We start from the raw sequence: 56,051 nt of genomic DNA, 5'->3' as shown, positions 1-56,051 counted from the left end.
GTGTGTCGCCCGCGGTCAGTACGTCACCCAGCGGCGTCGGTTCGAAGCCGTGCCGCAGCACCGCCGGGTTGGCGGCGGCCTCCAGCAGCAGACGCACCTCCTCCCCGCCTGCCGCGGGCGACGCCACGGGCACATGGCGGTTGCGCGGGTGGATGCCCTTGACCGGCACGCCCGCGGCGTCGTGGATCATCCCCTCGGCCTGGAACCCCGGGCCGTCGCCGGTGAATCCCAAGTCGATCACGGCCTCCACCCGGCGGCCGGCCCACGCGTCCGGAACGACGCCCTCCAGCCGGAACCAGCTCGTCGACCAGGGCCGGCCCCACCGTGTCCCGGCCGTAAAGGGCTCGTACGTGCCGCGCAGGGCCTCCGCCACGGGCACCGGCTCACCGGGCACATGCCAGACGGACAGGGTGAGCCCCGCACGGGCCGTGTACTGCGCGGGGCGGATGAACTGGTGCAGGGCCCGCTCCAGGCGGCCCTCCACCAGCGATCGGTCGTCGTGCATCGCGGCTCCTACGGCGTCGGCTCGGCGTGACGTTCCCCGCTTGCCTTCCCCGGCGGAGCGCACGGCACCCGCCCGCGAGGCGTGAGCACCCGCCTGCCGGGCATGCATGGGCTGAGGCCGTTCGAGGGGGACAGGCCACTACGAGGTGCAGGCGGGGGATATGACGGGGCGTCACAGTGGCATGCGTACCGCACCGGACCAGTGCGGCCAGGGCACCGGCACACCGGAAGGGCGCCGGAGCGGGCGGCTGCGCCGCAGACTCGGCCGGGGGGACCTGCCCGCGGTGAAGGACGTACGGCATGGGCTCAGGGAGCTGCTGCGCAGATGCGGGAGCCAGAGCAGCGCCGATGTGGCGGAGCTGCTCACCAGCGAGCTGGTGACGAACGCGCTGATCCACACCGACCGGGGAGCGGTCGTCACGGCCGGTGTCGGCCCGGCCGGGCTCCGGGTGGAGGTGCGGGATTTCATGAGCGGCCGGCCGGAGCCGGCCCGCGCCGACGACGAGAGCACCCACGGCCGGGGGCTGGTCCTGGTGCAGGCCCTCGCGGATTCCTGGGGCGTACGGACCCATGAGGTGGGCAAATCGGTCTGGTTCCAACTCGAAGGCGGTCAGGTGTGAGATACACCTGACCGCCTTCGGGCCGGACACGCCAATCCAGGGCGGGTTCAGCCGAATTGCTGTTCGAGATCCTTCAGCTTCTGCTCCAGGGAGTCGAGACGGGGAAGGGTCTGGGTGTCGTCCTCGGCCGTGAGGTCGACCGTCACCGCGTCGGTTTCCTTCGCGGTGTCCCGTCCCTTCGTGGCCCGGTCGGATTCAGGACCCGTCACGGCCTGCAGGGAGGGCCTGGAGCGCAGCGGCAGCTGTCCCGGCTCGGGTATGGCAGGCTCCGACACGGCCTGCGCCGCGCCCACCGCCGGAGGCGCGCCCGCCACCTCCACCTGACGGCCGCCGCGGCCGCGCCCCAGCGCCCGGTGCTGTCGGCTGATGGCCTTGAGACGGGCCCGCTCCAGCTTGTCGTGCTCCCGCTTCCGGAGCCGGTTCTGCTCCTTCTGGCGCCGGTCGTCACGGACCTCGTCGACCGCCTCGTCCAGCGTCCGCACCCCTTCCAGGAGCATCAGCGACCAGGCGCCGAAGGTCTCCCGGGGAGCACGCAGCCACCGTACGATCCGGATCTGCGGCAGCGGACGGGGGACGAGACCCTGCTCGCGCAGCGCGGCCACCCGGGTCTGCTTCAGCGCGCGGTCGAACAGCACCGCGGCCGAGAGCGACATCCCCGCGAAGAACTGCGGGGCGCCCGCGTGGGCCAGACCGCGCGGCGCGTGTACCCAGTTGAACCAGGCCGCGGCCCCCGCGAACATCCACACCAGCAGCCGGGAGCCGAGCGCCGCGTCACCGTGGCTCGCCTCCCGTACCGCCAGTACGGAACAGAACATGGCGGCGCCGTCGAGGCCGAACGGGACCAGGTACTCCCAGCCGCCCGAGAGATTGAGGTTCTGCCGGCCGAAGCCGACCAGTCCGTGGAAGGAGAGCGCGGCGGCGACCGCCGCGCAGCAGAACAGCAGCAGATACGAGGCGGTTCCATAGACCGCCTCCTTGTGCCGTCTGCGTTCCTCGCTGCGCTCCCAGCTGTCGTCGGCCGATCCCTTGTCGGCGGCGCGCCTGCCGCGCACAAGCACCGCCACCGCGACCAGGACCCCCGCGATCATCACGCCACCGGGGAGCAGCCAGTCCAGAGATATGTCGGTCAGTCGCATGCGGTGTCCCTTGCATCGCGTCAGTGCCTTGCGGCCGCAATACTTGCTCAGATCCCGGGACCCTCAGAGCGTTTCGGGACAAGAGCACGCCAACGGAGTGCGGGGAGCACCGGATAGGGGCGATCTGATCGAACTGCCTTGCGTGCGAGCTGTGTTGAGTTCGAATTCAGTCAGCCGAAGGAGGGGTGTCGGCGCTGAGCCGGGCCACTCGGTCGGCGTCGCAGGTGCGCGGGCAGGTCACACAGGTGTCCCCGGGGCGCACGGTGTAGAAGAGACAGCAGCTCGCGCGGTCACGGGTCGGCAGCGGCCGGCCCTGCGGTCCTGTCAGCTCCCGGAAGCCGGCCGTGCCGACGTACGGGGCGGCCGTCCCCGGCAGCAGCAGCTCCAGCTCCGTGACTCCGCGCGGCTCATCGCCGAGCAGATGGGCGATGTACCAGAGGCCCTCGACGATCTCGTCGGTCGCCATTCCCCACAGCGCCCGCCGGCCACGGCGCATCCGCGGTCCGAAGCCGTCGAGCACCGGTTCCAGATGCTCGGCGACCGCCGCCCGTACCTCGGCGCGCAGCGCGTCCTCGTCCGCCACCACCCGCGCGCCGGGCGCTCCGGCGGCCGGGTCGTCGGGCAGACACGCGAAAGTGCCGGTCCGTACGGCCATCCGGCCCAGTGTCCGCTGGAAGGCGACATCGCCGACCGGGAACCTCGGCACCCTGCGGTGCAGGAACCACGGGACCGTGATCAGCAGACAGGCGGGCCAGGCGTAGCGGTGGAAGCCGAAGCCGGCGACGACGTCGGGCCTGGCCCGCTGCCCGTAGTCGCGCAGCACCTGGGCGCTGTCCCAGCCGAGGAAGGTATCGAGGGCGCCGCCGCCCGCCGCCAGCTCGGCGGCGGTCACCCAGCCGTCGCCGGACGGGAGGTGCCCGTCGGCCGACTCGGTGACGGACAGGCCGGGGAACACCGCCGACAGCTGCTCGTAGGCGGCGGTGACGGGGGAGCGCAGCAGGGTGGGGACGGTCATGCAGGGCCACCGAATCGCGGTCGTTTGCAGGTAAGCCTTACCTTATCCGATGCGATCGATGTTTGAACTGAGGGCCCGTCCGCCTATCGTGCTGAACAGGACGCAGGAGGAGGACCCAGGTGGAACAGGGCAGAGCACGCGACGCGGTACAGCCGCCCGTCTCCGCGTACCCGCCCGGACCTGCCCGGGTCCCCGGTCCCGCCCGCGGCCCCAGGCGCGGTGCGGCCGGGCAGCCGGCCCCCGGCGAGCACAGCCGCAGCGGGCCGGCGCCGTCCGCGGTACGGCCGGTGCCCGGCGGGCCGGCGCCGTCCGCGCCTCTCACGCTGTCTGTGCCTCCCACTCCGTCCGGGCCTCCCGCGCCGCCTGCGCCGTCCGGGGACCCCGGGCCGAGGCCGGTGCGCCGCCACTCGGTGCGCGGCCAGGTACTCGACGCGCTGCGCACCGCCCTGGTCGACGGTGAGCTGGTCCCCGGCGAGGTCTACTCGGGGCCGGTGCTCGGTGAGCGCTTCGGCGTCTCCGCGACCCCGGTACGCGAGGCCATGCAGCAGCTCGCGGTCGAGGGCGCCGTCGAGGTCGTGCCGAACCGGGGTTTCCGGGTCGCCGAGCGGAGCCCGCGGGAACTCACCGAGCTGGCCGAGGTACGGGCCCTGATCGAGGTCCCGGTGATGCTGCGGCTGGCGCACGCCGTCCCGGCGGGCCGCTGGGCCGAGCTGCGGCCGCTCGCCGATGCCACGGTCTCCGCCGCCGCGGTCGGCGACCGCGCCCGCTACGCCGAGTCGGACCGCGCCTTCCACGCGGCCGTGCTCGCGCTCTCGGGCAACCAGCAGCTGGTGGCGGTCGCCGACGACCTGCACCGCAAGGCCCAGTGGCCCCTGGTGAGCGCCCCCGTCACCCGGCGCGCCGACCTGCTCGCGGACGCGTCGGAGCACACCGCCCTGCTGGACGCCCTGATCGCCCGCGACCTCGCCGTGGTCCAGTCGCTGGTACGGGAGCACTTCACCGGGGCGCCCGGCTGACCGGCGCGCCCTGTCGCGACGCCCCCGCACCGTCCGGGCTCACACCGCGGCGGCCGGCGGGGTGAGCTGGGCGGCCAGCCAGGTCGGTACGCCGCCGAGCAGCCGGAAGAGCCGGGACGCCTCGGCTCGCAGCCGGGCCGCCTCCGGTTCGGGCTCCGCGTCGGCGAGCGCCGCGAGTGCCGGGGCCGTGCCGACGAGATAGCCCAGCTCCTCCCTTATCCGCAGGGACTCCGCAAAGCCGTGCCTGGCCTCGGCGAGTTCTCCCTCCCGCAGGGCGAGCGAGGCGAGATGGCGCCAGGTGAAGGAGAGCAGCAGCGTCTGGCCGTGCGCCGTGGCGCCCGCGTGGGCCCGGCGGTAGGCCGCGCGTGCCGACTGGGCCGAGTCGGCGAGGTCCTGGGCGATCAGCCCCCGGCGGAAGTCGAGGAGCGGGCGCCCCGGCGACCCCGGCGCGATCAGCGCGGCCGCCCTGCCCATCGCGGCCCGTGCCTCGTCGGCCCGGTCCCGTACGCCCAGGAGCGTCGAGGCGTAACCGAGTTGGCCGCGTTCACAGGCGGCGGCACCCCGTGCCTCGTCGCTGCGGGCGAGCGCCTCGGCCGTCCGCAGGGCGTCCTCCGCGTCCGTCCAGCCCTGCTCCGTGTAGAGACACCGCTCGATCAGCAGCGCGGCCCGGTGCAGGGCCGCTTCGGCGTCGTGCTTCGCGTGCGGTTCGAGCAGGGCGGCCGCGTCCGCCCAGCAGCCGCGCGAGCGCAGCCGCCATACCGCGGTCTGGAGTGGAGGATCGTCATCAGCTGTCGTTCCGTAACCAGACATGGCGGTATAGGCCACATCGCCCTCCCCGAGCGCGCCATCGAGCTGTTGAGTCTGCGCGCATCTCAGCACGGATTGGCACGCCGGGCCAAGAGGTTGGGTGAATCAATTCACAATCTTGCGGCTCCGCGCGGACCCCCGGCGGTACCCCGCAGGTCAGCTCATCCGCAGGGCCAGGAAGAAATCGAGCTTGTCCTCAAGACGCGACAGATCACGTCCCGTCAACTGCTCGATCCGGCCGACGCGGTAGCGCAGCGTGTTGACGTGCAGGTGCAGCCGGGTCGCGCACCGGGTCCACGAGCCGTCGCAGTCCAGGAACGCCTCCAGGGTCGGGATCAGCTCCGCCCGGTGCCGCCTGTCGTAGTCCCGCAGCGGGTCGAGCAGCCTGGCGGTGAACGCCCGGCGCACATCGTCGGGGACGAACGGCAGCAGCAGGACGTGCGAGGCCAGCTCGTGGTGGCCCGCCGCACAGACCCGGCCCGGCCGGGCCGCGGCCACCCGCCGTGCGTGCCTGGCCTCCTCCAGGGCGCCGCGCAGCCCCTCGGCCGAGTGCACCGATGCGGAGACCCCGAGCGTCAGCCGCCCGTCGTCGGCGAGCCCCGCCGTGAGCGGTTCGCGTACGGAGGTGAGCAGCTCGTCCGCGTGCAGCCCGGCGTCCGAGCCCTGGTCCGCGTCGCCGTCGCCGGCCCCCTGGGCGAGCGGCGGAAGCGGGACGAGCGCGATGGCCTCGTCACCCGTGTGGGCCACCGCGATCCGGTCGGACGAACCAGGACCCGATCCGCCCGGCAGCGCCTGCTCGACCAGGATCTCCTCAAGGAGCGACTGGGCCACCGGGCCCGCGTCGATCGCCGCTCCTTCCTGCTGGTCCCAGTCGACCCGGGCGACGACCACCTGCCAGCGCGGAGCCGTCCCGATGCCCGGCATCAGCACCGGCGCCGCCACCCGCAGCCTGGCCGCGATCTCGGCGGGCGGCGCACCCGTCTGGACCAGTTCGAGTACTTCCTGGGCGAGCCTGCGCCGTACGGTCCTGGCCGCGTCCCGGCGGTCGCGTTCGACGGCGATCAGCTGGGTCACACCCTGGAGCAGATCGAGCCGGGCGGCGGGCCAGTCGCCCGCGTCCGCCTCGACCGCGAGCAGCCAGTCGGAGAGCACCGTCTCGCGCACATCGCGCAGGCCGGAGGCCGCGCCGCGCCCGCCGCCGCGTACCGGGAAGAGCGAGTACGAGGTGGAGCCCACCATGACCCGGTGCGGAGCGCGGCGCCCGGTCCTGGTCGCGGCGAGGTGCCCGGCGGCCAGCACGGCGCCGGTCCCCTCCGGCAGCGGGGCGCCCGCCCCGGCGATCTGCCGGCCGGTGGGCGAGAGCACCCAGGCGTGCAGGTCCAGGTCGGTGGTCAGCAGGTCGAGCACCACGTCCGGGCCGCCGCCCGCCGGGCCCGACGTCATCAGCCTGCGGTGCCGGTCCACGACCGCCGCGAGGTCCCCGGCCCGCTCACCCGAGACCTGCCGCACCACGTACTCGGTGACGACCGCGAAGGCGACCGACTCCTCCACCGCGAAGATCGGCAGCCGGTGGCGCACACACGCCTCCACCAGGTCACGGGGGATGTCGCCCAGCTCCGCCTCGCCCGCCGCCAGCCCCGCGACCCCGGCGCCCGCCAGGATCCGTACGAACGGCTCGGAGTCCTCTGCCGAGCGCCGCCAGGCGAGCCCCGTCAGGACCAGTTCACCACCGGTGAGATACCGGCTCGGATCACGCAGATCCGTCGTCATCACACCACGGACCGTGCGGTCCAGCTCGTCCTCACCGCCGAGCAGCCGCAGGCCCAGCGCGTCCGTGTCCAGCAGTGCGCGCAGCCGCATCTCGTCGCCGCCGATCCGTGTCGTACGCCGTCCCGGTGCAGCCGGTCGGCGGAACTTGTCGTTTCCAGAGGAAAGCCAAGAGGTAACTGAACCCCGTCTTTCGTTCGAACATACAAGACGACCAAGGACACCAGCCAACTCCTTCATGGTTTCGGTGACTGCACCCCGCCCCGCCCGGCTTGTGTACTTGTGCCGTCAAGCGTGAACAGCAGATGAACGTCCAGTCGAGGGCCGGCCGTCCCGGGCCCCAGCGAACAACCCGAATGAGAAGAAGAGAGCCGCTTCATGGACTTCCTTCGCCCCGCCAGCTGGGAGGAGGCGCTCGCCGCCAAGGCCGAGCACCCCACGGCTGTGCCGATCGCCGGTGGTACCGACATCATGGTGGAGATCAACTTCGACCACCGCCGGCCCGAGTACCTCCTGGATCTGAACCGCATCGGCCTCCTCGGCGAGTGGCATGTCGGCGAGGAGACCGTCCAGCTGGGCGCGTCCGTTCCGTACGCCAGCATCATGGAGAACCTGCGCACGGAACTGCCCGGTCTCGCGCTCGCTTCGCACACCGTCGCCTCCCCGCAGATCCGCAACCGCGGCGGTGTCGGCGGCAACCTCGGCACCGCGTCGCCCGCCGGTGACGCCCACCCGGCGCTGCTCGCCGCCGGCTGCCAGGTCGAGGCCGAGTCGGTGCGCGGCTCCCGGCTGATCCCCATCGACGACTTCTACACCGGGGTGAAGCGCAACGCGCTCGCCCCCGACGAGCTCATCAAGTCGGTCCACTTCAAGAAGGCCGACGGCCCGCAGCAGTACTCCAAGGTCGGCACCCGCAACGCGATGGTCATCGCGGTGTGCGCCTTCGGTATCGCCCTGCACCCCGAGACCCGCACGGTCCGCACCGGCATCGGCTCGGCGGCCCCGACCCCGATCCGGGCGAAGGCGGCCGAGGACTTCCTGAACGCGGCGCTCGACGAGGGCGGCTTCTGGGAGAGCGGAAAGATCATCACCCCCTCGATCGCCAAGCAGTTCGCCGGGCTGGTCTCCGGAGCGGCGAACCCGATCGACGATGTCCGCGGCACGGCGAGCTACCGCCGTCACGCCATCGGCATCATGGCCCGCCGCACGCTCGGCTGGACCTGGGAGTCGTACCGCGGCAACGGCCGCAGCACAGAGGGAGTCGCATAATGCGCGTGAACTTCACGGTCAACGGCCGTCCGCAGGAGGCCGACGACGTCTGGGAGGGCGAGAGCCTGCTCTACGTGCTCCGCGAGCGCATGGGCCTGCCCGGTTCCAAGAACGCCTGTGAACAGGGCGAATGCGGTTCCTGCACGGTGCGGCTCGACGGTGTCCCGGTCTGCTCCTGCCTGGTCGCCGCCGGTCAGGCCGAGGGCCGCGAGATCGTCACGGTCGAGGGCCTGGCGGACTACGCCAAGCACCGCGACGGCGCCCACCCGGGCACCGGATGCTCCTCATCCGGCTGCGGCACCAGCCTGGACACCGCCAAGCGCTGGCAGTCCAGGCCCACCGACGGCCGCACCGGTGAGGCCGGTGAACTCTCCCCGATCCAGCAGGCGTTCATCGACGCCGGCGCCGTGCAGTGCGGTTTCTGCACCCCGGGTCTGCTGGTCGCCGCCGACGAACTCCTGGAGCAGAACGCCTCGCCGTCCGACGCGGACATCCGTGAGGCGCTCTCCGGCAACCTCTGCCGCTGCACCGGTTACGAGAAGATCCTCGACGCGGTCCGCCTCGCGGCCGCTCGCCAGGAAGAGACGGTCTGATCATGGGCGTCACTGGTTCCCCCACCAGCATCGAGCAGGGTTCCAAGACCAAGGGCGGTATCGGCGAGTCCACGCTCCGGCCCGACGGCACCCTCAAGGTCACCGGAGAGTTCGCGTACTCGTCCGACATGTGGCACGAGGACATGCTCTGGGGCTTCACTCTCCGCTCCACCACCGCACACGCCGAGATCAGGTCGATCGACGTCTCCGAGGCGCTCGCGACCTCCGGTGTGTACTCCGTGCTCACCTACGACGACCTGCCCACCGAGATGAAGAACTACGGCCTGGAGATCCAGGACACGCCGGTTCTCGCCCATGGGAAGGTCCGCCACCACGGCGAGCCGGTGGCGCTCGTCGCGGCCGACCACCCGGAGACCGCACGCCGGGCCGCGGCCAAGATCAGGATCGAGTACGCCGAGCTGCCCGTCATCACCGACGAGGCATCGGCGCTCGCACCGGACGCGCTGCTCGTCCACGAGGGCCGCGACGACCACCACATCGGCCACGTCCCGCACCCGAACATCGTGCACCGCCAGCCGATCATCCGCGGCGAGGCCGACGAGGCCGCGAAGCGCGCCGACGTCATCGTCACGGGCGACTACGTCTTCGGCATGCAGGACCAGGCGTTCCTCGGCCCGGAGTCCGGCCTCGCGGTGCCCGCCGAGGACGGCGGTGTCGATCTGTACGTCGCCACCCAGTGGCTGCACTCCGACCTCCGGCAGATCGCCCCTGTGCTCGGCCTGCCCGAGGAGAAGGTCCGGATGACGCTCTCCGGCGTCGGCGGCGCCTTCGGCGGCCGCGAGGACCTGTCGATGCAGATCCACGCCTGCCTGCTGGCCCTCCGCACCGGCAAGCCGGTCAAGATCGTCTACAACCGGTTCGAGTCCTTCTTCGGCCATGTCCACCGCCACCCGGCGAAGCTCCACTACGAGCACGGCGCCACCAGGGACGGCAAGCTCACCCATATGAAGTGCCGGATCGTGCTGGACGGCGGCGCCTACGCGTCCGCGTCCCCGGCCGTCGTCGGCAACGCCTCCTCGCTCTCCGTCGGCCCGTACGTCATCGAGGACGTCGACATCGAGGCCATCGCGCTCTACACCAACAACCCGCCCTGCGGCGCCATGCGCGGCTTCGGCGCGGTCCAGGCGTGCTTCGCGTACGAGGCGCAGATGGACAAGCTCGCGGCGGCGCTGGACATGGACCCGGTGGAGTTCCGCCAGCTCAACGCCATGGAGCAGGGCACCAAGCTGCCGACAGGGCAGGTCTGCGACTCGCCGGCGCCCGTCGCCGAACTGCTGCGCCTGGTCAAGGCGCGTCCGCTGCCGCCCGAGCAGCAGTGGCTCGCGGCAGGCGAGGAGGCGGACGTCCGCGCCCTGCCCGGCGGGCTCTCCAACACCACGCACGGCGAGGGCGTCGTACGCGGTGTCGGCTACGCGGTCGGTCTCAAGAACGTGGGCTTCTCCGAGGGCTTCGACGACTACTCCACCGCCCGGGTGCGGATGGAGGTCATCAACGGGGAGCCGGTGGCGACCGTGCACACCGCGATGGCCGAGGTCGGCCAGGGCGGTGTCACCGTCCACGCGCAGATCGTCCGGACCGAACTCGGTGTCAGCCAGGTGACCATCCACCCGGCCGACACCCAGGTCGGCTCGGCCGGTTCGACGTCCGCGTCCCGGCAGACGTACATGACCGGCGGCGCGGTGAAGAACGCGGCGGAGGCGGTACGCGAGAAGGTCCTGGAGATCGGCCGGGCCAAGCTCGGCACCTACCACCCGGCGTGGGCCACGGCCGAACTCCTCCTGGAGGGCGGCAAGGTCGTCACCGACGGCGGCGAGGTCCTGGCCGACCTGGTCGACGTCCTGGAGGACGAGGCGGTGGACCTGGAGCTGGAGTGGCGCCACCGTCCCACCGTCGCCTTCGACCTGGTGACGGGCCAGGGTGACGGCCACGTCCAGTACTCGTTCGCCGCGCACCGCGCGGTGGTCGAGGTGGACACCGAGCTGGGCCTGGTCAAGGTCATCGAGCTCGCGGTGGCCCAGGACGTCGGCAAGGCGCTCAACCCGCTCTCCGTCGTCGGTCAGATCCAGGGCGGTACGACGCAGGGCCTGGGCGTCGCGGTGATGGAGGAGATCATCGTCGACCCGAAGACCGCGAAGGTGCGCAACCCCTCCTTCACGGACTACCTCATCCCGACGATCCTCGACACACCGACGATCCCGGTCGACGTACTCGAACTGGCCGACGAGCACGCGCCGTACGGACTGCGCGGTATCGGCGAGGCGCCGACCCTGTCGTCGACTCCGGCCGTCCTCGCGGCGATCCGCAACGCGACCGGGCTCGAACTGAACCGGACGCCGGTCAGGCCGGAGCACCTCACCGCCACCTGACCGCCCCAGCTCTCCGGGCGGCGTGTGCCTCCTAGGAACGTCACACTTCCCAGCGCACGCCGCCCGGAGCCCTCAGTGCCGCTCCGCTCGCGGTCCATGTCCCACAGACCCCACAGACCCCACAGACCCCACAGTGCAGTACCCAGTTCGCCTCGGGCCGTCCCCCGGGTCGTGCAGCCCACGCACCATCCCAAATCCCGCATCTTCAATCTTCAGGCGGGTGCCCCTTTGAACCTTGGGAGTAGGCACCATGACCCAGCAGTCCCTTGAGCCGGAGACCGTTCCGGAAGACGCCGGCGACGGCACGCGCCAGCCGGCCGGAAGGTCCTGGCTAGACCGGTACTTCCACATAACGAAGAGAGGGTCGACAGTCGCGACGGAGGTGCGCGGCGGCATCACCACCTTCATGGCGATGGCGTACATCATCCTCCTCAACCCGGTGATCCTGTCCGGGGCCGATGTCACCGGCCACCACCTCAACGGCGGCCAGATCACCACCGCCACCGCGCTGGCGGCGGCCGTCACCACCCTGGTGATGGGCTTCATCGGCAATGTCCCGCTGGCCCTCGCGGCGGGACTCGGCGTGTCCGCAGTGATGGCGTACCAGGTCGCCCCGGAGATGACCTGGGGCAACGCGTTCGCGATGTGCATCATCTACGGCGCCATCATCGTGCTCCTGGTCGTCACCGGGCTGCGCGAACTGATCATGAACGCCATCCCCCTGGCGCTGAAGCACGCCATCACCATGGGGATCGGCCTCTTCGTCTGTCTGATCGGCCTGGTGCAGGCCGGCTTCGTCACCGGGATGAAGGGACCGGGCGGCATCGCCGGAGCCAAGCCGCTCCAGCTGGGCACCAGCGACATGCTCACCGGCTGGCCGGTGGTCTGCTTCGCCGTCACCCTCCTGCTGATCTTCGCCCTCCAGGTCCGCAAGGTCCCCGGCGCGATCCTGATCGGCATCGTCGGCGGCACCATCTTCGCGGCGATCGTCCACCAGGTCGCAGGTCTCAGCCAGAAGGACTGGGGACTCAACGCCCCCGCGCTGCACGGCTCGCCGGTCAGCGCACCCGACTTCGGTCTCTTCGGCAGTGTCTCGTTCAGCGGTATCGGCCATGTCGGCGGCATCACCGTCGGTGTCATCGTCTTCACCCTGGTGCTCGCCGGGTTCTTCGACGCCATCGGCACGATCATCGGCGTCGGCCAGCAGGCCAACCTCGTCGACCGGGACGGGAAGATGCCGGGGCTGAACAAGGCCCTGACCATCGACGGCGCCGGCGGCATCGTCGGCGGTCTCGCCGGGGCGTCCGGCCAGACGGTCTTCGTCGAGTCCACCGCGGGCGTCGGCGACGGCGCGCGCACCGGCCTCGCCAGTGTCGTCACCGGTCTCGGCTTCGCGCTCTGCCTGGTCTTCACCCCGCTCGCCCAGCTCATCCCCACCCAGGTCGCGTCCGCCGCGCTCGTCGTCATCGGCTCGATGATGCTGACCAACGCCAAGCACATCGACTGGAACGACCAGGCCACCTCCATCCCGGTGTTCCTGACCACCGTTCTGATGCCGTTCGCCTACTCGATCACCGTGGGCATCGCGGCCGGTGTCATCTCCCACGTCCTCATCAAGGCCGTCCAGGGCAGGTTCCGGGAGATCGGCTGGCTGATGTGGGTGCTCACCGCAGTGTTCCTCGCCTACTTCGCACTCCATCCCATTGAGAGCTGGCTGGGCGTCAGTTAAGCCCGAGCCCTTTCACATATCCGTGAGGAGACCGACATGCTGGACATCGCCGAAGAACTGAACCGGTGGGTCGAGCAGGGCCGCGAGTTCGCCGTCGCCACCGTGGTGGCGGTCGGCGGCAGCGCACCGCGCCGCCCGGGAGCCGCGCTCGCGGTGGACACCGAGGGCACCGCGATCGGCTCGGTCTCCGGCGGATGTGTGGAAGGGGCGGTCTACGAACTGTGCCAGGAGGCCCTGGAAACGGGCCGTACGGTCGTGGAACGCTTCGGATACAGCGACGAGGATGCCTTCGCCGTAGGTCTGACCTGCGGCGGAGTCATCGACATACTGGTCACCCCGCTGCGCGCCGACGCCCCGTCACGGCAGACATATACGGCGGCCCTGGCCGCGGCGGCCGATGCCACGTCGGCCGCCGTGGTCCGGGTCACCGACGGCCCCGGGGAACTGCTCGGCCGCGCGGTGCTGGTCCACACCGACGGATCGTACGAGGGGACGCTCGGCGGCCACCGCGAACTGGACCGTACCGCCGTCGCCGAAGGGCTCGCCCTGCTGGACGCGGGACGCACCGAGACCGTCACCATCGGCGAGGACGGCTCCCGCTGCGGACGCCCGCTGACGCTGCTGGTCGAGTCGAGCGTGCCGCCGCCCCGAATGATCGTCTTCGGCGCGATCGACTTCGCGTCGGCCCTGGTCACGGTCGGCAAACTGCTGGGCTACCGGGTCACCGTCTGCGACGCGCGCCCGGTCTTCGCGACCGCCACCCGCTTCCCGGACGCCGACGAGATCGTCGTCGACTGGCCGCACCGCTATCTGCAGTCCACCGACGTCGACAGCAGGACCGCGCTCTGCGTCCTCACCCACGACGCCAAGTTCGACGTGCCGCTGCTGAAACTGGCCCTCACCCTGCCGGTCGCCTATGTCGGCGCGATGGGCTCCCGGCGCACCCACCTCGACCGGAATGCCCGGCTCCGCGAGGTCGGCGTCACCGAGCTGGAACTGGCCCGCCTCCGCTCGCCCATCGGCCTCGACCTGGGCGCCAGGACCCCCGAGGAGACCGCCCTCTCGATCGGTGCGGAGATCATCGCCCATCGGCGCGGCGGCACCGGAGTCCCGCTCACCGGCGCCCACACCCCCATCCACCACGACAGTTCGACGGGCCCGGCCGGCCGGATAGGCTCCGTCGCCTGAGCACCCGGGCAGTGCGTGCACGGGGGACACGCACTGCCCGGCTTCACCCGATCGGGGTAATTAGGTGTCCTGAGGGGGTACGGGGTGGAACGTGCGGGCATCGAAACACGTCTTCGGGGCCGACCGGCAAGAACCCCGAGAGGCAGTGGTGTACATGGCCGTCGACGCATCGAGTGTCACCGTCCCCCGACAGCCGGGCGACGGAGACCGGACGTCGAGAGGCCCCGGGCGCGACGGACCCCTCAGGGAAGTGGCCAGATCCTGGGCGCTCGTCCTCTCCCTGGTGCCGCTCGGCCTGCTGGCCGTGGCAGCCTGGTACGGGCAGTACGTACGCCCCAGCGCCGACGAGTGGTGCTTCCTGCCGTACGTACGTGACCACGGCATCTCCGGGCTCACCGGAAAGTTCTACTTCCACGACAACGGCCGGATCGCCAACGGCTGGCTCGTCGGCCTCTACGCCGAGCCGGGGGTGCCGGGCCACCAGTGGTTCGGTCTGGTCAGCGGTGTGCTGATGGTGGGGCTGCTCTGGGGGGTGACCGCGCTGGCCGTCCGGGCCGGCCGGCTCACCGTGCCGCGCGGCGTGCCGCTCCTGGTGGCATCCGTCACCGCTGTGGTCTTCCTGTTCGCCACCCCGAACACGTACAAGACGTTCTTCTGGCCAGCGGCCTCCGTCTCGCACACCGTGGCGCCCGTGCTCGCCCTCGCCGCGGTGATCCCGGCGCTGCTCGCCCGCTCCGTGCGCGGCCGTATCGCCGCCCTCGTCGTCGCCGTGTTCGCGGGCACATTCCTCGGGACGCTCTCCGAGGAGACCTCGGTGGTGCTCCTGGTGGTACTCGCGGGTGTCGTGCTCCTCGCCGGGCAGGTCTTCACCGAGGCCGTACGGACCTTCGTACGCCGCTGGTCGCTCGCCATGATGGCCGGGGTCGCCATCGGTGTGCTGCTCCTGGTGACGTCACCGGGCTCGCGCCACCGCCGGGAGAAGTTCGGCGCCGGGACCTCGATGCTGGCGCCCTCCTCGCTCTCCGCCTCGCTGCACCAGTACGCCCACATCCTCTGGACGGTCCTGTCGACCTGGCAGTACCTGGGCGCGGTGGCGGCCGGGCTCGTGCTCGGTCTCGTGGCACGCCGGGGGAGGTCCGGGGCCCTGCTGCCGTGCCGCCCGTTCCTCCTGGCGGGCGCGGCCGTGGCTGCCTTCCTGGTCTCCGGCTACCTGTGCGCCGTCATCACCTACCCGGTGTTCGGGAAGCACCTCGTGACCACCCAGCGCACCTGGAACGACTATCTGCTGCTGTACGTCCTGCTGCTCGTCGGCATCGGTGCGCTGCTGGGGCGCGCGGTACGGCTGCGTCCGCCCGGGGCGCTGGCCGTGACGGCCGCCGCCGGCGTGGTCTGCGCCGGGGTCTGCGTCTCACTGGCCGTACCGCTGCACACCCTCGGTCACCAGATGCACGTCAGGGCCGAGAAGTGGGACCGGCAGGACCAGTGGCTGCGGCAGCAGTCGGCGGAGGGCGCGAAGGTGCTGCCGTACAAGCCGCTCCATGTGGCCAGGATGCTGGAGCCCTTCAGCAAGAAGCCGCATGGCTGGCCCGCCAGTTGCGTCGCCGACTACTACCACGTCGACCGCGTCACCCACGCGAAGCGGCTGCCCTGACCGGGTCTTCTCCTGGCCCGGACGCCGCGCCCGAGTCGATGGCCCAGCGGGCCAGCAGGAACGAGACGGGAGTGACGAGGACACCGGCCACGACAGCGGCGATGTCCTCGTTCATCCCGAGCATGCTCACCGCCAGATAGAGCAGGATCCCGCTGCCCACGACATTGACCAGACCGGAGAGCGGGTAGCGCGCGAACGCGCGCCAGGTGGGGCGGGTGCGGCAGGTGATGTACGAGTTGAGCAGGAACGACACGGTGATGCCCACGGCCCAGCCCAGTACATGGGCCGCCAGATACGGCAGCCAGTGGTTGAGCGTGGCGAACACCGCGTAATAGACAGCGGTGTTGGCGACCCCGATGGCCGCGAACGTGACGAACTGGCCCAGTGTGCGCCTCTTCGCGGGCGCGGTGGGCCCGTCCTGCCGAGCCGTCGGCCGGGACCCGGCCTGCTCCCCCGGCGGCGGGGGAGTGGGCGGCACGGAGGACGGGCGCGTGACGTCGGGGGTCATGAGGCCGGCCGCGCCTGGCCCGCGCTCTCCAGCGGGGGGCGCGGCGAGAAGTCCCTGGCACGGTCGTTGGTCTCGCTGACCACGTAGTGCGGCCTGCGCTTCGACTCGTGGTAGATCCGCCCGACGTACTCACCGATGACCCCGAGAGTGGCCAGCTGGATTCCGCTCAGTGCGACGATCGCGGTGATCAGCGTCGTGTATCCGGGGGTGTCGACCCCGTCGAGCACCACGTTCCCGATGATGTACGCCGCGTAGACCAGCGCCGAGAGGAAGAGGCAGAGGCCCGCGTGGATGGCGAGCCTGAGCGGCTTGCTGTTGAACGAGAGCAGCCCGTCGATGCCGTAGTTGAGCAGATGACGGCCGCCCCACTTCGACTCGCCGGCCGCCCTCTCGACGTTCTGGTAGGTGAAGCTGACGGTGTCGAAACCGATCCAGGAGAAGATGCCCTTGGAGAAGCGGTTGCTCTCCGGGAGCGCGAGGACACTGTCGACCGCGCGGCGGGAGAGCAGCCTGAAGTCGCCCGCGCCGTCGATGACTTCGACATCCATGCAGCGCCGGACGAGCCGGTAGTACATCCGGCTGAGCGCGGTCCGCAGGGCGCCTTCGCCGGTGCGGTCGCGCTGGGCGACGACCTGGTCGTAGCCGTGCCGGTGCAGGTCGAGCATGCGCGGCAGGAGCGTGGGCGGATGCTGGAGGTCGGCGTCCATCAGGACCGCCGCGTCACCCGCGGCCATCCGCAGCCCGGCGAGCATCGCCGACTCCTTGCCGAAGTTGCGGCTGAAGGAGGTGAAGCGCACTCGTGAGTCGTCGGCCGCGAGCCGGCGGAGTTCGCTCAGGGTCCGGTCACCGCTGCCGTCGTCGACGTAGCAGATCTCGAATGTCTCCCCGGTCGGTTCGAGCGCGGTGACCAGGGCGGTATGAAAATCACCGATCACCTCCGCTTCGTTGTAGCACGGTACGACAACCGAAAGGTGGACCATCGTCATTCACTCCGTGTCTGTCGTGCGAACGGCGATTTCCCTCCGGAAATCGCTACCCATGAAGAACGGAGGTGAGGGCGGCGGGGTTGCCTGTCGTGACCAAACCGATTCAGACTTTGCGTCACCGGGCGATCACCATCGAAAAGGATGCGAACGGTGGCGAGTCGGACCGGCGGCGGGGGCCGGGCCCGGTGTATGGCTCAGCCCTGCGGGACCTTCCCGGACCTGCGCGGGTGGGTGAGTGCGGCCTCCCAGTACTGCTTGGGGTCGGCCTGCTGAAGGGCCTCCTCGGCGAGTTTCCGCGCCTCCGCGAGAACATCGCCCTGCTCCTGGACGAGCTGGTCGTATATCGGCGAACCTGGGGTGGAGGAGTAGCTCACTGTCGTACGTTCCTTAGATCTCGGGTTCCCGTCCAGCCGCTGATGCCCGGAAAGTGCCGGACCATGCACGTCCGGCCGCTCCGCGCCCGCCGGAGCCGTGGTGCGGACCCGCCCGACCAGCCAGGAGTCTTGAGTTGAACACCTCATCCGTCTCCCCGCACCGGATGGATCCGGCCGGCGGCTGCCCGCACGCGGCCAACGCGCGGCTCCTGGCGGGCGGCGCCGTGGTCCCGGTCGTGCTCCCCGGCGAGGTCGCCGGGGCGGCGGTCCTCGGCCACGCGGCGCTCCGGGAGTTCCTCGCGCACCCCGATGTCGCCAAGGGGCCGCAGCACTTCACGGCGCTCCGGGAGGGGCTGATCGAGGAGGGCTGGCCGCTGCGGACCTTCGCCACCGTGCGGTCCATGACCACGGCCGACGGCGCCGACCACCGGAGGCTGCGTTCCCTGGTGAACCGGGCGTTCACCGGGCGCCGGGTGGAGTCGCTGCGGCCGCGGACCGAGACGCTGGCCGCCGGGCTGCTCGACGGACTGGCCGCCGCGGCGGACGGCGACGGCACGGCCGATCTGTACCGGTCGTACGCGCTTCCGCTGCCGATGGGGGTGATCTGCGAACTCCTCGGGGTGGACCCGGAGCACCGGGAGCGGCTGCACCACCTCTCCGAGCTGGTGGTCTCCACCGCCATCGGTCCGGCGGACGTGGTGGCGGCCAACCAGGAGATGGCGGCCGTGCTGGCCGCGGTCGTGGCGGCCCGGCGCGAGCGGCCCGGCGACGACCTCACCAGTGCGCTGATCGCCGCCCGTGAGGAGGACGGCGACCGGCTGAGCGAGGCGGAACTGACCGGCACCCTGCTTCTGATGATCGTCGCGGGACACGAGACGACCATGAACCTCGTCATCAACGCGGTCCGGGCACTCTGCGCCCACCGGGACCAGCTCGCTCTCGTTCTCGCGGGCCGCGCCACCTGGCTGGACGTCGTCGAGGAGACGCTGCGCTGGGACAGCCCGGTGAGCTTCTTCCCCTTCCGCTACCCGGTCCGCGATCTGACCCTGGCGGGCACCGTCGTGGAGCGCGGCACCCCGGTGCTCGCCGGGTACGCGGCGGCGGGCCGTGACCCGGCCGTCCACGGGCCGGACGCCGACCGGTTCGACATCACCCGGGACGCCCGCCATCTCTCCCTCGGGCACGGACCGCACTTCTGCCTGGGCGCCCCGCTGGCCAGGCTGGAGGCCACCATCGCCCTGGAACAGCTCTTCACCCGTTTCCCCGGACTGGAACAGGCCGTGCCCGACCGGGAGTTGCCCCGCCCCGCCAGCTTCGTGGGGAACGGCGTGCGTGAGCTTCCCGTACGGCTCGGACCCGACCGGGGCGCACCGGGCCGCTGATCCGGGGCGGCCGCCGAAACCGGCCGGTCACTCCACGAGGCTGCCCAGCCGCCCTTCGAGCAGCACTAGCAGTTCGCTCAGCGCGTCGGACAGACCGGCGCGGTCCCGGGCGTCGATCCCGTCGAGCAGCGCGGCCTCGTACCGCAGCTGGACGGGGAGCAGCCGGTCCAGGAGCGTGCGGCCCTCATCCGTGAGGGAGAGGTGCGAGACACGGCGGTCGCGGTCGTCGGGCCGCCGGGCGATGAGCCCGCGCTCCTCCAGCTGCCGTACGCGCTTGGTCACCGCGGCCCCCGACGCGAAGGTCTCACGGGCGATGCGGCCCGGTGTGAGCTCACGGTCCATCCTGCGCAGGGTGCCGAGTACGTCGAACTCCGGGCGGGTGAGCCCCTCCCGCCCGAGCGGTGCGTCGGCAGCCTGCTGCAGCAGCGCGGAGCAGCGGTTGAGCCGTCCGATCACCGCCATCGGGCCGGTGTCGAGTCCGGGCAGCACCTGCTCCCACTGCCGGATCACCCCCGCGACGATGTCCTCGGCCATGTGCGCCCTCCTTGCTCTCGGTCCGGGTCGATTCTGCCCCTTCGGCGGACCGCTCTCCTAAGCGGCCGGGACCGGCGGCGCGGTGTGGCGTACCAGCAGGGACAGGGTGCGGTGGCCGGCCTGCTCGGCGGAGGCCACCGGACCGGCGGGCAGGGCGCGCTGCCACCACTCACCGGCGGCGACGTCGACGGCCTCGCTCAGTTCCACCAGCGCCAGGGCCAGCCGGTCCCTGGCCCACCCGGTGGTGTGGTCCGGGGCGGATCGCAGCTCGACCAGGCGCCGTGCGGCCGCCTCGGCCGCCGTGACCCGGGCCAGGGCCGTGTCGATACGGTCGGTGGCCCGGCGGTTGGTGATCAGCAGGCAGCAGAGCAGTCCGAGCGCCGCGCCCATCAGGGTGTCAAGGGCACGGTCCGTGATCAGGGTGCGCGCGGGCAGGGCGCTGCCGAACTCGGTCAGCAGCAGCGCCATCGGGGTGACGCACACCGACCCCAGCCAGTAGTTGCGGGTGATGAGGGCCTCCGCGCCGATCTGGAAGGCCAGCGCCAGCAGCACCATCGTGAGCGGGCCGGTGTGGATCAGCGGAAGAAGCGCGAAGAAGACGGCGAGGCCGAGCACATTGCCGATGAGGCGCTGTACGGCCCGCTGCCAGGAGAGCGTGGTGTTGGCCTGGAAGAGCGAGGCCGCGGTGACCACGGCCCAGTACGGATGCCCCACCCCGGCGGCGAGCGAGGCCCACCCGGCCAGCGCGCACCCGGCCGCCACTCGTGCGCCCACCGGCAGCAGCGGTGACCCCGGGCGCAGCCGTGCCAGCACCGTCCGCACCCCGCGGACGCGTTCGGGCGGCGGGAGCCTCAGCCGGAGGGCGAGTGTCCGGTGTTCCGCGGGGGTGAGCCCGACGGCGGGGAGAGGCTGTCCGCGCCGCAGGGCGCGCGCCAGCTCGGCGCACCGTTGTGCCTCCCGGCCGGGGTCATGGCTGCCGGAGGGCAGGCCAGCAGCCCGGTCCTGGGCCTGTTCCAAGGGTGAAGCGGGGTCCGCCGCCGGGGCCGCCAGGGCGGCCTCCGCGTGGACGAGCAGCCGTTCGAGCCCGGCCCGCTCCTCGCCCCCCGGCGAGGTGTGGAAGAGGGTGTGCCAGGCCGCGTGGACGGCGGCCGCGGTGGTCCGCCGCACGGGGAGGTCGGCGCGCCGCCCGGTGTGCCACAGCGCGGCGGCCGCCTCCAGGGCCCGCGCGACGGCGATCCGCTCAGGACCGTGCGGCCGCAGCAGCGCGGGAGCCATCCCGACCACCCAGGCCACCGCGCCGCCGCCGAGGGCGAGTGCCAGATGCGCGGGCAGTTGTCCCAGGTGCTGGGGTGCGAAGAAGGCGGATGCGGCGATGAACGTGAGGATCAGATTGCCGGGAGGTCCGATCCGGGTCGCGTCACAGGCCGTCCTGTGGAGCGCCGCCAGCAGCGAAGCGAGCAGCACCAGCAGCGCGGGTGAGGTGACCAGCGACGCGCAGAGCAGTGCGACGGCGAGACCCGCGACCATGCCGAGCACCACCCACAGGAGAGTGCGGGCGCGTGCGGCGTACGGCAGGCCGTGCGCGTACAGGGCGCACATCGCACCGGCCGATGTGTAGAGGACGAGGTCCATCCGGCCCAGCAGGAGGAGCGTCACATCGGGTACGGCGAGCGCCACCGCGGCGCTGAAGGCGGGTTTGTGCCAGATGTCGGCGGGGCGCCTCAGCTGGAGGGTCGTCCTGACGGGGAGCGGGCGGACCCGCGGGGGGTGTGCCCGCTCCTGTCCTGTCCTGGCGTGCTTCGGCATAGAAAAAGCTTAGCAGGTGTTTTACTAGTAAAAAATATCCGCTCGCTCCGGAACCGGCAGCGGGGCCCGGCCGGACTGCCCGGCCCCGCACCTTGCGCCGCTACGGCAGGTTGTTGATCGTGAAGGTCGACGTGGTGTTCCTGATGTCCTGGGCGTTGCCGCTCAGCTTGAGGTGGTGGAAGGTGACCTCGCCGACCGCCGGACCCTGACCCGGCTCCGGCATCTCGTTGGCCCAGACGCCGAAGCCCGACTTGGCGTCATAGGCGTCACCGCTCTTCTTCGCACCCGTGATGGTGACGTCGGTCAGGATCGTGTCCTTGACCGGGAACTGCGGCTGCCCTCCCACGTAGTTGGTCTGGAACATGATCCCGCTGTACGTCGGGTCGACGATGTCCACATCGTTGATCCGGATGCCCTGGAACACCTTGGAGGCGGAGAACAGCCAGATCCCCGGGAACGTCTGGCCGTTCCAGAAGTGGCCGCCGGTCCGCTCCAGGGTGATGTTCTCCAGGGTGGTCGGATCGGTGCCGAAGCCGTTCATCGCGTAGCCGAAGTCCAGTGAGCTGACCGTGACTCCGGCGTAGACGAGGGTGTCGGCCACCCTGATGTTGCGGAAGGTGTTGTCGTAACCGCCGTAGACGGCCACCCCCGCCGCGCGCCAGGTGAGCAGCGAGGTGAGGTTCTCGAAGACGTTGTTCTTCTCGTCCGCGCCCCCGGCGTCGATCGCCGAGAACAGGGCGAAACTGTCGTCCCCGGTGGCCCGTGACTCGTTGTTGGTGACGTGGTTGTCCGTACTGCCGTTGGTCATGTTGACGCCGTCGGCGTAGGTGTCGCGGATCCGGGAGTTCCTGATGGTGACGCGGTCGGTGTTGGCGCCCCAGTAGAGGCAGACCGTGTGTTCGTCCCAGATGTTGTCGATGGTGATGTCGGAGACGTTCGAGAAGTCGAAGACCTTGCCGGGGCCGTCGATCCGCGAGGTGTAGTTCCCGAAGTAGGCGAAACCGGCGAACGAGGAGCCGTTGGCCGTCGCCTCCGCCCGGAAGCCGATATCGGTGTTCTCCTGCGACGAGGGTGCGCGGAACCGGGTGAACCAGGGTCCCGCGCCGACCACCCGGACGGCCTTTCCGTACACCTGGAACTTGCTGGACGTCTCGTAGTCACCGGCCGGCAGATAGACACCGGTCAGCTTGCCCGTGGTGTCCATCCGCACCTTGTCCAGCGCGTTCTGCACATCCTGCTGGGAGAAGCCGGCCGGGACGGTGTACGCGGCCGGGTCCGGGTTGGGGGCCGCCACGGCCTGCTCGGTGTTGATGAAGTCGATCGCGTACGTGGAGGTGTTGGCGGCGTCCTTCTGGAGCTTGATCCGGTGGCCGGCCGGGACGGTCATGCCGAGGAGGACGCTCGCCTCGTCGTAGATGTGGCGGGGGGCGCCGGACCCCGGATCGTTCCCGGGACCGGTCTCCGCGCCGTACAGCCAGGCGTACTTCGACGTGAGGTCGACGGCCTTGAGGAAGGTGCCGTCCACATAGAGGTCGAGGGTGGTGTCGATGCCGCCACCTGCCGGGGCGTCCGGGACGGAGAACCGGGTGACCAGGGTGTTGGTACTGGATTTCGTGGTGAACTCGACCGACATTCCGGTGCTGTTGAGCGTCACCGCCTTGCGGCCCGACGCCTCGCCCGCCAGGTCGCCCACGGTGCGGTTCGGTCCGACGACCTCGGCGCCGCCGGCCAGGACACCGTCCTCGGCCTCGTAGCTGTCGTACGGCATGTCGGCGCCGCGCCCGACGAACAGCGACTGTGTGGTGGTGTTGTTGCCCCGCTTGACCGGCAGTTCGTTGGCGTCGTCCGCGATCACGGTCTTCACCTGGTAGGTGCCGTTCACCGCGGTCCAGCTGCCGAGATCCACCGGGGGAGCGGTGTCGCCCGCCGCGATGGTCCCGGAGTGCGAACCGGTGAGGGTCTTGACCGTGGCGCCCTTGGAGTCGGTCACGGTCAGGGTGATGTCATGGGCACCCGGTGCCGAGGCGGCCGTGCCCTGGTTCTTGACCGCCACCGAGAACTTCACGGTGTCCCCGGCGGAGGCGGAGCCCGGCGACCAGCTGACCGGCGACGCCACCAGGTCGGAGCTGGAGACCGGCTTGACCACCAGCGGGGAAGGGCTGGTGAAGGTGTTGTTGCCCTCGTCGGTCTCGACGACCTTGTTCCCCGGGTCGACCTCGGCGCTCAGCGGGTAACTGCCCGCGTCCCGTGCACCGATGGAGCCGGTGACGGTCTTCGACTCACCGGCGGCGAGTGCGGGGACCGGTGCCGTGCCAGCCTTGGTGCCGCCCAGGCTGAAGTTCAGGTCCGTGGCGGCCGACGCCTGGGTGCCGCTGTTGGTGACGGTGGCCGAGAGGCTGATGGAGTCGGACTCGACCGGAGCGGCGGGGGACGAGGTGATCCTGGTGACCTGGAGGTCGGGGTTGGGGGCGGGGACGCCCATGACCTGGAACTCCGCGATCTGGCCCGCGGCGGAACCGGTGTTGGAGGTGATCTTCAGCTGGACCTCGGCGACCCGCGCCGTCACCGGGATGGTGACGGTGTTCTGGCTCGACGGGTCGAAGGTGTAGTCCTTGGCCGCTGCGATGCTCGTGAAGGAGGTGGCGCTCTGCTCACGTCCCAGCACCTGGATGTTCTGGGTCCGGGTGGCCCAGGAGCTGTCCGGATTGAGCTTGAGCACGACCGAGTCCACATCGGCGTTGGCGCCGAGCTTCACGGTCAGCGTGTTCGGGTAGCTGCCGCCGGCGCCTTCCCAGTAGGTGCTGGTCCGGCCGTCGTTGGCGTTCTCGGCGGCGAAGGTGAAGACGGTGGAGGACGCGCTGATCGGCTTGGACCGGGCCAGATCGGAACCGCTGCCGGTGGTGCCGGGGCGGGTGACGGTGTTGCTGTTGCCCGAGACATTGCCCGCCGCGTCATGGGCGCGTACGTAGTAGGAGACCGTGGTCCCGGCCGGCCTGCTGTCGGTGTACGTGGTCACGTCCCCGGCGACGGACTTGGCCGGTTCGCCGTTGGCGTAGATGTCGTACCCGGTGACCTTCACATTGTCGGTGGAGGCGCCCCAGGTCAGCTTGATCTCACCGGCGGACGGCTGGGTGAAGGCCAGATCCGACGGTGCGGTCGGCGGCTCGGTGTCTCCCGTACTGCTCTTGCGGGTCACGGTGTTGCTGTTGCCCGACTGGTTGCCGGCGGCGTCATGGGCCCTCACGTAGTAGGCGACCGTCGTACCGGCCGGCTGGGTGTCGGTGTACGTGGTCACCTCGCCCGCGACCGATGAGCGCAGCTCGCCGTTGGCGTAGATGTCGTACCCGGTCACCCCCACCGCGTCGGTCGAGGCCCGCCAGTCCAGCTTGATCTGCCCGCTTGTGGGCTCGGTGTACGCGAGGCCCTGCGGGGCGGTCGGCGCCGTCACATCGCCGGTCGCGGGACCGTAGATCTCCAGCTCCGACAGCTGGCCCGCGTGCTGGACGGAGTTGGCGGTGACCAGGACCCGTACGTACCGCGTGGTGGTGGCGTCGAAGGAGAGCGTCGCCGCCTGTCCGCCCGCAGCGTCGAAGGTGTAGTCCCTGGACGCGGTCAGATCCGTGAAGTCCTTGTTGTCGGTGCTGCCCTGGATCTTCAGTGTCTGGGTGCGTGACCCCCAGCCGTCCGGCAGCCGCAGGACGACCTGGTTCACCCGCACGGCGGCGCCGAGGTCGGCCTGGACCCACTGCGGAAGGGCGTTGTTCCTGCTCTCCCAGTAGGTGGCCCGGTTGCCGTCGTTCGCCCGGTCCGCCGTGTACGTCTCGGTGGAGCTGCTGGCCGTCAGGGTCCGGCCGAGGGCGAGATTGCCCGTGGAGTCGGAGGCGTCGGCGCCGTGGACCTCCAGCTCGGAGAGCTGTGCCTTGGACCAGCCGGAGTTGGCGGTGATGTCGATGCGTACGTAGCGGGCCCGGGTGGCCGGGAAACCGACCGTCACCGTGTTGCTGTCGGCGGGGCCGAAGGTGTGGGCCGCGGACGCGGCGAGGGTGCTGTAGCCGGTGCCGTCCGTGCTGCCCTGCACCGAGAAGGTCTCGCTGCGGCTCTCCCATCCGGCCGGCAGCTTCAGTACGACCTGGTCGACCCGGGCGGTGGTACCGAGGTCGGCCTCCACCCACTGCGGGAAGGAGCTGCTGGAACTCTCCCAGTAGGTACTGGGATCGCCGTCGGTGATGTGGGCCGCTCCGTACTCCGCCGCCGCACCGGAGGCGCGGGCCGGACGGCCGGCTGCGAGGTCGGGTCCGCCTGCGGCCGTGGCGGACAGGGCCGGCAGTCCGAGCAGCAACAGGGCTGTCGCGAAGGCGGCCGTCAGGGCCCGCCAGCTGCTTCTGTGACGCGTCATCTACTGTCCCCATACTCGTGGAGTTCGAGTTTTTGCGTTCAATTGTTGGAGAATTGCAGAGACTTGTACGCAGGTCTACAGGTCCGACCGAAGTAATCGACGGGTGCATGTCAGAGCAGGGGTGTCGCGGAGATCACAACTCCGCTTCTTTGCATGGCTGTTGGGCGGGGCTGGTGGCCCGCTCTACTGGAGCGTGTGGACGGCCGCGGCGAAGAGGGCGGGCATCCGGGATGCGGTGGGTACGACGAGGCCCGCGGTCAGTGGCCGGCCGCTGAAGGACAGCAGGGCCCCGGTGAGCAGCCGGTGACGCCGGGTCAGGCGCTGCCAGGCGGCCTCGTAGCCGGCGGGCCGCCCGGCGGCCAGACAGCGCACCGCAGCCCCGGCGGTCGCCAGGGCCAGGGCGATCCCCTCCCCGGTGAGGGCGTCGACGTACCCCGCGGCGTCCCCGACGAGGAGCACCCGCCCGGCGACCCGGCGCCGCACCCGCTGGCGCAGCGGCCCCGCGCCGCGCACGGTGCTCGCGTGCGGCCCGCGCAGCGCCGCGTGGAGAGCCGGGAACCCGGCCAGGTGCTCGTCGTAACCGCGGCGGCTGCGGCTGAGCACCGCGACCCCGACCAGATCGTCACCGACGGGCGTCACATACGCCTCGCCCCGCGCCGACCAGTGCACCTCCACGAAGTCGGTCCACGGGGCGCACCGGTAGTGGCGGCGCAGCCCGTACCGGCCGGGGGAGCGGCCGGGCAGATCGAGCCCGAGACGGCGGCGCAGCGGGGAGTGCAGACCGTCGGCGGCCACCAGCCAGCGCGCGGTGAGCCCGGCCGCGGTGACGGCGCCGGCGCTCTGGCGCACCTCCCCGACCTTGCCGTCGACCATCCGTACGCCCAGCTCACGGGCGCGCTCGTGCAGCGCCGTGTGCAGCACGGTGCGGCGGATCCCCAGACCCGTGCCGCCCCGGAACGCCGCGTCGGCGCTGTGCCTGCCGTCGAGATAGCGGATGCCGCGCAGCTCCCGGCCTTCCGCGGCCACCCCCAGCGCACGCAGCGCGGCCACGCCGCCGGGCATGACACCCTCTCCGCAGGCCTTGTCCACCGGAGAGGTCCTGGGCTCCACGACGACGGCCTCCAGACCGGCCAGCGCGGCATGGATCGCGGTGGCGAGCCCGGCGGGGCCACCGCCCGCCACCAGTACGTCGATCACGCCGTGACGTCTCCCGCCGAGGTGTCGCGCGCCGGAGTGTCTCCCGCCGGGGTGGACAGCCCCGTGACGTCTCCCGCCGGGGCGGACGCCGGGCCCGGCCCCGCAGTCCCGCAGCCCGCCAGTGCCGCGTTCTCACAGCGGATACGGACGGTCAGCAGTACGGCATTGAGCACGGTGAACGCCGACGCGGTGAGCCACGCAGTGTGCACCAGCGGCAGCGCCACCCCCTCGGCGACCACCGCCACATAGTTCGGATGCCGCAGCCAGCGGTAGGGGCCACCCTGTACGAGCGGCAGACCGGGAACGACGATCACCCGGGTGTTCCAGCGGGGCCCCAGCGTCCTGATGCACCACCAGCGCAGCGCCTGGGACGCCACCAGCACGCCGGCCATCGGCCACCCGAGCGCGGGCAGGAACGGCCGCCCGCCCAGCCAGGCCTCCGCCACACACGCGGCGAGCAGCCCGGTGTGGAGCGCGACCATCGCCGGATAGTGCCCCTGACCGGCGACGGTCGCCCCGCGCGCCCTGCTCCAGCGCTCGTTGCGCCGGGCGACGACGAGTTCGGCGATGCGCTCGGCGGCGACAGCGGCCACCAGCAGCACGTACCAGATCATGGGTCATCCTCCGCATCACTGCGTAATCGGGATCGGCGGACTACCAGCGCAGCAGGACCAGTTCGCAGCAGAAGCCGGGGCCCATCGCCAGCAGCAGCCCCGGTGTGCCCGGCGGCGGAGGGTCCGTGGCCAGGGTGTCGCGCAGCACGTGCAGCACCGATGACGAGGACAGGTTTCCGACGTCGGCGAGGTGGCGCCAGGTGACGCCGAGCGCGTCGTCGGGCAGCCCCAGCGCATCGGTGACGGCCTCCAGCACCTTGGGCCCGCCCGGGTGGCAGACCCAGGCGGTCACATCCTCGGGCTTGAGCCCGTGACCGGCGAGGAAACCCGTGACGTCCGCGGCGAGGTGACGGCGGACCACATCCGGCACGGACGGGTCGAGCACCACCTGGAAGCCGGAGCCGCTGATGTTCCAGCCCATGACGTGTCCGGTGTCGGGGTAGAGCCTGCTGCGGGTGTCCACGACGGCAGGCCCCGGCCGCTCCCGCTCCCCGGCGGCGTGGTCGGCGCCGCGGACCACCACGGCCGCGGCGCCGTCCCCGAAGAGGGCGGTGGCGATCAGATTGGCCATCGAGCTGTCGTCGCGCTGGAAGGTCAGGGAGCACAGCTCGACGGAGAGCAGCACCGCGACCTGGTCCGGGTGGCCGAGCAGATAGTCGTGGGTGCGGGCCAGCCCGGCCGCGCCGCCCACGCAGCCGAGCCCGAAGAGCGGCAGCCGTCTGACATCGGGGCGCAGCCCGAGCCGCCCGGCCAGCCGGGCGTCGATCGAGGGGGTGGCGATTCCGGTGACCGAAGTGAAGACCAGCAGGTCCACGTCCTCGGGGTGCAGCCCCGCCGCGTGCAGCGCGCCCCGGACCGCCTTGGCGCCTAGCTCCGTCGCACCGGTGATGAACGCGTCGTTGGCGGCGCCGAATCCGTCCAGCTTCTCGTACGCTTCGAGCGGCAGCGTCATATGGCGGGTGCGGACCCGGGAGCTGCGGTGCAGCCGGTCGAGGACCCGCCGGTCGGCGCCTTCGGGCAGACAGACGCGGGCCACCATGTCGGTGATCTCGTGCTGGGCGTGGCGGTGCGGTGCCAGCACACCGTGGACGGCTGCGATCCGGGTCATAGGTTCTCCCGCCTCGGGGATGACGTGCCCTGCATTGCAGCATCCCTGCCCCCGGCCGGGCTTTCGACACCCTGGCCGCCGCCCCGCCGCCCTCCGCCGATTCCCCCGTACGCGTGGAGTGCGCGCGCAACCGTGGCGCGGGGGCGACGGCGCCTACGATCGGCGGGTGGGAACCCCCGAGCAGCCCCTGGCAGACCGACCCGCCGCCCGGCGGGGCGGAGTTGTGGCCGCCCTCGCCGGATCGTGCCACCCGGGCCCGGTCGTGGCGGTCACCGCGCTGCTGGCGGCTCTCGCGGTGACCGCCGGGCAGAGCCCCGGGCGCTCGGTGCTGACCACCGCCGCCGTGCTCACCGGGCAGCTCTCCGTGGGCTGGTGCAACGACGCGGTGGACGCGCGCCGGGACACCGCGGCCGGGCGCGACCGCAAGCCGCTGGCCGACGGCACGGTCGGGGTACGCACCGTATGGGCCGCCGCGTTCACCGCGCTGGCGCTCTGCGTACCGCTCTCGTTCGGCTGCGGCCCGTGGGCGGGCGCCGTGCATCTGACCGGGGTCGCCCTGGCCTGGGGGTACGACCTGGGGCTCAAGGCGACCGTCTGGTCCTGGCTGCCGTACGCGGTGGGCTTCGGGGCACTGCCCGCCTTCGTCGCGCTCGGACTGCCCGGACAGCCGCCGCCCGTCTGGTGGATCGTCACCGCGGGCGCCCTGCTGGGGATCGGCGCCCATCTCGGCGATGTGCTGCCCGATATCCGCAGCGACCTGGAACTCGGAGTGCGCGGCTGGCCGCACCGGCTCGGGCCCGGCCGCGCACGGCTGCTGCTCCCGGTCCCGCTCGCCGCCGCGTCCGCCGTCCTCGTCCTGGGACCCGCCGGGGCGCCGTCCGGCCGGGCGCTGGCGGCGCTCGCCGCCGCGACCGCGGCCGCCGTCGCGGGGACCCTGCTGGGGCGCCGCCGGGAGCGGGCCGCGTTCGCCGCCGCGGTGGCCGTCGCCGCGGTCGATGTGGCGCTGCTGCTGTTCAGCGGCGCCACCATCGTCTGAGCGCACCCGTCGGCACCGCCGTCCGCAGGAGCGCAGGTCTTTCGGACACCGGCTTCCGGGTCAGCGCCGCATCCGCCGTCGCAGCAGCCAGAGCGAGGCGGAGAGCGAGACGAGCAGCGCCCCGACCGCGGCGAACCCGCCCACTGTCGACGCCTTCTTGATCGTGGAGTGGTGGCTCACCGCCGGCGAACCAGCGGGGCCCAGCTGCCCCGCGTCCGGCTGCCCCGCGTCCGGCTGCTCGGGTCCCGTAGCCGTCACGGTGGTGGTCCTCGCGATGGCCGGGCGCAGCGAGCCGGTCGGCCGCACTTTGCCGGACGCCTCGAAGCCCCAGTCGAGGAGAGCGCGCGCGTCCTCGTAGACACTGCTGTCCTGAGGGTTCATCACCGTCACGATCAGCGTGTGGCTGCCCCGGTGCGCCGCAGCGATCAGGGTGTTGCCCGCCTTCGCCGTGTAGCCGTTCTTGACACCGATGAGACCCGGATAGGGGCTCACGTCCCGGGAGCCGACCAGCAGGCGGTTGGTGTTCCGGACCTCGAAGGGCGCACCGGCCCGGCCGGAACTGTCGAGCCCGCCGGGGAACTCGGTACTGCTCATCGAGCAGTAACGGGCGAACGCCGGGTCGCCCAGACCGGTGCGCCCGAAGACCGCGAGATCGAAGGCCGACGAGTACTGGCCGGGGATGTCATCGCCGTCCGGCGACATGACCCGGGTGTCCTCGGCCCCCAACTGGACGGCCCGCCTGCGCATCTCGTCCCTGGTCTTCCGCCACCCGCCGTTGAGCGAGGCCAGCACGTGCACCGCGTCGCCGCCCGGACTCAGGAAGACCCCGCGCCACAGGTCGTCCACCCGGTAGGCGCGCCCCTCGGCCACCCCGATACGGCTGCTTCCCTTGCCGACGCCCGCCAGGTCCGCCCTGGTCACGGTATGCAGCAGCCGCGGGGGCAGATGTGGCAGCACGGTGAGGGCGAAGAGCGTCTTGAGCGTGCTGGCCGGGGGGAGACGGCGGTGGGCGTCCTTGGACGCCAGCACATCGCCGGTGGTCGCGTCGGCGACCACCCAGGACAGCGCCGAGACCTGGTCCGGCAGCGCCGGGGCGCGGGACCCGCTCTCCCTCGTACTGCCGGGCGGCCGCTGGCCGGGGTGCGGGGCCAGCGCGGCACTCGGAGCGATCGAGGTGACGCCCGCCGCCAGCACCACAGCTCCGGCGCAGAGGCTCTGCAAGACTGGTCTGAAGATCATTCAGTTACGGTAAAAACACGGAACGTTGCCCGCATCTCAGGCGAACCCGGAGGAGACCGAACGGCCGACACCCCGGCCGCCGCGTGCCCGGACCCGCTCCGGAGGCGCCCGGCCGGTGCGGCTGGCCTGTCCGGCGCAATCCGACGCCCCGTTGGAGTGGCCGGACTCGCCAGATCGCGGTGGTCCGGCCTACGGTGTTCCGGCAGCGGTGTGCGTCCCGCACCGGACGTGCGGCCGCTGCAGAGACAGGTCCGTGCGCGTGTCCCCTTGCCGCGCACCCCTGTTGGCCGCAGCCCGGTTGCCGCAGGGCTCCCGCACCGGACTGCCGCCGCGGTCCTGTACGAGCATCGTGTGCCCGGAGGTCTCCCCATGCGCTTGACGAGTATCGGGTCTGCCGCCCTGCTGAGCGCCGCCGTGCTGTCCCTGGCCGCCCCGGCCGCGGCGGCGGGCGACGCCGGCGGGGCCCCGCCTTTCGGGCCCACCGTGTCACCGGGCTCGGTCGCTCCCGGCGGTACGGTCACCCTCGGTGCCACGGGCTGCCGGGAACCGGGCGTCACCGTCTCGTCCGGCGTGTTCGGCCCGGTCACCCTCCGCCACGGGCATCCCGCGACCGTCGTCGTGGACCCGGAAGCCGCGACCGGAAAGCGGTACGACGTGACCTTCGCGTGCGGAGGACAGCGGCGGAGCACCCCGCTGGAGCTCTCCGGCACCCCGGACAAGCGGATCAGGGCGGTCCTCAGCGGCTCGCTCACCGATATGGACACCACCGAGCTGGTCGCGGGCGGTGTCCTCATCGCGGCGGCGCTCGGCGTGGTCCTCCAGCTGCGCCGCCGCTCCTCCCACGGCGCACCCTGACCGGGCCTGGCCGCGGCCCCGGCGACGCACCCGCCGCCGGGGCCGCGGGTGTCAGTGGCTCCGGCACTCCGCCCTGATCAGCTGCGCGGCGTAGCGCGCGTCGAGGGCGGGGCTGCTGAAGCTGTCCGGATGCGCGCACATCCGGGCGCGGCCCGCTGCCGTGGTCCCCTTCCAGCTGAGCCGTACGGTCTGCTCGGTGAACGCGCGCCGGTCGTACGGAGGCGGATTGGTGTCACCCTCCGTACGTGATGCCTCCGCCGACGAGGCCCCCGCGCCTGTACGGGAGGCTTCCGGGGACGTGGCTTCCGTCCCCGAGGCCTCGGTACGCGAAGTCTCCGCATGCGAAGTCTCCGACCGGGGAGCCGACGGCTTCGCGGACATTGGCCGGACGTCGTCGCCCGGGGTGATCGCAGCTGCGGTGAGGGTGGCGCACAGGGCTGCCGTGGCGAGCGCGGTACGCATCAGGGCGGAGTGCATGGCGGAACTCCTTCGGCTCGTCGGATGCGGTGTCGGGGCGAGCCGCCCTGGGGCCGGCTGCGGCGGTCCTCACGCGGCCCGTACGGCGACGGCGACGGGAAAATCAGTCCTGCCGACGGCGGTGTCGCTCTGCCGGAACGGGGAGGCGAAGGGCAGAGCCTGCCAAAGCCGTTCCAGGATGGGCGCGGTGCGCGGGCCCCGCAACCGGGTGCCTTTCCGGAGCCGAAATGCCTGGTGGGCGGGGCGCCGGGCAGCCGCTGCCCGGTTCGGTCAAATGACAGGTATGAAGCGTTCAACAATGGTTCAACCTCTTACCAAGACTTGCGGACCGCCCGGAGGGGGCCGGACCGCGGTGGGCCGGTGGAGCGCCACATCCCAACAGCGGTTATGCCGTACCGTACCGCTCCGGACACGCTCAGTGGCCGATATTCGGGACACTGTTCCGCTTGCGTCGGGCGTACGGTTTTCAACAGAAAGTTGATCTAGCGCCAATACCCCCTTCTCCGGGGGTATCTGGCCAATTCGCCATGTCCTCAAGGGAGTAGACATGTCTGCGGCGGAACAAGCGGTGCAGGCAAGGAGCCGGACGCCGCTGCGGCTCGGACAAGTGCAACTGCGGGGCATCGCCCAGGTGACCCTCAGCGCCAATCCGTGGACCGGACTGCTGTTCACCGTCGCGCTGTTCGCCGAAGGCTGGCGTACCGGTGTGTACGGCCTGCTCGGCGCGGGTGTGTCCGCCGCGACCGCGGCCCTGCTCGGCGCCGACCGGGGCAATATTGTCAAGGGGCTTGACGGCTACTGCGGTTGCCTCACCGGTCTCGCCCTCCTCGTCACGTTCGGCTCGTCGGGACGTACCGTCCTGCTCACGGTCCTCGGTGCGGCGGTCTGCCCGGTGCTGAGCGCAGCGGCCGGCCGTATCTTCGGGCGCGTCGGCCTGCCCGTGCTGACCGCCCCGTACTGCCTGGTCGCCGGCGCCCTGGTGACCGCGCTGCCGACGGCCCCCGCCGCGGCCGGCGCCACCGCGCGGGTCGGCGGGTTCACCACGCTGTCCGCGGCGGACGCCGGGCGGGCGTTCTGCGACAACATCGGACAGGTCTTCTTCCTCGACAAGTGGTACGCGGGCCTCATCCTGCTCGTCGGGCTCCTCATCACCTCGCGGGCCGCCGCCGTCGCGGCTGCCGCCGCCTCGGCCCTCGCGCTGCTGACCGCCTGCGCCGCCGGGCTCCCGGCCGACCGGATCGCCCAGGGCCTCTACGGCTACAACGGGGTGCTCTGCGCCATAGCGCTGGCCGCCACCTTTCTGACCCTCACCCGGTGGACCGCCGGTTACGCCGCACTCGCCGTCGTGGCATCGGTCCCCTTCACCGCCGCCTGGGAGGCGTTCACCCGGCCGTCCGGCGGATCCCCCTTCACCTGGCCGTTCGTAGTGACGACCTGGCTCTTCCTCGCGGCGGGTCCAGCGCTGGGCCGGCCCGGCATCTCATTCGAGAAAGCAGAGTGACGCCATGAATCTCTCCCCACGCGAAATCGACAAACTCCACGTCTACGTGGTGGCCGACCTGGCCCGCCGCCGCAGGGCGAGGGGGACCAAGCTCAACTACAGCGAGGCCGCCGCGCTGATCACCGAAGCCGTCCTGGAGGCGGCCCGCGACGGCCACACCGTCGCCGAGTGCATGGAGCTGGGCCGCAAGATCGTCACCCAGGACGACGTGATGCCCGGAGTGCGCGAGATGCTCACCGTCCTCCAGGTCGAGACGGCGTTCGTCGACGGCACGAAGCTGGTCACCTGCCACGACCCGATCAGCGCCTGAACCCCGAAGCCTGAACCACCGAGGAGACAGAGATGTCGGGCGGAGCCCACTACCTCTACGGGGACGACCCCGTGGAGATCAACGCCAACCGGGCCACGGTCAGGCTCACGGTCGCCAACACCGGCGACCGCGCCGTCCAGGTCGGGTCGCACTACCACTTCTTCGAGATCAACCGCGCGCTGCGCTTCGACCGTGAGGCCGCCTTCGGGATGCGCCTGGACATCCCGTCCGGCACCGCCGTGCGTTTCGAGCCCGGCGACAGCCGCGAGGTCGACCTGTGCGCCTTCGGCGGCGGCGGGCGGCTCGTCGGATTCGCCGGACTCGTCAACGGGGGCCTGTCGGCGCCCGACACCAAGCGCAACGCGCTGCGCCGCGCGGCCGAACTGGGATTCACCCGTGCCGGCGACGCCGCCGGCCAGGACAGCGCCGCCGGCCAGGACAGCACAGGGAACACGCCCGGCGCCGAGAGCACCGCGGGCACCGAGGGGACTCAGCACTGATGGCGATCATTCCGCGCAAGCAGTACACCGACCTGTTCGGCCCCACCGTGGGCGACCGGTTCCACCTCGCCGACACCAATCTGGTCGTCGAGGTCGAGTACGACCACAACGCCGGTTCGTACGGGGAAGAAGCCGTCTACGGCGGTGGCAAGGCCATCCGTGACGGCATGGCCCAGGACCCCTCCGCGCTCAACCGCGAGGGCGCCCTCGACCTGGTCATCACCAACGTCGTGGTCATGGACCCGGTGCTCGGCGTCGTCAAGGGTGACATCGGGGTCCGCCACGGCCTGATCGTCGGGGTCGGCAAGGCCGGCAACCCGCAGCTCCAGAACGGTGTGGACCCCAAGCTCATCATCGGCCCCGGCACCGAGGTCGTCTCCGGCGAACACCTCGTCGCCACCGCCGGCGGTGTGGACACCCACATCCACTTCATCTCGCCGCAGCAGGCCGAGGAGGGCCTGTCCAACGGCATCACCACCTTCTTCGGCGGCGGCACCGGGCCGACCGACGGCTCCAACGGCACGACCTGCACCCCCGGCCCGTGGAACATCCACCGGATGCTGGAGGCCGTCGAGGACCTGCCGGTCAATGTGGGCCTGCTCGGCAAGGGCAACGGCAGCCAGCCGGAAGCCCTCCGCGAGCAGATCGAGGCGGGCGCGGCCGGTCTCAAGGTGCACGAGGACTGGGGCGCGACCCCCGCCACCATCGACACCGCCCTCAGCGTCGCCGACGAGCACGACGTACAGATGGCCATCCACACCGACACCCTCAACGAGGGCGGTTTCTTCGAGGACACCCTGTCCGCGATCGACGGCCGGACCATCCACACCTTCCACACCGAGGGAGCGGGCGGCGGCCACGCCCCCGACATCATCCGGGTATCGGGCGAGGCCAACGTCCTGCCCGCGTCCACCAACCCGACGCTTCCGTACACGGTCAACGCGGTCGACGAACTGCTCGACATGGTGATGGTCTGTCACCACCTGTCCCGCGACATCCCCGAGGACGTCTCGTTCGCCGACAGCCGGGTGCGCGCCGAGACGATTGCCGCCGAGACCGTCCTGCACGACCTCGGCGTGATCAGCATCTTCTCCTCCGACTCCCAGGCCATGGGCCGGGTCGGCGAATCGTTCGTCCGGGCCTTCCAGACCGCGCACCACTGCAAGGAACTGCGCGGCCCGCTGGCCGAGGACAGCTCCCGCAACGACAACGCACGTGTGCTGCGCTATCTCGCCAAGCTGACCATCAACCCGGCCATCGCCGTCGGCGCGGCCGACGTGATCGGATCCCTGGAGCCGGGGAAGATCGCCGACATCGTGCTCTGGCCGATGCACTCCTTCGGCGCCAAGCCCAAGCTCGTCATCAAGGGCGGCATGGTCAACTGGGCGCTGATGGGCGACCCCAACGCCTCGCTGCCGACGCCGCAGCCCGTCTACTACCGCCCGATGTTCGGTACGTACGGCCGCGCCAAGCAGCGGACGTCGGTCACCTTCATGTCCCAGTCCTCCATCGCCGCGGGCGTCCCCGGCGAACTGGGCCTCCAGCGGCGGATCGAGCCCGTGCAGCGCTGCCGGACCATCGGGAAGCAGCACATGGTGCGCAACGACGCGCTGCCGCGTATCGAGGTGGACCCGGAGACGTACAAGGTCACCGTCGACGGCGAACCCGCGACGATCGAACCCGCCGAGCGGCTCCCGCTCAACCACCTCTTCTACATCGTCTGACCGGTCCGGCGGCCGCCCCCGGCGGCCTGACCACAGCGGACCACCCCTCGTACGAACGGAGCCCCGGCATGAACGACCCGATGCCCACGGCCGCACTGCTGACCGGGCTCCAGCTCACCGACTCGGCCTTCCCCAGCGGCTACTACACCCTCTCCCACGGTCTGGAGGGCTTCCAGCAGGCCCGCGCGGTGACCCCGCGCAGCCTGCCGGAACTCCTCCACGATCTGCTGCGCCACAGTGCGGGGCCGTCCGACGCCACCGCCCTGGCCCTCGCCCACCGCGCGGTCACCGCGGGCGACTGGGCGGAGCTGACGGCGGTCGAGGAGCGGCTGCACGCCACCAAACTGGGCCGGGAGGCCCGGCAGGCCTGTGTCCGCACCGGGCGGCAGCTGCTCGACCTGGCGGCGGAGGTGTACGGAACCCCGGAGATCGAGCGGTACCGCACCCTCTACCGGGACGGCGCCGTACGCGGCTGCCAGCCGGTCGTCGCCGCCGCTGTCCACGCGGGCAACGCGGTCACCGTACGGCAGGCGGTCACCTGCGAACTGTTCGCCTTCGCGGCCAGTTTCGTGGGGGCCGCCCTGCGGCTGCGGCTCACCGACCACCGCCAGGCGCAGGTCGTACTGCACCGGGCGGCGTCCGTGATCGAGGAGACCGCAGAGGCCGCCCTGGAGCGCGAACTCGCCGACATCGGCGGCTTCGTCCCGGTGGCGGACATCATGGCCGGCCGCCATGAGCGGGCGGAGGCACGGCTGTTCGCCAGTTAGGCGGAGCCATCCGCCGACAGGACACCACACCAGAGAAGGATCACCATGCACGACCCCATGCAGGCCCGGCACCACCACAGCCACGACGACGAACTCCTGCGGCGCCCCAAGGACGGCGTACTGCGGGTGGGGATCGCGGGACCCGTCGGTTCGGGGAAGACGGCTCTGATCGAGGCGCTCGTCCCCGTACTGTTCGCACGCGGCCGCACCCCCGCGGTCATCACCAACGACATCTTCACCAGCGAGGACGCCGCCCATGTCCGCCGCACCCTCGACGGGATCCTCGACGCGGACCGGATCGTCGGTGTCGAGACCGGGGCGTGCCCGCACACCGCGGTCCGTGACGACCCGTCGATGAACCAGGCGGCGGCCGACGAACTCCTGGAGCGCCACCCCGACGTGGACACGCTGCTCTTCGAGAGCGGCGGCGACAACCTGACGCTCACCTTCAGCCCGGCCCTGGTCGACCTCTTCCTGTTCGTCCTGGACACCGCCGAGGGCGACAAGATGCCGCGCAAGCGGGGCCCGGGGATCACCGAGAGCGAACTGCTCGTCATCAACAAGGTCGACATCGCCCAGTACGTACGGTGCGACCTGGAGGTCATGGAGTCGGACGCGCGCAAGGTCCGGGAGGGGCGGCCCGTGGTGCTGACCAACTCCCTGACCGGCGACGGCCTCGACACCATCGCCGACTTCATCCTGGCCCATGAGGCCGCCCAGGCGGCGGCCCCCGCATGACCACGGCGCCCGCGCGGCTGGACCCCGCGCACTACGAACCCCGGCGGACACCGGCCCGGCTGCTCGCCCTCGCCGGTCCGGCGGACACGCTGGCCGCCGGGCGCCCCGGCAAGGTCGGTCTGCTCGAACTGCGCTACGCGCGGGTCGGCGGCCGCACCGAACTCGTCGACCGCTACCAGAAGTCGCCGCTGCAGATCATGCGGCCGCTGTACATCGATCCGCACCGGCCCGATCTGCCGGTGACCTTTCTGATGTCGACCGGCGGCGGCATCCTGCAGGCCGACCGGAACCGGATCGACATCGACTGCGAGCCCGGCACCTCCGTGCACCTGACCACGCAGGCCGCCACCAAGGTGCACCGTATGGAGTTCGACCACGCGACGCAGCTGGTCAACCTGACGGTGGGGGAGGGCAGTTACGTCGAGTACCTGCCCGACCCGCTGATCCCGTACCGCGACGCGCGCTTCTACCAGCACACGGTGGTGACGGCCGATCCGTCGGCGACCGTACTCATCGGCGAGACGATCGCCGCCGGACGGCTGGCCCGGGACGAACGGCACGCCTACCGGATGCTCTTCAGCGACCTGGAGGTCCGGCGCCCGGACGGCACGCTGCTCGCGGCCGACACCGTACGGCTGGAACCGCACGGTCCGGGCGGCGTGACCGGGCCCGCGGTCTTCGCCGGTCATGACCTGATGGCATCGCTGTACGTACTCACCCCGCTGGCCCCCGCGGCCCTGGTCGCGGACACCCTGCACGACGCGCTGGAAGCCGCCGGCCTGGTCTTCGGTGTGAGTGTGCTGCCGGACGACACGGGGGCGTGGGTGCGGGTCATGGGCAGCGATTCCCCTGCCGTCACCCGTGCGCTGCGCGCCGCGTGGGACGCGGTGCGCCGCCTGCTGATCGGGGTACCGGCCCCGGACCTGCGCAAGACCTGAGTGGGCTAGGGGATGAGGCGCCGCTCCTTCGCCGCCGCGGGCCCTCACCGGGTAGGCCCTCACCGAGTAGGCGGCGCCGGGACAGGAACGGAAGGACGGCAGCAGGATGAACACGCACGACACCCACCCCACGGACCCGGACCCGGACGGACGGAGGACCGCGGTGCACGAGCAGGACCGGGCGCTTCTGGCCGCGGCCGGCCGGGGAGACACGGCGGCGGTGCGGGCCGCCCTGGCAGCCGGCGCGGGGCTTGAGGCCCGCGACCTGCACGGCCGTACCGCTCTGCTTCTCGCGTCCATCGGCGACCATGTCGAGGCCGCCCGCGCCCTGATCGCCGAGGGAGCCGACCCGGACGCCCAGGACGACCGTGACGACAGCCCTTGGCTGGCCACTGGTGTCACCGGGAGCGTGGCCATGATGCGGGTGCTGCTCCCGGCCGGCCCTGATCTGACCCAGCGCAACCGCTTCGGCGGGATCGCGCTGATCCCGGCGTCCGAGCGCGGCCACACCGACTACGTACGGGCCCTCCTGCGGGAGACCGCCATCGAGGTCGACCACGTCAACAGCCTCGGCTGGACAGCCCTGTTGGAGGCGGTGATCCTCGGCGACGGGGGACCGGCCCACCAGGAGATCGTCGGACTCCTGATCGCGGCCGGTGCCACGCCCGGCCTGCCGGACGGCGACGGGGTGACGGCCCTGCGCCATGCCGAGCAGCGCGGGTTCACCCGGATCGCCGACCTGCTCAGGGCGGCCGGGGGCTGAGACGGAGACGGCGCCCCCGGCCGGTGGCCGGGGGCGCCGCGCGGCCGCTGCGGGCCACCGCCGGGAGAGCGGTCAGGCACCGGTCCCGAGCAGGGGCGCCCAGAGGGCGATCTCGGGGCGCTCGGCCAGATCCGCGAATCCGGCCTCCACCCCGTGGTCGCGCCGCCAGCCCTCCAGGAGGGTCATGATGCGGATGGAGTCGAGCCCGTAGTCGACCAGGTTCTCGTCGAGGGGGATGTCCGCCGGGTCCTCGCCCAGGGCGTCCGCGACGTCCGCGCGGATCCGTTCCACGGTGAGTGCCATGACCGCTCAGAGCTCCTTGAGAAGTGCTTCGGTGCTGGTGACGACGGCGCACCGGCCGGCCGCCCAGCGCAGGGCCATCTCATGGTCCTGCCGGGAGAAGTCGGCGACCGCGTCGGCGACGACGAACGCCTTGATGTCCTGCATCCAGGCGTCGGCCGCGCTCATCAGCACACCGATGTGCGCGTACACCCCGACGACGATCAGCTGGTCGCGCCCGAGGTCGCGCATCCGCCGGAGCAGATGCGTTTGGACGAAGGCGCTGTACTTCCACTTGGTGATCACCGTATCGCCCACCTGGGGCGCGACCGCGGCCGGGATGGCCTTCGCGTGGTCGTCGTCCGGCAGGCCCGCGCCCCAGAAGTCCTGCTGGAGCCCGCGCTGTTCGGGTGTCTGGCCGCCGGGCTGCGCCGAGTAGGCGACCGGAATGCCTCTGCGGCGCGCCTCGGACGTCAACCGCTCCACATTGTCGAGGAGTTCGGTGACCGGGGACGCGCCTTCGGTGAAGGCGTCGAGGAAGTAGTGCTGCAGATCGTGCACGAGCAGCAGGGCCCGGTCCGGGTCGACGGTCCACTCGACGCGGTTCGCGGGCAGCTCGTCCGGTGTGGGCATGGGGTACGGGGCGATGGCGGGAAGTGCCACGACGGAAGCCTTTCGGTGGTGCTGGGGTACGGAGGTGCCGGGGGCGGCCGCAGGTACGAAGGAGCCGGGGGCGGCCGCAGGTACAGAGCTGCCGGGGGTGGCCGCGGTGCGCAGGTCCTTCTTGCTGACCTTGCCGATCCCCGTCTGCGGGAAGGCGTCGACGAACTCGACCCGGTCGGGGACCTTGTAGGCGGCGAGCCCCCGTTCGCGTACGTACTTCTTCACGGCGGCCGGCTTCAGCGGCTCCGCATCCCGGCGCAGGATGACGTACGCACAGCTGCGCTCGCCGAGGTAGCCGTCGGCCACGGCGACGACGGACACGTCGTGCACGGCCGGGTGGGCGAGGATGACGTTCTCGACCTCCTCCGCCGCTATCTTCTCGCCGCCCCTGTTGATCTGGTCCTTGGCCCGGCCCTCCACGACGAGGTGCCCGGTGGGCGTCCTGCGGACCACGTCGCCCGTGCGGTAGAAGCCGTCCTCGGTGAAGGAGCGCGCGTTGTGTTCCGGGGCGCGCCAGTAGCCGCGGATCGTGTACGGGCCCCGGGTCAGCAGATGACCGGTGGTGCCCGGGGCCACCTCACGGTCCGCGTCGTCCACGATCCGTATCTCGTCATCGGGCGAGATGGGCCGGCCCTGGGTGGTGACCATGGTCTCGCCCGGGTCGTCGAGGCGGGTGTAGCTGACCAGCCCCTCGGCCATCCCGAAGACCTGCTGCAGGGCGCAGCCCAGCGCGGGCCGCACCCGGCGCGCCGCCGCCTCACTGAACTTGGCGCCGCCCACCAGCAGGACCCGCAGGCTGGACAGGTCGTACGGGGTGCCGGGCCCCGCGTCCGTCCAGACCAGGGCGAGGGGCGGCACCAGACCGGTGAGGGTCACGCCCTCCTGCTCGATCAGCGGGAAGGCGGTGGCCGGGTCGGGCTGCGGGCACAGCACGACGCGCCCGCCCGCGTACAGCACACCCAGCGAACCGGGCGAGCTGAGCGGGAAGTTGTGCGCGGCGGGCAGCGCGACCAGATACACCGAGTCCCCGTCGACCCCGCAGATCTCGTTGGAGCCGCGCAGCGAGTAGATGTAGTCGTCGTGCGTGCGCGGGATGAGCTTGGGTACCCCGGTGCTGCCGCCGGAGAGCTGGAGGAAGGCGAGGTCACCGGGGACGGGTCCGTCGTCCCCCGGGTACGCGCCGCCGTCCGCCGGGTCGCGCGGCACATCGCTGAGCGCGGTGTGCTCGCCCGGCTCGCCCACCACGAACACCTCGCGCAGCGTGGGTACTTCGGCGCGTACGGCCGAGGCCAGGGCCCGGTGGTCGAAGCCGCCGTGGGTGTCGGGGACGACGTAGGCGACCGCCTCCGTGAACGAGCAGAAGTAGCTGATCTCAAGATCCCGGTGGGCGGGCAGCGCGAAGACCGGCAGCGCGCCCAGCCGGAAGAGCGCGAAGACCACCTCGAAGAACTCGGCGATGTTCGGCAGTTGGACGACGACGCGGTCGCCCCTGCGGATGCCGCGCCCGGCGAATCCGGCGGCGAGCCGGTCGGCCCGCTCGTCCAGCTCCCGGTAGGTCCAGGCCCGCCGGCCGCCCGCCGGGTCCACGACGGCGATCCGGTCGGGGTGCAGCCCGGCCCGCTCGCGCAGCATTCCGCCGAAGGTCTCGCCGCGCCAGTACCCGGCCGAGCGGTAGCGGTCGGCGAACTCCTCCGGCCAGGTGGGCGCCCCGTCCGCCGCGGCGCTCACTGCCCGGCCCCCGTGGCGTCGGCCCCGGCCCTCGCGGCGTCGGTCCCGGCTCCCGCGGCGTCCCCTGACCCCACGGCGTCGCCCGCCCCTACGGCGTCCAGGAAGGTACGGAACTTGGCGGCCGTCTCGGCCGTCTCGCCCTCCGGCGTCGAGCCGGGCACGACCCCCGCACCCGCGTACAGGCGCAGCAGACGCCCCCGCGCCTCGGCGCACCGTATCGAGACGACCCACTCGCCGTCGCCGTTCGCGTCGGACCACCCGGCCATCCCGGTGTAGTGCCCCCGGTCGAAGGGTTCCAGCTCGCCGATCACCTCACGGGCGTACGGGGTCGGGGTCCCGCACACGGCCGGGGTCGGATGCAGCGCACAGGCCAGCTCCAGCGCGGACACGGCCGGGTCCGAGACCTCACCGGTCACGGTGGTCGACAGATGCCACATGGTGGCGGTGCGCACCAGGGTGGGGCGCGCGGGGACGTCGATGCTCGCGCAGTACGGGGCGAGCGCCGTGCGTACGGCGTCCACGACCACCGCGTGCTCGTGCAGGTCCTTCGCGGATTCGAGCAGCGCGGCCGCGGTGCGCACGTCCTCGGCGAGGTCGGCGCTGCGCGGCGCCGACCCGGCCAGCGGGTTGGCCACGAGACGCGGTCCCCGCCGGGAGACCAGCAGTTCGGGGCTGGCGCCGAGCAGCGTACGGCCGGGGCCCGACGGCATGGCGAAGGTGTAACCGCCGGGGTCGGACCCGGCCAGTCTCCGCAGGATCGCCGCGATGTCGGGCTCACCGGCGGACGTCAGCTCCAGGGTGCGGGCGAGCACCACCTTGCTCAACTCACCGCCCCGCATGCGGAGTACGGCCTCGGCGACCGATTCGCCGTACTCACGGGCGGTCGGGACCTCCCGTACCGTCCAGCCGCCCGCCGGGGAGGCGACGGGAGGCGCGGGCAGCGCGATGAGCGGGTCCTCGCGCAGCGCGGGCGCCCAGCTCACCGTGTGCGGTACGGCGAGCACCGCGGGGGACGCCCGGTCGAAGGGCACCGTACCGACGACGAGCGCCGCACGCTCACCCGCGCTCCGCCGCTCCGCCAGCAGCTCCGACACCCGTACGGCGGGCGGGCGTTCGTCCTGCGGCACTTCCACGGATGCGCCGTGGGCGAGCAGCGTACGGGTGGGGGAGGCGAAGAACCAGTGGTCGCCCGGCTCGTAGGCGGTGAGCAGCCCGGTGGCGGCGCCGACCGCCGCGAGGGGGCGGGGTCCGGTGTCCGGATGGCGGGGGGAGCCGGACACCGGGGGTCCTGCCAGGTCGGGAAGGGAGGTCACGTAGGGCTCCGATCGGAGAGGTGGTGGGGTGGGCTCGGGACGTGGCCGGCGGAGTGCGGGCGGGCGCCGGTCAGGCCCGCAGGGTGGCGCCGCCGTCGACGTACAGGTCGTGCATCGTGATGTGACGGGCGCGGTCGGAGACGAGGAACGCGACGGCGTCGGCGATGTCGGACGGGTCGGCGATCCGGCCGAGCGGGATACCGGTGCGGTAGGTCAGCGGGTCGCCGTCGATGACCCGCTGCGGTGCCCCGGGGTCCGTCCACAGCTGCCGCTGCATATCGGTCAGGGTCGAGCCGGGCGAGACGATGTTGCAGCGCACACCGCTCGGTGCGAGTTCCAGGCCCAGGCACTTGGTGAACATGACCGCGGCCGCCTTGGACGCCGCGTACGCGGCCATGCCGCTGCGGGGTACTCCGGCCGCGTTCGACCCGACGGTGACGATGCTGCCCGAGCCGCGTGCCTCCATCACGCGGGCGGCGGCCCGTGCGAGGTGGAAGACGCCCGTGGTGTTGACGGCGAAGGTCGCCGCCCAGTCGGCGTCGCCGAGTTCGACGACGGGCGCGGGACGCAGGATCCCGGCCACGCTGACCGCGATGGCGAGGGGGCCTTCGGTCCGCTCGGTCCGTGCCACCAGCTCGTCCACCTCGGCCGCGTCGGTGACGTCGGCCCGGTGCGCGGTCACCTGCCCGGGGTACTCCGCCGCGAGCCGGCCGATGCCGTCGGAGTCCTTGTCGGCCGCCACGACCACCGCGCCCTGTCCCACGAGCGCCCGGACGACCGCCTCACCGATGCCCCGGCCCGCGCCCGTCACCACGGCGACACGGCCGGCGAGTTCCGGCGCGCCGGACGGACCGGCCGCCGGGCTGGGGCGGGTGTGCTGGGCGGGGTGCGAAGACATATCGGTGATCTCCGTGTCGATGTGCTCGGACGTATGGGCTCGGGACGCTGATCCGTGCGGGCGGCGGGAGTTCGTGCGACCCGGCCCACTCGAATGGGGCTTAGGTTAGGCTAACCTTAAATTGATTGCACAGCGGGCCTGCTGTTTCTCCGGAAGGAGGCCGGGTCGCTCGCCTTCGGCCGCAGCCGTGCCTGGAGGTGTCGACAGACTCACACTTGCGAGGCTTTTGGTTGATGGAACGAGCATGCGACAGCCGATATACGGAAAGCCCTTCGCAGATGCAGTATGGGGGAGACGGATTTCCCGGCAGGTGCGGAGGCGAAGACGGTGGCTGGTGGCGTGGACGGTTTCACGGTTGCCCGCGGCTCTGACGGCGGCGCCGGTGACGTCGGCTACGGCGGTGTCCGCACCGGCCGCGTGGCACTCAGGCGCCCCGATCCCCGTATCGCCCAGGTCATCGCGGACGCCCTGGGCGGCGCCCGCAGAGTCGTCAACGTGGGGGCGGGGGCGGGTTCGTACGAGTCCGCCGCACCGGCCGTGACCGCGGTCGAGCCGTCGGAGTCGATGCGGGCCCGGCGCTCGACCGGCCTGCCCCGCGCCGTGGACGCGGTCGCCGAGAACCTGCCCTTCGCGGACGGGGAGTTCGACGGGGCGATGACCCTCTTCAGCGTGCACCAGTGGTCCGACGTCGGCGGGGGGCTGCGGGAGATGCGCCGGGTGACCCGCGGCCCGGTCACGGTACTGACCTGTGACCCGGACCGCGTACGGGACTTCTGGCTGTACGAGTACGCCCCCGAGGTCCTCGACACCGAGGCCCGCCGCTACCCCGCGATCGGGATGATGGCCCGCGCCCTCGGCGGCACGGTCAGCGTACGGGCCGTACCGATCCCGCTGGACTGCACGGACGGCTTCAACGAGGCCTACTACGGGCGCCCCGAGATGCTGCTCGACCCCGCCGCCCGGCAGGCGTGCTCGGCGTGGAGCTTCGTGGACGACGGGGTACGCGAGCGGTTCACCGGCCGGCTCCGCGCGGATCTGGACTCCGGGGTGTGGGACGCACGCTTCGGCCACCTGCGCGGCAGGCCGCAGTACGAAGGGTCGCTCGTCCTCGTACGGGCGACACCCCACGGGGCCCGGGGAACGGAGGGACTGCACCATGGCGCTGCCTGACCGGATGGACGAGCAACTGCGTGCCCTCGGCCTGGAGGAGGCGCAGCGCAAGGCCGTGGCCCTCTTCGCGGAGGTCGAGGCGCGCGGCCTGGTGGCACCGGGCGCCGGTGAGCGGGAGGTCAGTGACCGTATCCGTGACCTCGCGAACGAGATGTTCGGGACGACGAAGCACTGGCACAAGCGGATCGTCCGCTCCGGGCCGCACACGCTGTACCCGTACCGGGAGAACCCGCCGGACCGGGTGATCCGCGAGGACGACATCGCGTTCGCCGACTTCGGGCCGGTCTTCGAGGAGTACGAGGCGGACTTCGGGCGCACCTTCGTCCTCGGTGGCGACCCGCACAAGCGGCGGCTGCGCGACGATCTGGCAGAGGTGTTCGCGGCGGGCCGGGAGGCGTTCCGGGCGGACCCCGGCATCACCGGGCAGCAGCTCCACGCGGAGGTCGGCCGGCTGGCCGCAGGCGCGGGCTGGACGCTGGGCGGCTGGCACGCGGGCCATCTCGTCGGTGAGTTCCCGCACGAGACGATCGACGGCGCGAGGACCGAGTCGTACATCACGCCGGAGAACGACACCCCGCTCCGCCGTACCGACCGGGCCGGGTGGCACTGTCACTGGATCCTGGAGGTCCATCTGGTCGACGAGGAGAACGGCTTCGGCGGTTTCTACGAGCAGCTTCTCGACCTCGCCTGATCCGGCTCCCGGCGGGCGGGAGCCGGCCCCGGCGATCACCGCGCCACCTGGCCGTCCGGGCAACGGAGTTGATGTGCGAAGCTGTCGGCGACCGTCCACCGGCGGGGAGCCGGGGCGGTGGCCGAGAGGGGCAGCAGCGTGAGACAGGACGGCTTCCGTGCCGAGGCGATCGACACCAGCAGGCCGCATCCCGCGCGGATCTACGACTACCTGCTTGGCGGCAAGGACCACTACCCGGTCGACCAGCAGGCCGCCGAGGAACTCGCCGCCGCGGCGCCCGAGGTACGGATCGGCGTACGGGCCAACCGGGCCTTCCTGCGGCGCGCCGTGCGGCACGTGGTCTCCAGCGGTGTCCGGCAGATTCTCGACGTCGGCACCGGACTGCCCACCTCTCCGAACGTGCACGAGACCGCCGGGGAAGTGGCGCCCGGCGTACGCATCGCCTACGTCGACAACGACCCCATCGTGAACGCCCACGCCAACGCGCTGCTCAGCGGCTCCGGTGCGACCAGCGTCGTCCTCGCCGACCTGCGCGACCCCGGAGCCCTCCTGGACCACCCGGACATCCGCCGGGTCATCGACTTCGGCGAGCCGGTCGCCGTGCTCCTCATCGCCGTCCTGCACTTCCTCACGGACGCCGAGAAGCCCGAGCAGGTCGTGGCGACGCTGCGCGACGCGCTGGCCCCCGGCAGCTTCCTGGTCCTGTCGCACGCCACGAGCGACTTCGCCGACCGGAGTGCGGCGCAGGCCGTCTACCACAAGGCCACCGCCACCCTGAACCTGCGCTCGCACGCCGAGGTGGAACGGTTCTTCGACGGTTTCGAACTTGTCGAACCCGGCCTGGCCCAGGTGCCGTTCTGGCGCCCCGACACTCCGCCGCCCGCACGCTCCGGCGAGATCGGCTTCTACGGAGGGGTGGCACGCAAGACCGGGTGATCGGCGCCCCGGCAGCTGCGTGGCTGCCGGGGGCCGCTGCGGGCGGACCCGCGTACCGCCTCCCGGTTTCCGGCTCATGGCTACCGCTCGCCGGTCAGCACCGCGGGAGACGTCGCGTCAGGGATGAGCAGGCGGGGAGCGCCGCTGCCGTCGGCCGGGACCGACCACACGTCCCAGCCGCCGCCCGAGCCGCGTGCCCGCCCGTACATCACCGTGTGCCCGTCGAGCCAGGCCGCCTGGTCGTCGATGCTGTGGACCTCGGCGAGGGGCGTCTCCCGCATCGTCGCCAGATCCAGGACGTACAGCCGCCAGGGGCGGTTGGCGCTGGCGTTGACGCGTTTCTTGAACACGATGCGGGTGCCGTCCGGGGAGAGCGAGGGGCATTCGGCGTTGGTGCGCAGGGTGCGTGCCGTCCACTTCCGGTAGTCGCCCCTGACCAGGTAGGTGCGGCCCCCGGTGCGTACCGTCGCGTAGAAGGTGTTGTCGTCGGCGGCGAAGGTGACGCCCCAGTAGTTCACGTCCGCCGCGTGGTACGGCCTGCCCCCGAGCGTGAGCGGGATCCGCTCGATGTTGCTGCGGAGCCTGCCCGTCCTGGTGTCCAGGACCGAGGTACGGGTCGAGAAGTCGTCCCTGAGGTAGGAGTCGCCCTGGACGAAGGTCGTCCAGGAGAGCATCGCGCCACTGGCGGATACCCGGGCACGGTTGGGGAAGCCCGCGGCCTTGATCCGGCGGGTCGGGTGCATGGCGCGGTCGAGCACGCCGACGTAGGTGGCGGGCACCGGCCCCTTGCGCTGCAGACAGATACCGGTGCCGCGGGCGGCGTAGAGACGGTCGCACCGCACCGCTCCGACGGTCCGCGCGGCGCCGGGGGCGGCGGCCGACACGGTCGCGGCACGGCCGAACCCGGCCCCGGGCGCGGTGTCGCGGAACAGGATCCGGCCCGGCCGGTCCAGCCGGATACGGCCGGCGGGGCCGGCGGCGGCCCCGTCCCGCGCGTGCATGACGTAGCCGGTGGCGGCGGTGGCCAGGACCAGGGCGGTCACCACCAGGATCAGCGTTCTGGCCCCGGTGCCCATCCGTGAGCAGCTTCGGGGGTTGTCCCAGGTGCTCATACGGCGCTGCCCTCCGCACGGAGGGGGAGGATCCAGAGCGCGGCGAGGATCGCCGTGAACAGCGCGGCGAGCGCCACCGCGAGTGCGGTGTGCAGCCCCCACAGGGTCCAGGCGGCGCCGAACAGCACCGATGAGGCCAGCATCGCGACGGACTGGCCCGTCTGGATCAGGGCCATGCCGCTGGCCCGCAGTTCCACCGGGAGCAGCGGCCCCACGGCGGCCATCAGGACCCCGTCGGTCGCCGCGTAGAACAGGCCGTGCAGAACGAGCGTCACGATCAGCAGAGCGGCTCCGCCGAGCGGACCGAAGAGAAGCAGATACGCCCCGAGCAGCGCCCCGTACCCGCCGACGAACACCCGCAGCCGCCCGAGCCGGTCGGCGAGCTGCCCGAACGGGACCGCCAGCAGCAGATAGGTGGCGGTGGTGCCCAGTGGCAGCAGCGGGAAGTACGCGACGGCGATGTCCAGCCGCTCCTGGAGCAGCAGATAGACGAACGAATCGCTGAGCGCCACCGTGCCGAGCAGGGCCGCGCCGACGCAGACCCGGCGGAAGCGTGGCAGCAGAAGGAGGCGCAGGGCGGCGCGCAGGGTCGCGCCCCGCGGGCCGGCCTGCGCCTCCCGCCGGTCACGGACCGTCAGGGCCAGCACCGCGACCGCGAAAGCCGCGATGCAGAAACTCGCCACGAACACGGTGTCGTACCGGTCAGGGTCCGCCAGGAGCAGCGCGAAGGCGACCAGGGGACCGAGAAACGCGCCGGTGGTGTCCAGTGCGCGGTGGATACCGAACGAACGCCCCAGCGTCCCGGGTGTGCTGCTCAGGGAGATCAGCGCGTCCCTCGGCCCGGTGCGCAGCCCCTTGCCCGTACGGTCGGCTGCGATCACCACACCCAGGGCGGGCACCGACGCACCTGCGGCGAACAGGCCCAGTTTGCAGAGGGCGGAGAGGGCGTAGCCGCTGCCCGCCACGAGTTTGCGGCGCTGCCAGCGATCCGCCGCGTGGCCCCCGGCGAGACGTACGACGGCGGTGATCCCGAAGTACATGCCGTTGAGGGCGCCGAACTGGAGCGGGCTCAGACCGAGGGTGTAGATGACATACATCGGCAGGACCGCGGTGATCATCTCCGACGAGATGTCGGTGATCAGACTGACCGACCCCAGGGCCACCACATTGGGCGCCACGGCAGCCCGCGCCCGTAAGGACCTTGACGGTGCGTCGGCCGGTGGACCCCCCGCCGACGGCGCGCCGGACGGCGGCGCGTCCCGGTCGGTGCCGGGCGCCGGGGTGGACCGGCTCGATGAGACGTACATGGCTGCCCTCCCTGCTGGCCTCTGCTGAACTGCGCTGTTGCGTCTGTTGCGTCTGCTGGGTTGCCGGCCCGCCGGGCCGGTCCGCTGTGGGGCCGGCCCGGCGGGCGGCGGCATCACCGCGTGATCGTGTACGGGTCCCCGTACGTCTTCCAGGACAGCGGCGGGGTCAGACCGAGGTTTCCGGCGGCGAGGAACACCCGCTGCTCCGTGTCGACCCGGCTGGTGTCGTCATAACCGGTCCCGGTGCGCATCGCGGCCTTGCGGGCATCGAGGAAGGCGTGGAGATAGGTCCTCTCGTCGCCGCCCTGTGCGGGGGGCCTGGCATGTTTCATGGCCATGGCGCGGATCCCGCCGAAGCCGGCCGGGTCCGTTCCGGGGCCGTGCATGACCATCGCGTCGTAGTACATGAACTGCCCCAGGGCGTGCAGCCCGTCCTGCTTCGCCCGGTCCACGGACGGGGTGAAGTACACCCGGTCCCGCTCGTCGTTCTGGGCGCGCTGGAACACCGGGTCCGCCGCGGCCGTGTGCCAGGCTGAGACGAATCCGGCGCCCAGCCCCGCGTGCGAGTCGCCGCCGTCCGCCGTGCGCAGCGCGGGCAGATACGCGGCCAGCGGGTTGTGCGGCTCGCGCTCCGTGTACAGCTGGACCAGGTCGCGCATGGCACCGGTACCGGAGGAGAACCCCACGATCCCGCCCGTGTAGCCGCGTCCGTCCCCGATGTCCCCGACATAGGTGTACTGCGCTTTCCAGTCGAGTGAGGAGTTCTCCGCGCTGGAGACCAGCTCCATCGCGGCCTCCTTCTTGTGCGGGTCCGTCAGATCGGCTGCGGTGCTGGTGTTCTCGCCCTTCCGCGTTCCGGCCGCCCGGCCTGTCGGGACCGCTGCGGGGTCCGCGCCGTACACCTCGAATCCGTACAGCGAGTACCCGTACGAGGTCCCGCGCTTCGTCCCGTACATCCGCACATACCGGCCGTGGCCGCTCAGCGTGAGGTCATCGGTTCCGCCGTCGCCGCTGGTGGTGGAGGAGACCGTCTTCCAGGCGGTGCCGTCGTCGGAGGTCTGGATGGTGTACGCCTTGCCGTACGCGTCCTCCCACTCCAGCCGGACGCGGCCGATATCGGTGGAGGCGCCGAGATCCACCGATATCCACTGCGGGTCGGAGCCTTCCTTGCTGGCCCACCGGGTGGTGGCGCTGCCGTCCACGGCCTTGTCGCCGCTCAGTGAACTGCTCTCCACCGACGAGGTCTTGACCGGCCGTTTCAGTGCGAGGTCGGTGCCGCCCTGCGGGGGTGTGACGCCGGTGTCCCAGATGTCGGTGACGGGCTTCGCCGACGCGGCCTTCTCCAGAGGAGGCAGCCCGTACATGTCCTCCAGTGTGCGGAGCAGCGAGTAGTGGTCGTAGCGGGCCTTCGACTTGGTGCCCGGCTTCACATGGTCGCCGACGATCATGGTGGCGATCTGGTTGTCCGAGTCGTCGCCGTCGTCCTCGTCCCAGGTCAGCATCAGGGCGCTGTTGTGGGTTCTGGCCCACTGGACATAGCCGTCGAGGTTCTTCTTGAGCCAGCTGTCGCCCTGTTTGACGCTGCCGTCGTGCATGTCGTTGTCCAGGTTGGGCGTCACGAAGGACACCGTGGGCAACTTGCCGTAGTCCGAGGGGAACCGGTCGAATCCGAGGTTGGACGAGGCCGGGGTGTTGGCGAAGTCCACCCATCCGTTGTGCTTGCGGGCGTATCCGCTGTCGCCGTCGTCGCCGCAGTCCTTCGAACCGGCCGCCGGCAGGTCCTCGGAGTACCCGGTGAAGGTGTGCCCGCCGCCGATCAGCTGGTGGCCCAGATTGTCGGCACTGAAGTCGTGAGGGCAGTCGTCGTCGGCCACCCCGTGTGTGGAACCGGAGTAGAGCGCCACGTAGTTGCCCTGGCTGGGGTGCGTCGTGCCGTGGAAGTCGGAGAACGAAGCACCCTGCTTGGCAAGGGAGTTGATGTACGGGGCGTCCTTGCTCCCCACGATGTCGTCGTAGAACTTGTTCTCCTCCATGAGGACCACGACATGGTCGTACCGCGGGATCCCGGACGCGGTGGTCGTCAGCGCTTCCGGCGGGGGAGGGGCGGTCTGCGCCGATGCGGCGGATCCGGCCATTCCGAGCAGCCCGAGCGCCACAGCCGATCCGGCCGCGACGAGGGCCCGCCGGGCGCGCCGGGCCCCGGCCGGCAGCCATACGGACGGAGGCCGTCCGGCCCGGGTCCGCCCGATGGGAGTCCGTCCGGTGCGGCCGTGTGACGGAACGGACGGTACGGAAGGATCGTGGGTGCGGCGTGCGCGCAGGGGAGGGTAGGGAGGCGTCATACGGATCTCCTTGACGGACGGACGGACGGATGGACGGTCGCCGTCGGTTCGGCAGACGGTGGGGGTGCCTTGGGGGAGTGCCTGAGAACGTGCCTGAGGAGGTGGCTGAGAACGTGCCCTGGGGAGTGGCTGAGGGGGCGCCTGAGGAGGTGGCCGGGGAATGTCCTGAACGCCGGCGGAGATCCGGACGCGTCCGGGCATGCCGCAGGTGTCAGCGGTGCCGTGGTACTGCGGCGAGCGGGCGCCGCGGTGAGCGCGAGCGGCATCGGGCCGCGGGCAGCCGGGACAGAATCAACTGAGCGCGTCGGGTTCTGAACTTCCGCGCCAGGCTGCTGACGGAGATTCCTACTCGTCGGCGATACGGCCTGTCAACCGTTCCGCCGGGGTGGCCGAGCCGGTTCCGCACCCTTGACTGAGCATCGACAGAGCGGTCAGAATTCAAACCGTCAGGAAAGTTAACTAACAGTTGCCGAAGCGGGGTTCGCGATGACCGTGCGAATGCTCCCCCATCCTGCTCGCGCGGCTGACCGGGCGGGGCCCGTCCCTGGTCGGCAACCGCCATCCGGCGGACGTGGCGCACCCGTGCGGAGGGCGTTGCCCTCCGACAGCGGCCGACACCCGGCCTGCCGTGAATCGTGTGCTTAACGTGCCGGCATGAGTCGCACCAGCCTTCTCTCCGTGTCCGCCTGTGCCATGTGCCCGGCCGCCGCCCCCACCGAGCGCGACCGGGCCATGGCCGCGGGCGCCACCCTCGCCGGACCCGGCTACCACGTCGCCCTGCACACACCCAGCGTGCTCACCGCGCCCGTGGACTACCACCCGACCGCCCTGCTCATCGGGGCGGGGGCCGGCCGGCACGGCCTCATCCCCGGTGCGCGGCGCTCGCCCGGCACGCCGGAGGCCCACCACGCCGCCGTCGTCAACGACGCGCACACCTGGCGGGCGCCCGAGTATCTCCGCATCTCCGGCGAGCGGTGCACGTACCGGCCATGGGGCTCGGCCCCGTCGGCCGGCCTCGACCCGGCCGGCGCGCCGTTCCGCGCCGCCGTGCCACTGCCCGGGGCGGATCCGGACCAACTCCGGTCCGCCGCCCACGCGCCCCATCCCCGTCCCGGGCCCGTCACGGAGGGCCGGGCGGGCCGGGCCGTCCTCTGTTACGCGGCAGGCGGTGCGCTGCTGCTGGTGATCGCCGGGGTGCTGGTCCGTAGGCGGGCGCACCACTGATCCGGCCCGCCGGGGGCGTGCGCCCTGCCGGGCGGGGTAGGCGGCTCCTCAGCGACCGCATCCCCCGAGAACCGGGGCGGTCAGGAGACCGAAAGCAGGAGGATCATGGGAGTTCCCAAGACGGCCGTGCTGGTGCTCGACTGTTCCGAGCAGGCCGAACTGGCCGATTTCTACGCTCAGTTGCTCGACGCCGAGACACGCGTGGGCGCTGACCCCGATGTCATGGAGGTCATCGGGAACGACGGCGTTCACCTGGCGGTCCGCAGGGACCACGGCTACGCCCCGCCGAGCTGGCCGCGGCCCGACGACGCCTCACAGGCCCACCTGAGGATCCTGGTGTCCCACGGCGACATGGACGAGGCCGAGCGCGAGGCGATCGGTCTCGGAGCGCGGCCCCTCGACACCAAGGACAACGGGGGCCGCCACGACGTCCGGCTGTACTCCGACCCCGCCGGGCACTCGTTCGCGCTGGTCGTCTCCGCCCAGCCCGTCCGCTGAACGCCCCTGGCACCCTCAGCCCTGGGCCTGACCTTCCCCGACTCGGTGCGCGGCAGGTCGTCCACGAACTCCAGGAACCGTACGAGCCTCTCTGCCGGAAGACGTTCCCGCAGATGTGCGAAGAGCGCATCGGCGGTGGCCCGGCTGGCGTTCCAGCCGGCCGAGAGCACCACGTACGCCTTGGGTACCAGCGCCTCGCCCTCGGCCACCGGCACCACGGAGAGTTCGCCGACGGCGGGGTGCAGTACGAGCACATGTTCCAGTTCGAGGGGCGCGATCCGCACCCCGTCCGGACCCTCGAACATGTCCTTGCGCCGCCCGAGGTAGACCAGGGACCCGTCATCGTCCCACCGGGCGATGTCGCCGGTCCGGTAGAGGCCGCCCGGAGTGTGGCTCGTGGCGTTGTCCTCCGGGTCCAGATAGCCGCTCATCATGCCGACGGGCGCGTTGGCCAGATCCAGGCAGAGTTCCCCTTCCTCAGCCGGCTGGTCGGTGCCCGGCCCGACCACCACCAGCTCGTAGCCCGGCAGCGGATGCCCCATGGACACCGGGTCCGCCGTGGACGAGGCGGTGACCCCGGCCAGGGCGGTGACCTCGGACTGCCCGAACCCGTTACGGACGGTCACCCCGGCCAGGGCGCGGACCTGTCCGACCACATCGCCCATGAGTGGTTCACCGACGCTGACCGCGTGCCTCAGTCCGGGCAGGCCGTCGGGGAGACCAGGCAGGCGCCGGTACCGGAAAGACCTCCACCCTGGCCCTGCTGGCTGCTGCCACTCCTCGCCGCGGGCGTTACCTCGCCTTCAGCAAGGACATCGCCACCGCCGCAACCTCCCGCTTCCCGCGTACCGTCACGTGCAAGACCACCCACGCGCTGGCTTTCGCCGCCACCGGCCACCGCTACCTGCCCCGCCTCAACGGCCCCCGCCAGAACGGCTGGAGAGCCGGCCGGGCCCTGGGCATCACCCAGCCCCTGCGCATCGGGGACCACGACATCACCCCCGCAGCCCTGTCCTAAGCCGCCCTGCACACCGTGACCCGCTTCTGCCATTCCGCAGACCCCGTCATCACCCGCCGCCACATCCCCCACCTGCGCGGCCTCGAAGGACAGGGCTATATCCAACTGGCTGACGCTGTGATGCCTTTCGCACTCAAGGCGTGGGCTGATCTCCAGCACCCTGAACATGGCGCCGTGAGCGCCCTCACCCACCAGGACGACTTCAACTGGGGCGACTTCGCCGTCGCCACCGGCAAGGGCGCCCTCATCGGAGCCGGCGCAGCCTTCCTCGCCCCTGCAGGAGCAGGCGTCGCCGCAGGTCTCGGCCTCGAAGGCGGCGCAGGCCTCGCAACCACCATTGGCGTCGACGCCGCAGTCGGTGCCGGATATAGCTGGGCGGTCAACACGGCCCAATGCCAATCCACTACGCCAGCAGATCTACTACTCGGCGCCGCTAGCGGAGGGCTGGGTTCGCTTGCGGGTCAGGCATGGAGCGGGCTGAAGGGTGGAGTCGCACGCGGAGCTGAACCGACGGTAGGTAAGGGGGTCGGTGCGCCGTATGCCAGGAGCGTTACGCGGATGGGAAGGTCTGACCAATCCACCGTCATCACTGGCCACGGCTACTATGTTCTGGGATCCGGTGATCTCATAGTGCCGCCAGGCACCTGGTTGAAATTCTATGTTGAAGATGGAAAAAGGTTGAAGGATTCCATCGGATACCAGATTGAGACTGGAGGCAAGGTAGGCCCGTATGAGACATTTGGCTCCGGAAAGAGTGTTCCCGACTATACGGTTGGGCCGCCGAAAAACCTTTCCATCAGCTCCCGATCCATCAGTGTCAGAAAGCCGACGCGCCTGAGTGAGATTATTGAAGAAAACATGGGAGCTTGCCATGTCGCGATTTGTAGAGAGCATGTGGATCCAAGGTGACATATTTTGAAGATCTGACTCCATACTCCTATGAGGATAGCGGTGGAGGGGAGGTCTTGAACGTGGGATGGCTGTCCAACACGCAGTCCTACCCTGAAGGCGGCGTACCGGGGCAGTTTTTGATCGCTCTAAAAGAGCATGCGAAGTCGCCGGTTAATGTGCATCGAGGGGTCCATTTCTGCGAGCTGTGCCCCTCCTTCGAAGAGGCGCAAAGAGTCGCATTTAGTGATGACCCTTTCATTGGGAGCGGGGAAATGCGCGTTATGGGAGAGGGGCATATTGTGTATGCTGCGCCGCTCATGATTGTCCACTATGTGGAATCCCATGACTATCTTCCGCCTGCCGATTTTATTCGATCGGTAATGCAAGGCGGCTGATGATGCGCAGGCGGGCAGAGGATTTTGGAAGCTTAGCCTCGATCTTTCGTGATGGTCCGTCGGTTTCTTCGGCGGGCCGTTTCGGTTGTGTGGCTGGTGGCAGGCGGGCTGATGGCCCGGCTGTCGTGTCGGGTGGGCGCCGGGTTCCACT

At 71.4% G+C, this 56,051-nt stretch carries 49 protein-coding genes and 3 pseudogenes (1 of these 52 running past the window's edge); 27 read left to right on the top strand and 25 right to left on the bottom strand.

The window, feature by feature from the left end; translation table 11 throughout:
- Positions 1-505, bottom strand: partial view of an alpha-mannosidase gene (locus tag ACWGKJ_RS14835; protein ID WP_385016978.1) — the start only. Its footprint begins 2,597 nt before the window's first position; 505 of the gene's 3,102 nt are visible here — the first part of the coding sequence; its start codon is at positions 503-505; the stop codon falls past the left edge of the window.
- Between the two features lie 181 nt (positions 506-686).
- Between ACWGKJ_RS14835 and ACWGKJ_RS14830 the strand changes: the two genes are divergently transcribed.
- A complete protein-coding gene (locus ACWGKJ_RS14830; protein ID WP_453315744.1) occupies positions 687-1,124 on the top strand; it encodes an ATP-binding protein in 438 nt (145 codons plus the stop codon).
- 47 nt (positions 1,125-1,171) lie between these two features.
- Here ACWGKJ_RS14830 and ACWGKJ_RS14825 read toward each other — a convergent pair whose 3' ends face one another.
- Both ACWGKJ_RS14825 and ACWGKJ_RS14820 read right to left on the bottom strand, forming a co-directional pair.
- Positions 1,172-2,260, bottom strand: a complete 1,089-nt coding sequence (locus ACWGKJ_RS14825; protein ID WP_385016984.1) for a DUF2637 domain-containing protein — start codon at positions 2,258-2,260, stop codon at positions 1,172-1,174.
- 166 nt (positions 2,261-2,426) lie between these two features.
- Entirely contained in the window at positions 2,427-3,275 is an 849-nt protein-coding gene (locus tag ACWGKJ_RS14820) for a (2Fe-2S)-binding protein (protein ID WP_385016987.1), read from the bottom strand.
- Positions 3,276-3,394: 119 nt separating this feature from the next.
- On the opposite strand from ACWGKJ_RS14820, the gene ACWGKJ_RS14815 reads away from it, so the two are divergent.
- Positions 3,395-4,291, top strand: coding sequence for a GntR family transcriptional regulator (locus ACWGKJ_RS14815; protein WP_453315743.1), 897 nt, complete (start codon positions 3,395-3,397; stop codon positions 4,289-4,291).
- Between the two features lie 39 nt (positions 4,292-4,330).
- Here the strand turns inward: ACWGKJ_RS14815 and ACWGKJ_RS14810 are convergent, their stop codons facing one another.
- Together ACWGKJ_RS14810 and ACWGKJ_RS14805 are read right to left on the bottom strand one after the other, a co-directional pair.
- A complete protein-coding gene (locus ACWGKJ_RS14810) occupies positions 4,331-5,101 on the bottom strand; it encodes a hypothetical protein (RefSeq protein WP_385017089.1) in 771 nt (256 codons plus the stop codon).
- Between the two features lie 153 nt (positions 5,102-5,254).
- A complete protein-coding gene (locus tag ACWGKJ_RS14805) occupies positions 5,255-6,958 on the bottom strand; it encodes a PucR family transcriptional regulator (RefSeq protein ID WP_385016989.1) in 1,704 nt (567 codons plus the stop codon).
- Positions 6,959-7,243: 285 nt separating this feature from the next.
- Between ACWGKJ_RS14805 and ACWGKJ_RS14800 the strand changes: the two genes are divergently transcribed.
- From ACWGKJ_RS14800 to ACWGKJ_RS14775, 6 genes are all read left to right on the top strand, one after another.
- A complete protein-coding gene (locus ACWGKJ_RS14800) occupies positions 7,244-8,134 on the top strand; it encodes an FAD binding domain-containing protein (RefSeq protein WP_385016992.1) in 891 nt (296 codons plus the stop codon).
- Complete coding sequence (locus ACWGKJ_RS14795; protein WP_385016995.1) at positions 8,134-8,727, top strand: (2Fe-2S)-binding protein; 594 nt, start codon at positions 8,134-8,136, stop codon at positions 8,725-8,727. Before ACWGKJ_RS14800 ends, ACWGKJ_RS14795 begins: the two co-directional genes overlap by 1 nt.
- Positions 8,728-8,729: 2 nt before the next feature.
- Positions 8,730-11,114: a xanthine dehydrogenase family protein molybdopterin-binding subunit gene (locus ACWGKJ_RS14790; protein ID WP_385016998.1), complete on the top strand. Its 2,385-nt coding sequence runs from the start codon at positions 8,730-8,732 to the stop codon at positions 11,112-11,114.
- Positions 11,115-11,364: 250 nt separating this feature from the next.
- On the top strand, positions 11,365-12,843 hold the full coding sequence (locus tag ACWGKJ_RS14785) for an NCS2 family permease (protein ID WP_385017000.1): 1,479 nt from the start codon (positions 11,365-11,367) through the stop codon (positions 12,841-12,843).
- A 36-nt stretch (positions 12,844-12,879) separates the two neighbouring features.
- Positions 12,880-14,031, top strand: a complete 1,152-nt coding sequence (locus ACWGKJ_RS14780; protein WP_385017002.1) for an XdhC family protein — start codon at positions 12,880-12,882, stop codon at positions 14,029-14,031.
- Between the two features lie 154 nt (positions 14,032-14,185).
- On the top strand, positions 14,186-15,682 hold the full coding sequence (locus ACWGKJ_RS14775; protein WP_385017004.1) for a DUF6056 family protein: 1,497 nt from the start codon (positions 14,186-14,188) through the stop codon (positions 15,680-15,682).
- Here the strand turns inward: ACWGKJ_RS14775 and ACWGKJ_RS14770 are convergent.
- The 3 genes from ACWGKJ_RS14770 to ACWGKJ_RS14760 form a co-directional block, all read right to left on the bottom strand.
- The gene (locus tag ACWGKJ_RS14770; protein WP_385017007.1) at positions 15,657-16,190 is read right to left on the bottom strand and encodes a GtrA family protein; all 534 of its coding nucleotides are present in this window, start codon (positions 16,188-16,190) and stop codon (positions 15,657-15,659) included. The two genes, ACWGKJ_RS14775 and ACWGKJ_RS14770, sit on opposite strands and share 26 nt — an antisense overlap.
- The gene (locus tag ACWGKJ_RS14765; protein WP_385017010.1) at positions 16,187-17,170 is read right to left on the bottom strand and encodes a glycosyltransferase family 2 protein; all 984 of its coding nucleotides are present in this window, start codon (positions 17,168-17,170) and stop codon (positions 16,187-16,189) included. Before ACWGKJ_RS14765 ends, ACWGKJ_RS14770 begins: the two co-directional genes overlap by 4 nt.
- A gap of 200 nt (positions 17,171-17,370) precedes the next feature.
- Positions 17,371-17,550, bottom strand: a complete 180-nt coding sequence (locus ACWGKJ_RS14760; RefSeq protein WP_385017012.1) for a hypothetical protein — start codon at positions 17,548-17,550, stop codon at positions 17,371-17,373.
- 164 nt (positions 17,551-17,714) lie between these two features.
- Between ACWGKJ_RS14760 and ACWGKJ_RS14755 the strand changes: the two genes are divergently transcribed.
- On the top strand, positions 17,715-18,932 hold the full coding sequence (locus ACWGKJ_RS14755; protein WP_385017092.1) for a cytochrome P450 family protein: 1,218 nt from the start codon (positions 17,715-17,717) through the stop codon (positions 18,930-18,932).
- A 27-nt stretch (positions 18,933-18,959) separates the two neighbouring features.
- On the opposite strand, the gene ACWGKJ_RS14750 is transcribed toward ACWGKJ_RS14755, so the two are convergent.
- The 6 genes from ACWGKJ_RS14750 to ACWGKJ_RS14725 form a co-directional block, all read right to left on the bottom strand.
- Complete coding sequence (locus tag ACWGKJ_RS14750) at positions 18,960-19,466, bottom strand: MarR family winged helix-turn-helix transcriptional regulator (protein ID WP_385017015.1); 507 nt, start codon at positions 19,464-19,466, stop codon at positions 18,960-18,962.
- Between the two features lie 57 nt (positions 19,467-19,523).
- A complete protein-coding gene (locus tag ACWGKJ_RS14745; protein ID WP_385017018.1) occupies positions 19,524-21,272 on the bottom strand; it encodes an FUSC family protein in 1,749 nt (582 codons plus the stop codon).
- Between the two features lie 100 nt (positions 21,273-21,372).
- Complete coding sequence (locus ACWGKJ_RS14740) at positions 21,373-25,668, bottom strand: discoidin domain-containing protein (RefSeq protein ID WP_385017020.1); 4,296 nt, start codon at positions 25,666-25,668, stop codon at positions 21,373-21,375.
- 183 nt (positions 25,669-25,851) lie between these two features.
- The gene (locus ACWGKJ_RS14735) at positions 25,852-26,865 is read right to left on the bottom strand and encodes an NAD(P)/FAD-dependent oxidoreductase (protein WP_385017023.1); all 1,014 of its coding nucleotides are present in this window, start codon (positions 26,863-26,865) and stop codon (positions 25,852-25,854) included.
- Positions 26,862-27,479, bottom strand: a complete 618-nt coding sequence (locus tag ACWGKJ_RS14730) for an isoprenylcysteine carboxyl methyltransferase family protein (protein WP_385017026.1) — start codon at positions 27,477-27,479, stop codon at positions 26,862-26,864. The genes ACWGKJ_RS14735 and ACWGKJ_RS14730 overlap by 4 nt, the downstream gene beginning before the upstream one ends.
- A 40-nt stretch (positions 27,480-27,519) precedes the next feature.
- Complete coding sequence (locus ACWGKJ_RS14725; protein ID WP_385017028.1) at positions 27,520-28,587, bottom strand: type III polyketide synthase; 1,068 nt, start codon at positions 28,585-28,587, stop codon at positions 27,520-27,522.
- Positions 28,588-28,753: 166 nt separating this feature from the next.
- Between ACWGKJ_RS14725 and ACWGKJ_RS14720 the strand changes: the two genes are divergently transcribed.
- Positions 28,754-29,623: a UbiA family prenyltransferase gene (locus tag ACWGKJ_RS14720; RefSeq protein ID WP_385017031.1), complete on the top strand. Its 870-nt coding sequence runs from the start codon at positions 28,754-28,756 to the stop codon at positions 29,621-29,623.
- A gap of 60 nt (positions 29,624-29,683) precedes the next feature.
- On the opposite strand, the gene ACWGKJ_RS14715 is transcribed toward ACWGKJ_RS14720, so the two are convergent.
- A complete protein-coding gene (locus ACWGKJ_RS14715; RefSeq protein WP_385017034.1) occupies positions 29,684-30,862 on the bottom strand; it encodes a D-alanyl-D-alanine carboxypeptidase family protein in 1,179 nt (392 codons plus the stop codon).
- Positions 30,863-31,231: 369 nt separating this feature from the next.
- Between ACWGKJ_RS14715 and ACWGKJ_RS14710 the strand changes: the two genes are divergently transcribed.
- Positions 31,232-31,717 (top strand): hypothetical protein, encoded by a 486-nt coding sequence (locus tag ACWGKJ_RS14710; RefSeq protein WP_385017036.1) that lies wholly within the window; start codon positions 31,232-31,234, stop codon positions 31,715-31,717.
- Positions 31,718-31,768: 51 nt separating this feature from the next.
- Here the strand turns inward: ACWGKJ_RS14710 and ACWGKJ_RS14705 are convergent, their stop codons facing one another.
- On the bottom strand, positions 31,769-32,194 hold the full coding sequence (locus tag ACWGKJ_RS14705; RefSeq protein ID WP_385017039.1) for a hypothetical protein: 426 nt from the start codon (positions 32,192-32,194) through the stop codon (positions 31,769-31,771).
- Between the two features lie 547 nt (positions 32,195-32,741).
- Between ACWGKJ_RS14705 and ACWGKJ_RS14700 the strand changes: the two genes are divergently transcribed.
- The 8 genes from ACWGKJ_RS14700 to ACWGKJ_RS14665 all read left to right on the top strand — a co-directional run bounded on the left by ACWGKJ_RS14700 (position 32,742) and on the right by ACWGKJ_RS14665 (position 39,435).
- Positions 32,742-33,695 carry an urea transporter gene (locus ACWGKJ_RS14700; protein ID WP_385017042.1) on the top strand — a complete coding sequence of 318 codons (954 nt, stop codon included), beginning with the start codon at positions 32,742-32,744 and terminating at the stop codon, positions 33,693-33,695.
- A gap of 4 nt (positions 33,696-33,699) precedes the next feature.
- Complete coding sequence (locus ACWGKJ_RS14695) at positions 33,700-34,005, top strand: urease subunit gamma (protein WP_385017044.1); 306 nt, start codon at positions 33,700-33,702, stop codon at positions 34,003-34,005.
- 32 nt (positions 34,006-34,037) lie between these two features.
- On the top strand, positions 34,038-34,505 hold the full coding sequence (locus ACWGKJ_RS14690) for an urease subunit beta (RefSeq protein ID WP_385017047.1): 468 nt from the start codon (positions 34,038-34,040) through the stop codon (positions 34,503-34,505).
- Positions 34,505-36,229: an urease subunit alpha gene (gene ureC, locus ACWGKJ_RS14685; protein ID WP_385017050.1), complete on the top strand. Its 1,725-nt coding sequence runs from the start codon at positions 34,505-34,507 to the stop codon at positions 36,227-36,229. Before ACWGKJ_RS14690 ends, ureC begins: the two co-directional genes overlap by 1 nt.
- A gap of 68 nt (positions 36,230-36,297) precedes the next feature.
- Positions 36,298-36,996, top strand: coding sequence for an urease accessory protein UreF (locus ACWGKJ_RS14680; protein WP_385017052.1), 699 nt, complete (start codon positions 36,298-36,300; stop codon positions 36,994-36,996).
- A 57-nt stretch (positions 36,997-37,053) separates the two neighbouring features.
- Entirely contained in the window at positions 37,054-37,734 is a 681-nt protein-coding gene (gene ureG / locus ACWGKJ_RS14675; protein ID WP_385017094.1) for an urease accessory protein UreG, read from the top strand.
- Positions 37,731-38,672 carry an urease accessory protein UreD gene (locus ACWGKJ_RS14670; RefSeq protein WP_385017055.1) on the top strand — a complete coding sequence of 314 codons (942 nt, stop codon included), beginning with the start codon at positions 37,731-37,733 and terminating at the stop codon, positions 38,670-38,672. The genes ureG and ACWGKJ_RS14670 overlap by 4 nt, the downstream gene beginning before the upstream one ends.
- A gap of 106 nt (positions 38,673-38,778) precedes the next feature.
- Entirely contained in the window at positions 38,779-39,435 is a 657-nt protein-coding gene (locus ACWGKJ_RS14665) for an ankyrin repeat domain-containing protein (protein WP_385017059.1), read from the top strand.
- A gap of 72 nt (positions 39,436-39,507) precedes the next feature.
- On the opposite strand, the gene ACWGKJ_RS14660 is transcribed toward ACWGKJ_RS14665, so the two are convergent.
- The 5 genes and pseudogenes from ACWGKJ_RS14660 to ACWGKJ_RS14640 all read right to left on the bottom strand — a co-directional run bounded on the left by ACWGKJ_RS14660 (position 39,508) and on the right by ACWGKJ_RS14640 (position 44,316).
- Positions 39,508-39,738 (bottom strand): phosphopantetheine-binding protein, encoded by a 231-nt coding sequence (locus ACWGKJ_RS14660; protein ID WP_385033019.1) that lies wholly within the window; start codon positions 39,736-39,738, stop codon positions 39,508-39,510.
- A gap of 6 nt (positions 39,739-39,744) precedes the next feature.
- Positions 39,745-40,347 (bottom strand): isochorismatase family protein, encoded by a 603-nt coding sequence (locus ACWGKJ_RS14655; RefSeq protein ID WP_385033025.1) that lies wholly within the window; start codon positions 40,345-40,347, stop codon positions 39,745-39,747.
- 108 nt (positions 40,348-40,455) lie between these two features.
- Positions 40,456-42,105 (bottom strand): annotated as a pseudogene (locus ACWGKJ_RS14650) ((2,3-dihydroxybenzoyl)adenylate synthase); the annotation flags it as partial.
- Complete coding sequence (locus ACWGKJ_RS14645) at positions 42,102-43,418, bottom strand: isochorismate synthase (RefSeq protein ID WP_385033016.1); 1,317 nt, start codon at positions 43,416-43,418, stop codon at positions 42,102-42,104. The pseudogene ACWGKJ_RS14650 and the gene ACWGKJ_RS14645, both read right to left, overlap by 4 nt.
- A 70-nt stretch (positions 43,419-43,488) precedes the next feature.
- On the bottom strand, positions 43,489-44,316 hold the full coding sequence (locus ACWGKJ_RS14640) for a 2,3-dihydro-2,3-dihydroxybenzoate dehydrogenase (RefSeq protein ID WP_385033013.1): 828 nt from the start codon (positions 44,314-44,316) through the stop codon (positions 43,489-43,491).
- 285 nt (positions 44,317-44,601) lie between these two features.
- Here ACWGKJ_RS14640 and ACWGKJ_RS14635 point away from each other — a divergent pair, with 285 nt between their 5' ends.
- The 3 genes from ACWGKJ_RS14635 to ACWGKJ_RS14625 all read left to right on the top strand — a co-directional run bounded on the left by ACWGKJ_RS14635 (position 44,602) and on the right by ACWGKJ_RS14625 (position 47,113).
- On the top strand, positions 44,602-45,486 hold the full coding sequence (locus ACWGKJ_RS14635; protein WP_385033010.1) for a class I SAM-dependent methyltransferase: 885 nt from the start codon (positions 44,602-44,604) through the stop codon (positions 45,484-45,486).
- The gene (locus ACWGKJ_RS14630; RefSeq protein WP_385033007.1) at positions 45,473-46,177 is read left to right on the top strand and encodes a M24 family metallopeptidase; all 705 of its coding nucleotides are present in this window, start codon (positions 45,473-45,475) and stop codon (positions 46,175-46,177) included. Before ACWGKJ_RS14635 ends, ACWGKJ_RS14630 begins: the two co-directional genes overlap by 14 nt.
- Positions 46,178-46,315: 138 nt before the next feature.
- Entirely contained in the window at positions 46,316-47,113 is a 798-nt protein-coding gene (locus tag ACWGKJ_RS14625) for an SAM-dependent methyltransferase (protein ID WP_385033004.1), read from the top strand.
- A gap of 80 nt (positions 47,114-47,193) precedes the next feature.
- On the opposite strand, the gene ACWGKJ_RS14620 is transcribed toward ACWGKJ_RS14625, so the two are convergent.
- The 3 genes from ACWGKJ_RS14620 to ACWGKJ_RS14610 all read right to left on the bottom strand — a co-directional run bounded on the left by ACWGKJ_RS14620 (position 47,194) and on the right by ACWGKJ_RS14610 (position 51,874).
- A complete protein-coding gene (locus ACWGKJ_RS14620) occupies positions 47,194-48,225 on the bottom strand; it encodes a TolB family protein (RefSeq protein WP_385033001.1) in 1,032 nt (343 codons plus the stop codon).
- Positions 48,222-49,532 carry an MFS transporter gene (locus ACWGKJ_RS14615; RefSeq protein WP_385032998.1) on the bottom strand — a complete coding sequence of 437 codons (1,311 nt, stop codon included), beginning with the start codon at positions 49,530-49,532 and terminating at the stop codon, positions 48,222-48,224. The genes ACWGKJ_RS14620 and ACWGKJ_RS14615 overlap by 4 nt, the downstream gene beginning before the upstream one ends.
- Before the next feature lie 113 nt (positions 49,533-49,645).
- Positions 49,646-51,874 (bottom strand): chitosanase, encoded by a 2,229-nt coding sequence (locus ACWGKJ_RS14610; protein WP_385032995.1) that lies wholly within the window; start codon positions 51,872-51,874, stop codon positions 49,646-49,648.
- Between the two features lie 654 nt (positions 51,875-52,528).
- Here ACWGKJ_RS14610 and ACWGKJ_RS14605 point away from each other — a divergent pair.
- Both ACWGKJ_RS14605 and ACWGKJ_RS14600 read left to right on the top strand, forming a co-directional pair.
- Positions 52,529-53,098 carry a hypothetical protein gene (locus ACWGKJ_RS14605; protein WP_385032992.1) on the top strand — a complete coding sequence of 190 codons (570 nt, stop codon included), beginning with the start codon at positions 52,529-52,531 and terminating at the stop codon, positions 53,096-53,098.
- A gap of 105 nt (positions 53,099-53,203) precedes the next feature.
- Complete coding sequence (locus tag ACWGKJ_RS14600; RefSeq protein ID WP_385032989.1) at positions 53,204-53,596, top strand: VOC family protein; 393 nt, start codon at positions 53,204-53,206, stop codon at positions 53,594-53,596.
- A 44-nt stretch (positions 53,597-53,640) separates the two neighbouring features.
- On the opposite strand, the pseudogene ACWGKJ_RS14595 reads toward ACWGKJ_RS14600, so the two are convergent.
- Positions 53,641-54,261 (bottom strand): annotated as a pseudogene (locus ACWGKJ_RS14595) (AMP-binding enzyme); the annotation flags it as partial.
- A 56-nt stretch (positions 54,262-54,317) separates the two neighbouring features.
- Between ACWGKJ_RS14595 and ACWGKJ_RS14590 the strand changes: the two are divergent.
- From ACWGKJ_RS14590 to ACWGKJ_RS14580, 3 genes and pseudogenes are all read left to right on the top strand, one after another.
- A pseudogene (locus ACWGKJ_RS14590) lies at positions 54,318-54,791 on the top strand (DNA helicase); the annotation flags it as partial.
- Between the two features lie 381 nt (positions 54,792-55,172).
- Positions 55,173-55,523: a putative adhesin gene (locus ACWGKJ_RS14585; protein WP_385033022.1), complete on the top strand. Its 351-nt coding sequence runs from the start codon at positions 55,173-55,175 to the stop codon at positions 55,521-55,523.
- Positions 55,520-55,900 (top strand): DUF7919 family protein, encoded by a 381-nt coding sequence (locus ACWGKJ_RS14580; RefSeq protein ID WP_385032986.1) that lies wholly within the window; start codon positions 55,520-55,522, stop codon positions 55,898-55,900. The genes ACWGKJ_RS14585 and ACWGKJ_RS14580 overlap by 4 nt, the downstream gene beginning before the upstream one ends.
- The last annotated feature ends 151 nt before the right edge of the window (positions 55,901-56,051 follow it).

The organism is Streptomyces sp. NPDC054757 (assembly GCF_053612185.1).
The sequence above is the reverse complement of the archived record's forward strand: the minus strand, read 5'-3'. Positions and strand labels throughout refer to the sequence as shown.

Bases quoted from the DNA above. Each gene is read 5' to 3' on its own strand.
- ACWGKJ_RS14600 (WP_385032989.1), top strand. From the start codon at position 53,204: ATGGGAGTTCCCAAGACGGCCGTGCTGGTGCTCGACTGTTCCGAGCAG.
- ACWGKJ_RS14605 (WP_385032992.1), top strand. From the start codon at position 52,529: ATGAGTCGCACCAGCCTTCTCTCCGTGTCCGCCTGTGCCATGTGCCCG.
- ACWGKJ_RS14820 (WP_385016987.1), bottom strand. From the start codon at position 3,275: ATGACCGTCCCCACCCTGCTGCGCTCCCCCGTCACCGCCGCCTACGAG.
- ACWGKJ_RS14660 (WP_385033019.1), bottom strand. From the start codon at position 39,738: ATGGCACTCACCGTGGAACGGATCCGCGCGGACGTCGCGGACGCCCTG.
- ACWGKJ_RS14770 (WP_385017007.1), bottom strand. From the start codon at position 16,190: ATGACCCCCGACGTCACGCGCCCGTCCTCCGTGCCGCCCACTCCCCCG.
- ACWGKJ_RS14725 (WP_385017028.1), bottom strand. From the start codon at position 28,587: ATGACCCGGATCGCAGCCGTCCACGGTGTGCTGGCACCGCACCGCCAC.
- ACWGKJ_RS14810 (WP_385017089.1), bottom strand. From the start codon at position 5,101: ATGTCTGGTTACGGAACGACAGCTGATGACGATCCTCCACTCCAGACC.
- ACWGKJ_RS14710 (WP_385017036.1), top strand. From the start codon at position 31,232: ATGCGCTTGACGAGTATCGGGTCTGCCGCCCTGCTGAGCGCCGCCGTG.
- ACWGKJ_RS14830 (WP_453315744.1), top strand. From the start codon at position 687: ATGCGTACCGCACCGGACCAGTGCGGCCAGGGCACCGGCACACCGGAA.
- ACWGKJ_RS14785 (WP_385017000.1), top strand. From the start codon at position 11,365: ATGACCCAGCAGTCCCTTGAGCCGGAGACCGTTCCGGAAGACGCCGGC.
- ACWGKJ_RS14730 (WP_385017026.1), bottom strand. From the start codon at position 27,479: ATGATCTGGTACGTGCTGCTGGTGGCCGCTGTCGCCGCCGAGCGCATC.
- ACWGKJ_RS14705 (WP_385017039.1), bottom strand. From the start codon at position 32,194: ATGCACTCCGCCCTGATGCGTACCGCGCTCGCCACGGCAGCCCTGTGC.
- ACWGKJ_RS14700 (WP_385017042.1), top strand. From the start codon at position 32,742: ATGTCTGCGGCGGAACAAGCGGTGCAGGCAAGGAGCCGGACGCCGCTG.
- ACWGKJ_RS14630 (WP_385033007.1), top strand. From the start codon at position 45,473: ATGGCGCTGCCTGACCGGATGGACGAGCAACTGCGTGCCCTCGGCCTG.
- ACWGKJ_RS14775 (WP_385017004.1), top strand. From the start codon at position 14,186: ATGGCCGTCGACGCATCGAGTGTCACCGTCCCCCGACAGCCGGGCGAC.
- ACWGKJ_RS14640 (WP_385033013.1), bottom strand. From the start codon at position 44,316: ATGTCTTCGCACCCCGCCCAGCACACCCGCCCCAGCCCGGCGGCCGGT.
- ACWGKJ_RS14680 (WP_385017052.1), top strand. From the start codon at position 36,298: ATGAACGACCCGATGCCCACGGCCGCACTGCTGACCGGGCTCCAGCTC.
- ACWGKJ_RS14795 (WP_385016995.1), top strand. From the start codon at position 8,134: ATGCGCGTGAACTTCACGGTCAACGGCCGTCCGCAGGAGGCCGACGAC.
- ACWGKJ_RS14635 (WP_385033010.1), top strand. From the start codon at position 44,602: ATGGGGGAGACGGATTTCCCGGCAGGTGCGGAGGCGAAGACGGTGGCT.
- ACWGKJ_RS14585 (WP_385033022.1), top strand. From the start codon at position 55,173: ATGGGAAGGTCTGACCAATCCACCGTCATCACTGGCCACGGCTACTAT.
- ACWGKJ_RS14670 (WP_385017055.1), top strand. From the start codon at position 37,731: ATGACCACGGCGCCCGCGCGGCTGGACCCCGCGCACTACGAACCCCGG.
- ACWGKJ_RS14750 (WP_385017015.1), bottom strand. From the start codon at position 19,466: ATGGCCGAGGACATCGTCGCGGGGGTGATCCGGCAGTGGGAGCAGGTG.
- ACWGKJ_RS14740 (WP_385017020.1), bottom strand. From the start codon at position 25,668: ATGACGCGTCACAGAAGCAGCTGGCGGGCCCTGACGGCCGCCTTCGCG.
- ureG (WP_385017094.1), top strand. From the start codon at position 37,054: ATGCAGGCCCGGCACCACCACAGCCACGACGACGAACTCCTGCGGCGC.
- ureC (WP_385017050.1), top strand. From the start codon at position 34,505: ATGGCGATCATTCCGCGCAAGCAGTACACCGACCTGTTCGGCCCCACC.
- ACWGKJ_RS14780 (WP_385017002.1), top strand. From the start codon at position 12,880: ATGCTGGACATCGCCGAAGAACTGAACCGGTGGGTCGAGCAGGGCCGC.
- ACWGKJ_RS14715 (WP_385017034.1), bottom strand. From the start codon at position 30,862: ATGATCTTCAGACCAGTCTTGCAGAGCCTCTGCGCCGGAGCTGTGGTG.
- ACWGKJ_RS14610 (WP_385032995.1), bottom strand. From the start codon at position 51,874: ATGACGCCTCCCTACCCTCCCCTGCGCGCACGCCGCACCCACGATCCT.
- ACWGKJ_RS14620 (WP_385033001.1), bottom strand. From the start codon at position 48,225: ATGAGCACCTGGGACAACCCCCGAAGCTGCTCACGGATGGGCACCGGG.
- ACWGKJ_RS14745 (WP_385017018.1), bottom strand. From the start codon at position 21,272: ATGCCGAAGCACGCCAGGACAGGACAGGAGCGGGCACACCCCCCGCGG.
- ACWGKJ_RS14805 (WP_385016989.1), bottom strand. From the start codon at position 6,958: ATGCGGCTGCGCGCACTGCTGGACACGGACGCGCTGGGCCTGCGGCTG.
- ACWGKJ_RS14790 (WP_385016998.1), top strand. From the start codon at position 8,730: ATGGGCGTCACTGGTTCCCCCACCAGCATCGAGCAGGGTTCCAAGACC.
- ACWGKJ_RS14755 (WP_385017092.1), top strand. From the start codon at position 17,715: ATGGATCCGGCCGGCGGCTGCCCGCACGCGGCCAACGCGCGGCTCCTG.
- ACWGKJ_RS14615 (WP_385032998.1), bottom strand. From the start codon at position 49,532: ATGTACGTCTCATCGAGCCGGTCCACCCCGGCGCCCGGCACCGACCGG.
- ACWGKJ_RS14665 (WP_385017059.1), top strand. From the start codon at position 38,779: ATGAACACGCACGACACCCACCCCACGGACCCGGACCCGGACGGACGG.
- ACWGKJ_RS14695 (WP_385017044.1), top strand. From the start codon at position 33,700: ATGAATCTCTCCCCACGCGAAATCGACAAACTCCACGTCTACGTGGTG.
- ACWGKJ_RS14825 (WP_385016984.1), bottom strand. From the start codon at position 2,260: ATGCGACTGACCGACATATCTCTGGACTGGCTGCTCCCCGGTGGCGTG.
- ACWGKJ_RS14655 (WP_385033025.1), bottom strand. From the start codon at position 40,347: ATGCCCACACCGGACGAGCTGCCCGCGAACCGCGTCGAGTGGACCGTC.
- ACWGKJ_RS14800 (WP_385016992.1), top strand. From the start codon at position 7,244: ATGGACTTCCTTCGCCCCGCCAGCTGGGAGGAGGCGCTCGCCGCCAAG.
- ACWGKJ_RS14690 (WP_385017047.1), top strand. From the start codon at position 34,038: ATGTCGGGCGGAGCCCACTACCTCTACGGGGACGACCCCGTGGAGATC.
- ACWGKJ_RS14765 (WP_385017010.1), bottom strand. From the start codon at position 17,170: ATGGTCCACCTTTCGGTTGTCGTACCGTGCTACAACGAAGCGGAGGTG.